Consider the following 56,196-nt stretch of genomic DNA (forward strand, 5'->3'; position numbering starts at 1 on the left):
CCAATAGCTTCGCGGGTGTTGTCGATCACTTGAGTGCTGTTCAGATCTTCGCGATAAGCGACGATTTCGGCCTTGGCTACATCAATACCGATAACCGTTGAGGAGGTAAGGATTGTCATCTCGAATCCTCGGAGCTAGGGTTTAAATGCTTGTCGGGGTCTACCGTAGCGCTGGCTTGCCTCTATCGTCGGTTTTACCGATGAATTCCTTATCGGCGCTTTAGGTAGAAGGGGCGGGACGAGAAGTCTCCCACGGTCCGTACTGGCTAGAGTCGGAATCGAGCTTTTAGTCCCGCCCACCCCTTCAAGTCTAAACATACAAGCGAGCTTGCTCGCGAAGGCGGCCTTGTAGCCGACCTGTTTTTTCGGGTGTACCCGATTCACCGGTTGAAGCAAGGCGCTTCCGTCTCGTCGAACACCTAACCACGTGGCGAGGGAGCTTGCTCCCGCTGGGCTGCGCGGCAGACCCAAACCTGACACCTCGGTGTGTCAGACAGATTGAGTCGCTGCTGTTGGGGCTGCTTCGCGGCCCAGCGGGGATAAATCCCCTCGCCACAAAGCATGCTCGATTCTCCTTAGGCTCTACTGTGCGGACGTACACCTGATACTTCTGACAGTAGATTTTTGGAGGCATGGTTATAAGGTAGCAACAGGCGCGCTGCTAAGCGGCGATGCCGTATTGAGCTAATCCATGGAGGAGGTGTAGCGATGGCCGCCGAAGAAATCCGTATATCTCTTAAAGACTTCGATAAAGACGAAAGCCCGGAGGTTCGGCTCGAGTTTTTTCGTGACAACAAGAGTTACTTGCTCACCTTTGTCGCTTCTTCCCTGAAGGATGGGCGCTACGACAAGGTGGGTATAAAAACCGATTTAAACGAAGATGGCGCACGCGACGAGCGAGATATTGAGTTGCTCACCCAACTCGCACAGGCGGCTGTGCCTTTGCTGAAGTAAAGGTGGTTCGATCGTTCCCCCGCCGGAGCGGAGGAACGATCAGGCATCCGTTACTCCTTCAACACCTCAACCACCCCATCCGCCGTCATGATCACTTTACTGGTACCCGCTTCCACGTCAGGCGTCACGGATTCAGCATCCATGGAACCACTTTTCATCATCATCGTTGGCGCGCGCATGAAGGGTTGTGGATAACCGTTGGTATTGAAGTTCAGGTTGACGATCTTGTAGCCCTTGCCGCCCAGGGCTTCGGTGGCCAGTTGAGCGCGGGCCTTGAAGGCGTTGACGGCGTCTTTGAGCAGGGCGTCTTCGCTGCTCTGGCGGGTGGCGGTGGCGATGGCGAAGTCCATGCCGCCCATCTTCATGTCGCCCAGCAGCTCGCCGGTGAGTTTGGACAGGGCGGCGAAGTCGGCGCTTTCCAGGCGCAGTTCGGCGCGCTCGCGCCAGCCGGTGATTTTCTGGCCCTTGTTGTCGTAGATCGGGTAGCTGTTGCGGCTGCCCTGGCGCAGGGTGATGTCCTTGACCTCTTTGGCCTGGCCGATGGCTTTGTTCACCGTGGTGCTGATCGCGGCGGCGAGTTTGGCCGGGTCGGTGTTCTGTTCTTCGGTGTAGAGGGTCACGATCATCAGGTCGCGGGCCACTTCCTGGCTGACTTCGGCGCGCAGGGAAATCTGGTTGTAATGAAGCTCATCGGCGGCCAGGGCCGGCAGGCTGGCGGCGGTGCCGAGGCTGAAGGCGAGCAGGGCGGCGGGGCGACTGAACGTGTGCATGAAAGCTCCTTGGGATGAGGCGCAGGGGTGAGGTCCGGGCCTGCGTGAAGGATAAGACTCTAGCTTTTATGGGTGGGTTCGCACAGTTACAACTTCTATACAGATACCTGAAGCCAATGAAGAGCCCCGTGGCGAGGGAGCTTGCTCCCGCTGGGGCGCGAAGCGGCCCTAAAAGCAGCGGCTCCATTCATCTGACACAACGCGGCGCCGGGGTTGGGCCTGCTGCGCAGGCCAGCGGGAGCAAGCTCCCTCGCCACAAGGGGTATATGCAGCATTGAGAGCTGTGGCGCTTTGCCGCATAGCTGCCGCTGCAACCCCCGCCTTGGTTATACTCCGTGCGATCCGCCTGGAGCGCTCATCAGGAGAGCTCATGCTCGCCCCTTTGCAAATGACTTCCGCTTCCCGCCAGAACCTCTGGCGCCTGACATTCATCCGTATTCTGGTCCTGGCGGCCCAGGCCGGCTCCGTGGGGCTCGCTTATTGGTTCGACTTGCTGCCGCTGCCCTGGCTGCAGTTGGCGATCACCCTGGTCTGTTCCAGCGTGCTCTGCGCGCTGACGGCGATTCGCCTGCGTGCCTCGTGGCCGGTGACCGAGCTGGAATATGCCGTGCAACTGGCTTGCGACCTGTTTATCCACAGCGCGCTGCTGTATTTCTCCGGCGGCTCCACCAACCCCTTCGTTTCTTATTACCTGGTACCGCTGACCATCGCCGCCGTGACGTTGCCGTGGCGGTTTTCGCTGATCCTTTCCGGCATCGCTCTGGCGCTGTACACCTTGTTGCTGGTGCGGTTCTACCCGCTGGAAACCTTCCCCATCGCCCGGGAAAACCTGCAGATCTATGGGATGTGGCTGAGTTTTGCCCTGGCGGCGGCGGTCATCACGTTTTTTGCCGCGCGCATGGCCGAGGAGTTACGCCGCCAGGAAGAGCTGCGGGCCATCCGTCGTGAAGAGGGCCTGCGGGACGAGCAATTGCTGGCCGTGGCGACCCAGGCCGCCGGTGCCGCCCATGAACTGGGCACACCGCTGGCGACCATGAGTGTGCTGCTCAAGGAAATGCGCCAGGACCATCACGACCCGGCGCTGCAGGACGATCTCAGCGTACTTCAGGACCAGGTCAAGCTTTGCAAGGAAACCCTGCAATACCTGGTGCGTGCCGCCGAGGCCAATCGCCGGTTGGACATCGACATGCAGGCGGTGACCTTCTGGCTCGACGATGCCCTGAACCGCTGGCACCTGATGCGCCCGGAAGCCAGTTATCGCTTCCAGTGCCTGGGCAAGGGCGTGGTACCGCGCATGGCGCCGCCGCCGGACCTGACCCAGGCACTGTTGAACCTGCTGAACAATGCCGCCGATGCCTGTCCCGACAACCTGGAAGTGGCGTTGGACTGGAACGCTTATGAACTGACCATCTGCATTCGCGACCACGGCGCCGGTGTGCCGCTGGCGATTGCCGAGCAGATCGGCAAGCCGTTCTATACCACCAAGGGCAAAGGTTTCGGCCTGGGCCTGTTCTTGAGCAAAGCCAGCGTGACACGCGCCGGCGGCTCGGTGAAACTCTACCCCCATGAGGAAGGCGGCACGCTCACCGAGCTGCGCCTGCCCCATGCCGACCGAGGAGACGAAACATGAGTGACGAGATCCAAGTCGACGGCGAAGAACTGCCGCACCTGTTGCTGGTGGATGACGACGCCACCTTCACCCGCGTCATGGCCCGGGCCATGTCCCGCCGCGGTTTTCGCGTCAGCACCGCAGGTTCTGCCGAAGAGGGCCTGACCATCGCCCAGGCCGACCTGCCGGACTATGCCGCCCTGGACCTGAAAATGGACGGCGATTCGGGCCTGGTGCTGTTGCCCAAGTTGCTGGAGCTGGACCCGGAGATGCGCGTGGTGATCCTGACCGGTTATTCGAGCATCGCCACCGCGGTCGAGGCCATCAAGCGCGGTGCCTGCAATTATCTGTGCAAGCCGGCGGATGCTGATGATGTACTGGCGGCGCTGTTGTCCGAGCACGCCGACCTCGACACCCTGGTGCCGGAAAACCCCATGTCGGTGGACCGACTGCAATGGGAACACATCCAGCGGGTGCTGACCGAACACGAAGGCAATATCTCCGCCACCGCCCGCGCCCTGGGCATGCACCGGCGGACTCTGCAGCGCAAATTGCAGAAGCGCCCCGTGCGTCGCTGAACCTGCGCTGAACAGATGTTGTCCACCCCCGCGACACATCGGGTCGTTGCTCTATATGATCGGCCCGAGTCTGTTCTTTTCTTTATCGAGCCTTAACCATGAATCAGAACGCTGAATATTCCGCGGTCAATGACGCGGTGCGCGGGCAGTTTTTCCGCCGTGTCTGGCAAATGACCACGCCGTACTGGCGCAGTGAGGAGAAGGGCAAGGCCTGGACGCTGTTGATCGCTGTCATCGCGCTGTCGCTGTTCAGCGTAGCGATCTCGGTGTGGATCAACAGTTGGTACAAGGATTTCTACAATGCCCTGCAGGAGAAGAACAGCGCGGCGTTCTGGCAGTTGATCCTGTATTTCTGCGGCATCGCGGCGGTGGCGATTCTCGGCGCCGTCTACCGCTTGTACCTCACGCAGATGCTCACCATTCGTTGGCGGGCCTGGCTCACCGAGCAGCATTTCGCCCGCTGGCTGGGCAACAAGAATTACTACCGGCTGGAGCAGGGCGGCTATACCGACAACCCGGACCAGCGGATTTCCGAAGACCTCAACAGTTTCACCACCAATACCCTGGGCCTGGGGCTGGGATTGCTGCGCACCGTGGTCAGCCTGGTGTCGTTCTCGATCATCTTGTGGGGCGTGTCCGGCAGCATCGAAGTGTTCGGCTACACCATTCCCGGCTATATGTTCTGGTGCGCCCTGGTGTATGCGGCGGTGGGCAGTTGGCTGACGCACCTGATCGGCCGACGCCTGATCGGGTTGAACAACAACCAGCAACGCTTCGAAGCCGACCTGCGTTTCTCCATGGTCCGGGTGCGTGAAAACGCCGAGAGCATTGCGCTGTACAACGGCGAACCGAACGAGAACCGCCGCCTGAGCGGGCGCTTCGGCCTGGTCTGGCATAACTTCTGGGACATCATGCGGGTGTCCAAGCGCCTGACGTTCTTCACCTCCGGCTACGGCCAGATCGCGATCATCTTCCCGTTCATCGTTGCCGCGCCGCGCTACTTCGCCGGCAAGATCCAGCTGGGCGAGCTCATGCAGATCAACTCGGCCTTCGGCAATGTGCAAGAGAACTTCAGCTGGTTCATCAGCGCCTACGCCGACCTTGCCGCGTGGCGCGCCACCTGTGATCGTCTGTTGAGCTTCCGCCAGGCCATGAGTGACAACGAAGACCGCGTGCCGGCCATCGATGTGCAGAACCAGGGGAGCGCGTTGGCGGTTCATAACCTCGGCTTGGATCTGGCCGACGGTCGTCATCTGCTCGACAACGCCGATATGAGTGTGGCGCCGGGCGAGCGGGTCATGCTCAGCGGTCGTTCCGGCAGTGGCAAATCGACCCTGTTTCGCGCAATGGGGCATTTGTGGCCTGCGGGGCACGGGACGATCCGGCTTCCGGCGGCGCGTTACCTGTTCCTGCCGCAAAAGCCCTATCTGCCCATTGGCAGCCTGCGGGAAGTGTTGAGTTATCCACAGGCTGGCGACGTCTACCCCAACGAACGTTATGCACAGGTGCTGGAAACCTGCCGCCTGCCGCACCTGATCCCGCGGCTGGATGAAAGTAACCACTGGCAGCGCATGCTCTCGCCCGGCGAGCAACAACGCCTGGCCTTTGCCCGTGCATTGCTTTATGCACCGCAATGGTTGTACATGGACGAAGCCACGTCGGCGATGGACGAAGAAGACGAGGCAACGCTGTACCAGGCGCTGATCGACCAGTTGCCGGGCTTGAGCATCGTCAGCGTCGGGCACCGAAGCAGTTTGAAACGTTTCCATCCGCGACATGTGCGTATTGAAAATGGCCAACTGGTGGAGCGCACCGTGACCGCTTAAACACCGCAAAACCTGTGGGAGCGGGCTTGCTCGCGAAGGCGGTGGGTCAGTTGATATTGATGTATCTGGCACACCGCTTTCGCGAGCAAGCCCGCTCCCACACTGGATTTGTGTTGATCATGATATTTAAGTACGTAACCGATCCAATGTGGGAGCGAGCTTGCTCGCGATGAAGGCGACTCGGTGTCAGCACCCGACACGCCACTGCACCCACGGTGATCGTACAACCACGTTGCGCTATGATGTTGTCATTCAGCCGCTTGCCGAGACACAGACACAATGGAAAACCCGATCGACGTACCCCGCCTTCCCCGCAAGCGCCGCAGCCTGGCGCAGGAGCTGGTGACGGTGCTGACCGAGCAGATTCGCGACGGCCTGCTCAAGCGCGGCGATAAATTGCCCACCGAGTCGGCGATCATGGAAGCCCATGGCGTCAGCCGCACCGTGGTGCGCGAGGCGATTTCCCGGTTGCAAGCCGCCGGCCAGGTGGAAACCCGCCATGGCATCGGTACCTTCGTGCTGGACACGCCCAGCCCGAGCGGTTTTCGCATCGACCCGGCCACCGTGGTCACCTTGCGGGACGTGCTGGCGATCCTGGAGTTGCGCATCAGCCTGGAAGTGGAATCCGCCGGGCTCGCGGCGCAGCGCCGCAGCGACGAGCAACTGGCGACGATGCGCGCCGCCCTCGACGCCTTGAAGGAAAGCGCCGCCCACGCTAGCGACGCGGTGGCCTCGGACTTCGCCTTCCACCTGGAAATCGCCCTGTCCACCGGCAACCGCTACTTCACCGACATCATGACCCACCTGGGCACCAGCATCATCCCGCGTACCCGGCTGAACTCGGCGCGCCTGGCCCACGACGACCACCAGCACTACATGGATCGCCTGAGCCGCGAGCACGAGGAAATCTACGAAGCCATCGCCCGCCAGGACTCCGACGCGGCCCGTGCGGCCATGCGCTTGCACCTGACCAATAGCCGCGAGCGGCTGCGCCAGGCTCATGAAGAGGCGCAGGCGCAAGGCTGAAGTCGCTCCCTGCTCGTGGGCAAGGATGCTGTTGTGGCGAGGTAGCTTGCTCCCGCTGGGCTGCGAAGCAGTCCCTTGTATCTGGCATCGGAAATGAGGGGGCCGCTTCGCGCCCCAGCGGGAGCAAGCTCCCTCGCCACATAAAACATCCCTCGCCGAAGAGAACGGTGTTCGGTTTTCGATCTGTTTGCCTGTCTGACAAATCGCAGCGCCAGCCCTACGCGCTGATCCGCAACATTTGCGGCTCGGATGTATCGGGATCCCAGCTCTCGTAGCTAACCTCATAACGAAGCTCAACCAATTGGCCGACGTAAGCTGCCAAGTCGGTATTGGTTAGCGTCATTGTCACATCCTTGCGTGGCGTACCTTCCTCGCCGTCGGTCAGAGGTGTAAACGCGCCTACCGGAGTAGGAGGCGTCGAGCCGACGCCCAGAGTCAGTCGGGCGTTCGAGTACGGGTCGAAAGCTGCATCCGGAATTTTCACGGTTAACGTCTTTGTCTTTGCCAAGCGGATCGTGACTTCCCCGGTGGCTGGAAAATCCTTGAGCATCGGTTTCGCATACGTCTTCGCCATGGTGTCACTCCTTGTGAGGCGGCCTTGATCGTTGCGTACGGGCGACTCACTTTAAAATTTCAGAAAAGGACCACAGCCGGGCGTCGCACGGCCACACCGCCGTTATGCCTCCTTCCCGCAATCTCGCCTACTGACAGAGTTGACAGTCTCGATGAGCGGTCCGGGGGAATCGCTCGCAAGTTTCATTGGCTCTCCAATTTCGCCGGATGGCCCGATTTAAAAGGCTTCGCGGCCAACCTCCATGCCCTCACACCTGACAAAGGACGAAATACAGTTGACGTCTACATTTTAAGTTGTACGATGACCTACAACTTCTGGCCGAAGCTTAACCATCTCATACACATTTTGCGTCCCAGGGTGTTCGAATAATGAATCCACAAGAACTGAAGTCCATCCTCTCGTCTGGCCTGCTGTCGTTCCCGGTCACCGATTTCACTGCCCAAGGCGATTTCAATCGCGACAGCTACATCAAACGTCTCGAGTGGCTGGCCCCGTATGGCGCCTCTGCATTGTTCGCAGCGGGCGGCACCGGTGAATTCTTCTCCCTGGCCGCCAGCGAGTATTCGCAGGTCATCAAGACCGCCGTCGATACCTGCGCCACCAGCGTGCCAATTCTTGCCGGTGTTGGCGGTGCCACCCGCCAGGCCATCGAATACGCTCAAGAAGCCGAGCGCCTGGGCGCCAAGGGCTTGTTGCTGCTGCCGCACTACCTGACCGAAGCCAGCCAGGACGGCGTTGCCGCCCACGTTGAAGCCGTGTGCAAATCGGTAAAAATCGGCGTGGTGGTGTACAACCGCAACGTCTGCCGCCTGAACGCCACTCAGCTGGAACAACTGGCCGAGCGCTGCCCGAACCTGATCGGCTACAAGGATGGCCTGGGTGATATCGAACTGATGGTGTCGATCCGTCGTCGCCTTGGCGATCGTTTCAGCTACCTGGGCGGCTTGCCGACCGCTGAAGTCTACGCCGCGGCCTACAAGGCCCTGGGCGTGCCGGTCTACTCCTCGGCGGTGTTCAACTTCATCCCGAAAACCGCGATGGACTTCTACCACGCCATTGCCCGCGACGATCACGAGACCGTCGGCAAAATCATCGACGACTTCTTCCTGCCTTACCTGGACATCCGTAACCGCAAGGCCGGTTACGCGGTGAGCATCGTCAAGGCCGGCGCGAAGATCGTTGGCTATGACGCGGGCCCTGTGCGCACGCCGTTGACCGACTTGCTGCCAGAAGAATACGAAGCCCTGGCCGCGCTGATCGACAAGCAAGGCAAGCAGTAACAAACCCGATAAGGCCGCTGAGTAATCAGCGGCTTTTTGCGTAAGGTTTGTTCGTTCCCGCGCTCCACGTGGGAATGCCACCAGGGATGCTTTGCGTCCCTAGACAGCTTTTGTAGAAGGAGTAGCTCCGTGGCAGATTCAAAGCGTTTCGATAACTACATCAACGGTCAGTGGGTGGCCGGTGCCGACTATTGCACCAACATCAACCCGTCTGATCTGTCCGATGTCATCGGTGAATACGCCAAGGCTGACGCAGCGCAAGTCAATGCCGCCATCGAAGCCGCCCGCGCCGCCTTCCCGGCCTGGTCGACCTCGGGTATCCAGGCCCGTCACGATGCCCTGGACAAAGTCGGCAGCGAGATCCTCGCCCGCCGCGAAGAACTCGGCCAACTGCTGGCGCGGGAAGAGGGTAAGACCCTGCCTGAAGCCATCGGCGAAGTAACCCGCGCCGGCAACATTTTCAAATTCTTCGCCGGTGAATGCCTGCGCCTGTCGGGCGATTACGTGCCGTCGGTGCGCCCGGGCGTCAACGTCGAAGTCACCCGTGAAGCCCTCGGTGTAGTCGGCCTGATTACCCCGTGGAACTTCCCGATCGCCATCCCTGCCTGGAAGATTGCCCCGGCCCTGGCCTACGGCAACTGCGTGGTGATCAAGCCCGCCGAGCTGGTGCCGGGCTGTGCCTGGGCCCTGGCTGAGATCATTTCCCGCGCCGGTTTCCCGGCCGGTGCGTTCAACCTGGTGATGGGCAGCGGCCGCGTGGTCGGTGAAGTCCTGGTCAATAGCCCGAAAGTCGACGGCATCAGCTTCACCGGTTCCGTGGGTGTGGGCCGGCAGATCGCGGTCAACTGCGTGTCGCGCCAGGCCAAGGTGCAGTTGGAGATGGGCGGCAAGAACCCGCAGATCATCCTCGACGACGCCGACCTCAAGCAAGCCGTCGAACTGGCGGTGCAGAGCGCGTTCTACTCCACCGGTCAACGTTGCACGGCCTCCAGTCGCCTGATCGTCACCGCCGGCATCCACGACAAGTTCGTTGCGGCCATGGCCGAGCGCATGCAGTCGATCAAGGTCGGTCATGCGTTGAAGGCCGGCACCGACATCGGCCCGGTCGTTTCCGAGGCCCAGCTCAACCAGGACTTGAAGTACATCGACATCGGCCAGAGCGAAGGCGCGCGGCTGGTGAGCGGTGGTGGTTTGGTGACATGCGACACCGAAGGTTACTTCCTGGCGCCGACCCTGTTCGCCGACAGCGAAGCGTCGATGCGCATCAGCCGCGAAGAGATCTTCGGCCCAGTGGCCAACGTCGTGCGCGTGGCCGACTACGAGGCAGCGCTGGCCATGGCCAACGACACCGAGTTCGGTCTGTCCGCCGGTATCGCCACCACCTCACTGAAGTACGCCAACCACTTCAAACGTCATTCCCAGGCGGGCATGGTGATGGTCAACCTGCCGACCGCTGGCGTGGATTACCACGTGCCGTTCGGCGGGCGCAAAGGTTCGTCCTATGGTTCGCGTGAGCAAGGTCGCTACGCACAAGAGTTCTACACCGTGGTTAAAACTTCTTACATCGGATCGTAAGTGCGACACCGCCAGGGCCGGTGATCCGGCCCTGGCGTCACAATCTGCTGACCCGCATAAAAATAAATAGTGGGAGTACATACATGCAAGCGACCAAGCCGACACACGTCCGCTATTTGATCCTGCTCATGCTGTTTCTGGTGACGACGATCAACTATGCCGACCGTGCCACCATCGCTATCGCAGGCTCCAGCCTGCAAAAAGACCTCGGCATCGATGCCGTTACCCTCGGTTATATCTTCTCCGCTTTCGGCTGGGCCTACGTGGCCGGGCAGATTCCTGGCGGCTGGCTGCTCGACCGTTTCGGGTCAAAGAAAATCTATGCCTTGAGCATCTTCACCTGGTCGTTGTTCACCGTGCTGCAAGGCTATGTGGGTGAATTCGGCATGTCCACGGCCGTGGTTGCGCTGTTCATGCTGCGCTTCCTGGTTGGGCTGGCCGAAGCGCCATCCTTCCCAGGCAACGCACGGATCGTCGCCGCCTGGTTCCCCACCGCGGAACGCGGCACCGCCTCGGCGATCTTCAACTCGGCGCAGTATTTCGCCACCGTGCTGTTCGCACCGCTGATGGGCTGGATCGTCTACCGCTTCGGCTGGCAGCACGTGTTCATCGTGATGGGCGTGATCGGTATCGTGTTCTCGCTGATCTGGCTGAAAGTGATCTACAGCCCGCGCCAGCACCCGATGATCAACGAAGCCGAGTTCAATCACATCGCCGCCAACGGCGCGATGGTCGACATGGACCAGGACAAGGGCAAGGAAAAGAAAGCCGACGGTCCGAAGTGGGATTACATCCGTCAACTGCTGACCAATCGCATGATGCTGGGCGTATACCTGGGCCAGTACTGCATCAACGGCATCACCTACTTCTTCCTGACCTGGTTCCCGGTGTACCTGGTGCAGGAACGCGGCATGACCATCCTCAAGGCTGGTTTCATCGCGTCCTTGCCGGCGATCTGCGGCTTCATTGGCGGCGTGCTGGGCGGGGTGATTTCCGATTACCTGCTGCGCAAGGGCCACTCGCTGACCTTCGCTCGCAAAGCGCCGATCATCGCCGGCCTGCTGGTGTCCAGCAGCATCGTGGCGTGCAACTACGTCGACATCGAATGGATGGTGGTGGGCTTCATGGCCCTGGCCTTCTTCGGTAAGGGTGTGGGCGCACTGGGCTGGGCCGTGGTTTCCGACACGTCGCCAAAACAGATCGCCGGCCTGAGCGGTGGCCTGTTCAACACCTTCGGCAACCTGGCGTCGATCACCACGCCAATCGTCATCGGCTACATCATCAGCGCCACCGGTTCGTTCAAGTGGGCACTGGTGTTCGTCGGTTGCAACGCGCTGGTGGCGGTGTTCAGTTACCTGGTCATCGTAGGGCCAATCAAGCGTGTGGTACTCAAGGAACCGACGGCCAAGGATGCCGGCATCTCCAGCCTGTCTGAAGCGAAATCCTGAAGGAGCGGCATCAATGCAACTGATTGAACATGCCGATTCGCCCCGTTACATCCGTCTGCACGAGCGGGACAACGTGGTGATCGTCGTCAACGACCAGGGCGTACCGGCCGGGACCGAGTTCCCGGACGGCCTGGTCACCGTGGACTTTGTGCCCCAGAGCCACAAGGTCACCCTGGAAGATATTCCCGAGGGCGGGGAGGTGATTCGCTACGGCCAGGTCATTGGCTACGCGCTGCAACCGATTCCTCGTGGCAGTTGGGTCAAGGAAGACCAGCTGCGCATGCCCACCGCGCCGCCGTTGGACAGCTTGCCGCTGTCCACCGACGTGCCGGCAGCCGATGCGCCGCTGGAGGGCTACACCTTCGAGGGTTATCGCAACGCCGACGGCACCGTTGGCACGCGCAACATCCTGGGCATCACCACCACGGTGCAGTGCGTGACCGGGGTGCTGGACCATGCGGTCAAGCGCATCAAGGACGAGTTGCTGCCCAAGTACCCGAACGTCGATGACGTGGTGGCGCTGACCCACAGCTATGGCTGCGGCGTGGCGATCACCGCCACCGATGCGTACATCCCGATCCGTACCGTGCGCAACCTGGCACGCAACCCGAACTTGGGAGGCGAGGCTCTGGTGATCAGCCTGGGCTGCGAGAAATTGCAGGCCGGGCAGGTGATGCATGAGAACGACAGCTCGGTGGACCTCAGCGAGCCGTGGCTGTATCGCTTGCAGGATTCCAGTCACGGTTTCACCGAAATGATCGAGCAGATCATGGAATTGGCCGAGACCCGCCTGAAGAAACTCGACCTGCGCCGTCGCGAAACCGTGCCGGCCTCGGAGCTGATCCTGGGCATGCAGTGCGGCGGCAGCGATGCGTTTTCCGGCATCACCGCCAACCCGGCGCTGGGTTATGCCTCGGACCTGTTGCTGCGAGCGGGGGCGACGGTGATGTTTTCCGAAGTCACCGAAGTGCGCGATGCGATCTACCTGCTGACCTCCCGGGCGCAAACCCGGGAAGTTGCCCAGGAGCTGGTGCGGGAAATGGACTGGTACGACCGCTACCTGGCCAAGGGCGAGGCTGATCGCAGTGCCAACACCACGCCGGGCAACAAGAAGGGCGGGCTGTCGAACATCGTCGAAAAATCCCTGGGCTCGATCGTCAAGTCTGGCAGCAGCGCGATCAACGGCGTGCTCGGCCCGGGCGAGCGCTTCAAGCAAAAGGGCCTGATCTTCTGCGCCACACCGGCCAGCGATTTTGTCTGCGGCACGTTGCAACTGGCGGCGGGGATGAACCTGCACGTCTTCACCACTGGTCGTGGCACGCCGTACGGCTTGGCCATGGCTCCAGTGGTGAAGGTCTCGACCCGCACCGAACTGGCCCAGCGCTGGCCGGACCTGATCGATATCGATGCCGGCCGGATCGCCACCGGACGGGCGACCATCGAAGAGTTGGGCTGGGAGCTGTTCCACTACTACCTGGACGTGGCCAGCGGCAAGAAGCAGACCTGGGCCGAGCGGCACAAGCTGTACAACGACATCACGTTGTTCAACCCGGCGCCGATTACCTGATGATTTCGTGATCGCTGGAGACCCCGTGTGGGAGCGAGCTTGCTCGCGATGGCGGTAGTTCAGCCAGCATTGATGTTGGATATGCTGCCGTCTTCGCGAGCAAGCTCGCTCCCACAAGGATGTGGGGTAAATGTGAATGCTGTGTCCGCTGTAGAATAAATATGGAAGCGAGCCTGCTCGCGAAGACGCTCTACCAGACGCCAGTGCCGTGAGTGGCTTATCATTAGCCACCTAACGACACCCCTCTCAAGGTCCCCCGGCATGCTGGCAATTTTCCTAGAAACCCTGAACGTCACCGCGCCGGTGTTCGCCATGCTGTTTCTGGGGGTATTGCTCAAGCGCATCGACTGGATCAACGACAATTTCATCCACATCGCCTCGTCCCTGGTGTTCAACGTCACCATGCCGGCGCTGTTGTTCCTCGGCATCCTGCACGCGGACCTGCATGCGGCTTTGCAGCCGGATCTGTTGATCTATTTCTCTATCGCGACCCTGGTGAGCTTTGCGATGGCCTGGGGCTGGGCGATCTGGCGTTGTCCTCGGGCAGATCGCGGCATCTACACCCAAGGTGCGTTTCGCGGCAACAACGGGGTCATCGGCCTGGCGTTGGCGGCGAGCATGTATGGCGACTACGGGATTTCCCTGGGAGCGATTCTCGCGGCCCTGGTGATCCTGTTCTACAACACCTTGTCGACCATCGTGCTGGCGGTCTACAGCCCGGTGATCAAGTCCGATCCTTGGAGTATTTGCAAGAGCGTGATCAGCAATCCGCTGATTATCAGCGTGATCGTCGCCGCGCCGTTCGCCTATTGGCAGATCGGCGTGCCGAACTGGTTCGAGACCTCGGCCAAGTACCTGTCGCAGATGACCTTGCCCCTGGCGCTGATTTGCATCGGCGGCACGCTATCGCTGGCGGCCCTGCGCAAGAGCGGCAAGATGGCCCTGAGTTCGAGCCTGGTGAAAATGGTCGGCCTGCCCCTGGTGGCCACCCTCGGTGCCTGGCTCTGGGGCTTTCGCGGGGCGGAACTGGGGATTCTGTTCCTGTACTTCGGCAGTCCCACCGCCGCCGCCAGCTTCGTCATGGCCCGGGCGGCGGATGGCAACCATGAACTGGCGGCGGCGATCATCGTGATCACCACCTTGATGGCGGCGATTACCACCAACCTGGGGATTTTTGTGTTGCAGTGGGGGGGGTGGATCTAGGCTTGGATTTGTGCTGCTCTCTCGATCCATTCGCGAGCAAGCCCGCTCCCACACTTGACCGTACTCCCTTGGGAGAACTCGGTTATGTGGGAGCGGGCTTGCTCGCGAAGAGGCCTGACCTGTCGCTACAGGCCCCTGTACTTTACTCAGGTTTCTGATACGCCTCGATCACTTCCTGCGCCGCCCGAAACGCATCGATCGCCGCCGGCACGCCCGCGTACACCGCGCAATGCAGCAAAGCCTCGCGAATCTCTTCCACCGTGCAACCGTTGTTCAGCGCGCCGCGCACATGGCCTTTGAGTTCCTGCGGGCACTTGAGGGCGGTGAGGGCGGCCAGAGTGATCAGGCTGCGGGTCTTCAGCGGTAGCCCCTCGCGCTGCCACACACTGCCCCAGGCATGTTCGTTGACGAAGTCCTGCAACGGCTGGGTGAACTCGGTGGCGTTGCCCAGGGCGCGGTCGACGAACGCGTCGCCCATGACCTGGCGACGCATGTCCAGGCCGGTCTTTGGAGTGTCGGTCATGGCAAATCCCTCTTGTGGTGTTGGCGGCGCCAGGCGCGCAGGGAGGTGAACAGCAAAAACGCGAGCAGGGCCGGCAGCACATAGAACAGCATCAGCCGCTCCAGTTGGCCGGCCAGGGGCATGCCGGTGGTGAACGACACCACGTGCAGCCCGTAGGCCAGGTACAAGCCCAGGAACAACAGGCCTTCGGCGCGGGTGACGCGATAACCGGAATAGAACACCGGCAGGCACAGCACCGCCACGCCGAGCATCACCGGCAGGTCGAAATCCAGGGCGTTCGGCGAGACCGACAGAGGCGTGGGCGCGGCGAGGGCGGTGACCCCCAGCACGCCCAGCAGGTTGAACAGGTTGCTGCCGATCACGTTGCCCACGGCGATGTCCCGCTGGCCCCGTAAGGCGGCGATCAGCGAAGTGGCGAGTTCCGGCAGCGAGGTGCAGACGGCGACGATGGTCAGGCCGATGATGCGTTCCGAGAGCCCGAGGTCCGTCGCCACTTCCACTGCCGCACCCAGCAAAAGGTGCCCGGCGAAAACCAGCATCGCCAGGCCCGACGCGATCATCAACACACTCTTGACCCAGGACAGGTGGGCCACCTCGCCCCCCACCGGGTGCGGTCGCCCCGAATGCCGTGACTGGCGCAGCAACAGCCCGAGGTAAACCGCCAGGGCCAACAGAAGCCAGACCCCATCCAACCGGGTCAGTTCTTCATTCCAGGCCAGCACGAACACCAGCAGGCTGGCGCCGATCATCAGCGGGATGTCCAGGCGCACCAGTTGGCGCGAGACGCGTAACGGAATGATCAGCGCCGACAACCCGAGGGTGACGAGGATGTTGAAGATGCCGCTGCCGATCACGCTGCCCACGGCGATGTCGGCGTTCTGTGCCAGGGTCGCCTGCAGGCTGACGGCCATTTGCGGCGCGCTGCTGCCGAAAGCGACGACGGTCAGACCGATGATCAGCGGTCGTACCTGCAAGCGTGCCGCCAGGCCCACGGCGGCGCGCACCAGCAGTTCGGCGCCGCCGATCAGCAACAGCAGGGCGCCGAACAATTCGATCAGGCTGAGCAGCGGTAGGGCGGTGAGTAGGGAAATGGCCGGGCTCCGTCTATCAATCGTCGAGGGCTTGCACGCGCACCCGTGCGGTGCCGCTGCGCAACATGCCCAGTCGCTCGGCGGCTTCGCGGGACACGTCGATCAAACGGCCTCGGGAGTATGGGCCACGGTCGTTGATGCGTACCACCACGCTGTTATTGTTGCCCAGGTTGGTGATTTTCACCCGTGTGCCGAACGGCAACTGGCGATGGGCGGCGGTCAGGCCGTGCTGGTCGAAACGCTCGCCGCTGGCGGTGCGTTTGCCATGGTGCCTGGCACCGTAATAAGAGGCGACACCGGTCTGGTCGTAGCCGTGTGGATCGACCGTCCCGCTCTGGCTGGCGCAACCGGCCAGCAGGGACAGCAGGGCGCAGGCGCCGAGGAGACGCTTCATGTAGGGTTTTCCAAATCCAAATGTGGAAGCGAGCTTGCTCGCGAAGAGGCCATCACATTCAACATCGGTGTTGACTGTCATGCCGCTATCGCGAGCAAGCTCGTTCCCACAGGGAATTGAGCCAGACAGCAAGGCTGGCTCCATGTCCATCAGCCCTCGAGCTTGCTTTTGAGCAGTTCGTTGACCTGCTGCGGGTTGGCCTTGCCCTTGGAGGCTTTCATGGCCTGGCCGACGAAGAAGCCGAACATCTTGCCGCGCTTGGCTTCGTCTGCCGCACGGTATTGTTCGACCTGCTCGGCGTTGGCCGCGAGCATTTCATCGAGCACAGCGGAAATGGCGCCGGTGTCGGTGACCTGCTTCAAGCCGCGCTTCCCGATGATCTCGTCGGCGCTGCCCTCACCATTGGCCATGGCTTCGAACACCATCTTGGCGATCTTGCCGGAAATGGTGTTGTCCTTGATCCGCACCAGCATGCCGCCCAGTTGCTCGGCCGAGACCGGCGACTCATCGATTTCCAGGCCTTGCTTGTTCAACAGGCTGCCCAACTCGACCATTACCCAGTTGGCCGCCAGCTTGGCGTCGCCGCCGATGCTCACGACTTTTTCGAAGTAATCGGCCTGTTCACGGCTGGTGGCCAGGACGTTGGCGTCATAGCTCGACAGGCCGAACTGCGCCTGGAAGCGCTCGCGTTTCTGCGGCGGCAGTTCCGGCAGGGTGGCGCGCACGTCATTGAGGAACGAGTCCTCGATGACCACCGGCAGCAGGTCAGGGTCGGGGAAGTAACGGTAGTCGTTGGCTTCTTCCTTGCTGCGCATCGGACGGGTCTCGTCCTTGTTCGGGTCATACAGGCGGGTTTGCTGGATGACCTTGCCGCCGTCCTCGATCAGTTCGATCTGGCGCTGGATCTCGCTGTTGATCGCCTTCTCGATGAAGCGGAACGAGTTGACGTTCTTGATCTCGCAGCGGGTGCCGAACTCGACCTGGCCCTTGGGCCGGATCGACACGTTGCAGTCGCAGCGCAGCGAGCCTTCGGCCATGTTGCCGTCGCAGATGCCCAGGTAGCGCACCAGTGCGTGGATCGCCTTGACGTAGGCCACGGCTTCCTTGGCGCTGCGCATGTCCGGCTCGGAGACGATCTCCAGCAGCGGCGTGCCGGCACGGTTCAGGTCGATGCCGGTGGCGCCGTTGAATTCTTCGTGCAGGCTCTTGCCGGCGTCTTCTTCCAGGTGCGCCCGGGTGATGCCGACACGCTTGACCGTGCCGTCTTCCAGGGCGATGTCCAGGTGGCCCTTGCCGACGATCGGCAGTTCCATCTGGCTGATCTGGTAGCCCTTGGGCAGGTCCGGATAGAAGTAGTTCTTGCGGGCGAACACGTTGTGCTGGCCGATCTCGGCGTCAATCGCCAGGCCGAACATCACTGCCATGCGCACGGCTTCGGCGTTGAGCACTGGCAGCACGCCGGGCATGCCCAGGTCGACCAGGCTGGCCTGGGTGTTGGGCTCGGAGCCGAACGTGGTGGAGCTACCGGAAAAGATTTTCGACCGGGTGGTGAGCTGGGTATGAATCTCCAGCCCGATCACGACTTCCCATTGCATGTGTTTCTCCTCAGAAGCCGGTTGGGGTGCGGGTGTGCCAGTCAGTGTTCAACTGATACTGGTGAGCCACGTTGAGCAGGCGGCCTTCCTGGAAATACGGCGCGAGCAGTTGCACGCCCACCGGCAGGCCATCGACGAAGCCGGCCGGCATGGACAGGCCCGGCAAGCCGGCGAGGTTGGCGGTGATGGTGTAGACGTCTTCCAGGTACTCGGCGACCGGGTCGCTGTTCTTGGCGCCGAGCTTCCAGGCCGGGTTCGGCGTGGTCGGGCCGAGGATGATGTCGACCTCGTTGAAGGCGGCCATGAAATCGTTCTTCACCAGGCGGCGGATTTTCTGCGCCTTGAGGTAGTAGGCATCGTAGTAGCCAGCGGACAGCGCATAGGCGCCGACCATGATCCGGCGCTGCACTTCGGCACCGAAGCCTTCGCCACGGGAGCGCTTGTACAGGTCGATCAGGTTTTCCGGGTTCTCGCAGCGATAGCCGAAGCGCACACCGTCGAAGCGCGACAGGTTCGAGGATGCTTCCGCCGGGGCGATCACGTAGTACGCCGGAATCGCGTGCTGCATGTTCGGCAGGCTGATTTCCTTGATGACCGCGCCGAGCTTCTCCAGCTCTTTGACACTGTTGTGGACCAGTTCGGCGATGCGCGGGTCGAGGCCGGCGCTGAAGTATTCCTTCGGCACGCCGATGCGCAGGCCTTGCAGCGAGCCGTTGAGGCTGGCGCTGTAGTCCGGCACGGGTTCATCGATACTGGTGGAGTCGTTCGGGTCGAAGCCGGCCATGCCTTGCAGCAGGATCGCGCAGTCTTCGGCGGTGCGCGCGAGCGGGCCGCCCTGGTCGAGGCTGGAGGCGTAGGCGATCATGCCCCAGCGAGAGACGCGACCGTAGGTCGGCTTGAGGCCGGTGAGGTTGGTGAACGCCGCTGGCTGGCGAATCGAACCGCCGGTGTCGGTGGCGGTGGCGGCCGGCAACAGGCGCGCGGCCACGGCGGCGGCGGAACCGCCTGACGAACCGCCCGGTACGTGTTCCAGGTTCCACGGGTTCTTCACCGCGCCGTAGTAGCTCGACTCGTTAGCCGAACCCATGGCGAATTCGTCCATGTTGGTCTTGCCCAGGGTCACGGCGCCGACGGCGGCCAGCCTGGCGACCACGGTGGCATCGTACGGGGCCTTGAAGTTGTCGAGCATCTTCGAGCCGCAGCTGGTGCGGATGCCCAGGGTGCAGAACAGGTCCTTGTGGGCAATCGGTGCGCCGAGCAAGGCGCCGTTCTCACCGTTGGCGCGACGGGCGTCGGCGGCCTTGGCCTGGCTCAGGGCCAGCTCCGGGGTGAGGCTGATGAAACTGTTGAGCTGCGGGTCGAGCTGGGCGATGCGCGCCAGCAGGACCTGGGTCAGCTCTTCGGAGGAAAACTTTTTATCGGCGAGTCCGCGGGCGATCTCGGCCAGGGTCATGTGATGCATGAGAGGCTCTTTCCCTTTAGTCGATGACTTTCGGAACCAGGTACAGGCCGTTTTCGACCGCTGGTGCGATGGACTGGTAGGCCTCGCGGTGATTGGACTCGGTCACGACGTCGGCGCGCAGGCGCTGGCTGGCTTCCAGTGGGTGGGCCAGCGGTTCGATACCGTCGGTGTCGACCGCCTGCATCTCGTCGACCAGCCCCAGAATGCTGTTCAGGGCAGAAGTAATGTGTGGAAGATCGGCTTCATTGAGGCCCAGACAGGCCAGATGAGCGATTTTTTCCACGTCGGAGCGTTCAAGCGCCATGGGATTCTCCAGTGGAAAACAAAACGGACGCAGTCTGTCCGTGTGTTAGATTGTCGGAACACTACCGCATTTCTACGGCTTTACGGCCGCGATTGTGGGGTTTGGTGCACAGAAAAGCGGCCAATTTAACATATTGGTGCCTTGCCCAAAATCCCTGTCGTTGTTAGAGTTTGCCGCACTTTTTTACCCACGCGTTGCCTAGGGTCCCTTTCCCATGTTCAAGAAACTGCGTGGCATGTTTTCCAGCGATCTTTCCATCGACCTGGGCACTGCCAACACCCTTATTTACGTGCGCGAGCGCGGTATCGTCCTGAATGAACCCTCGGTCGTGGCCATCCGCACCCACGGTAACCAGAAGAGTGTCGTGGCTGTCGGTACGGAAGCCAAGCGCATGCTGGGCCGTACACCGGGCAACATCGCGGCCATTCGCCCAATGAAGGACGGCGTGATCGCCGACTTCAGCGTCTGCGAAAAGATGCTGCAGTACTTCATCAACAAGGTTCACGAAAACAGCTTTCTGCAGCCCAGCCCTCGTGTGCTGATCTGCGTTCCATGCAAGTCCACCCAGGTAGAGCGTCGCGCTATCCGCGAATCGGCCCTCGGTGCCGGTGCCCGTGAAGTGTTCCTGATCGAAGAACCCATGGCCGCTGCCATCGGTGCCGGCCTGCCGGTGGAAGAAGCCCGCGGCTCGATGGTCGTCGACATCGGTGGCGGTACCACTGAAATCGCGCTGATCTCCCTCAACGGTGTGGTCTACGCCGAATCCGTACGTGTGGGCGGCGACCGTTTCGACGAAGCGATCATCACTTATGTGCGTCGCAACTACGGCAGCCTGATCGGCGAATCCACCGCCGAGCGTATCAAGCAGGAAATCGGCACGGCCTACCCGGGCGGTGAAGTGCGTGAAGTCGACGTGCGCGGTCGCAACCTGGCCGAAGGCGTTCCACGGGCCTTTACCCTCAATTCCAACGAAGTGCTCGAAGCGCTGCAAGAGTCGCTGGCGACCATCGTCCAGGCCGTCAAGAGCGCCCTGGAGCAGTCGCCGCCGGAGCTGGCGTCGGACATCGCCGAGCGCGGCCTGGTGCTGACCGGTGGTGGCGCGCTGTTGCGTGACCTCGACAAGTTGTTGGCCCAGGAAACCGGCCTGCCGGTGATCGTTGCCGAAGACCCGTTGACCTGCGTTGCCCGCGGCGGTGGCCGTGCATTGGAAATGATGGACAAGCACACCATGGACCTGCTCTCCAGCGAATAAGTCTGGCTGGGTGGTCTATGTTGTTCGCTCTCGGGCAGCACTTTGCAGTGCTGCCCGTTGGCGTTTATCTTCTGTCATTCGTATCCAGGCCGGTTTGATGCCGTATGAATAAAGAAAACATTTGCCTGGGAGGAGCGGCCTATTAAACCGCTTTTCGCCAAAGGCCCCTCATTGGGCGTGCGCCTGCTGGTGCTGACCGTGCTATCGGTCGCGCTGATGGTGGTCGATGCCCGCTTCACGCTGCTCAAGCCTGTACGCAGCCAGATGTCGCTGGTGTTGATGGAGTCCTATTGGATCACCGATCTGCCGCAGCGCTTGTGGCAAGGTGTCGCCAGCCAATTTGGCAGCCGGACCGAACTGGTCGCCGAAAACGAAAAACTAAAGACCGAAAACCTGCTGTTGCAGGGGCGCATGCAGAAGCTGGCCGCCCTCACCGAGCAGAACGTGCGGCTGCGCGAGTTGCTCAACTCCTCCGCACTGGTCAACGAGAAGGTCGAAGTGGCCGAGTTGATCGGCATGGACCCCAACCCCTTCACCCACCGCATCCTGATCAACAAGGGCGAGCGCGACGGTGTGGTCCTCGGCCAACCGGTGCTCGATGCCCGGGGCCTGATGGGCCAGGTGGTGGAGTTGATGCCTTATACATCTCGCGTGCTGTTGCTGACCGATACCACCCATAGCATCCCGGTGCAGGTCAACCGCAACGGCCTGCGGGCGATCGCCAGTGGCACCGGCAACCCGGAGCGCCTGGAGCTGCGGCACGTGGCCGATACCGCCGATATCAAGGAAGGCGACCTGCTGGTCAGCTCTGGCCTCGGCCAGCGTTTCCCGGCCGGGTATCCGGTGGCGACGGTCAAGGAAGTCATCCATGACTCCGGCCAGCCGTTCGCCATTGTGCGCGCGGTGCCGACGGCCGCGTTGAACCGCAGTCGTTATCTGCTGTTGGTGTTCAGCGATACGCGGACACCCGAGGAGCGCGCCAACGAAGCCGCGGCGGCCCAGGAAGCCCAGGACCGGCAAGGCGGCGAGTCGGCTGCCCCGGCTACCCCGGCGGCAGTTCCTGCCATCGTGCCCAAGCCGCAAGTGGCTGCACCGGCTCCGGCAACTCCGGCCGTTCCAGCAACGGCGCCAACGGCCGCACCCGCCACGCCTGCTGCGAAACCACCCAGGTCGGCTACTCACGCGCCGGCGTCTCAGCCGGCCCGGCCCGCAGCCAAACCACCTGTCTCCACGCCGGCCGCCGCGCCAGCCACCAGGGGAGCACGAGAAGAATGAGCAGTACCCAATCCGGTAACGGCTGGATGGTCTGGCTGACCTTCGCCATCGGCCTGTTGCTCAGCGTTTCGCCGCTGCCGCAGTTCATGGAAATCCTGCGCCCCCTGTGGCTGGCCCTGTTGCTGGCCTTCTGGGCGCTGGCCTTGCCCCACAAGGTCGGCATGGTCACCGCCTGGTGCCTGGGCCTGGCCGAGGACGTGCTCTATGGCACGCTGCTGGGGCAGAACGCGCTGATCCTGACGCTGATTACGTTTCTGGTGCTATCGCTGCAACAGCGCTTGCGGATGTTCCCCATGTGGCAACAATGCCTGGTGATCCTGGTGATTTTCGGCCTGGCGCAACTGGTGCAGTTGTGGCTCAGCGCGCTCACCGGCAATCGTCAGCCGACGCTGGCGCTGGTGCTGCCAGCCCTGGTCAGCGCCTTGCTCTGGCCGTGGGTCAGCTTCGGTTTGCGTGGCCTGCGCCTGCGTTTCAAAATCAACTGATTCGGTCAGGCATTGGCCTTGATAGGGAGATGTCTTGATGAAACCGCTTTATCTCGCCTCAGGCTCGCCGCGTCGGCGTGAGCTGCTCACGCAGATCGGCGTACCCTTTACCGCCATCGGCGCGGACATTGATGAAACACCCCTGGATCACGAACCCCCCTCGGCTTATGTCGAGCGCCTGGCGCGCGGCAAGGCCGAGGCGGGGCGACGGGCCCTGGACACCGGTGTGGATGGCTGCGTGCTCGGCGCGGACACCGCCGTGGTGCTGGAGGGGCGGATTCTCGGCAAGCCAGTGGATCAGGCCGACGCCTTGTCCATGCTGCTGAGCCTGTCCGGTCGCAACCATGAAGTGCTGACCGCCATTGCCGTGCTGGACGGCTCGCGCTGCGAATCACGGGTGGTGCGCAGCCAAGTGCGTTTTCGCCCCATTACCGAACAGGAAGCGATGGCCTATTGGGCCAGCGGCGAACCCCGGGACAAGGCCGGCAGCTATGGTATTCAAGGGCTGGGCGCGGTGTTTGTCGCCGGCCTCGAAGGCAGTTATTCAGCCGTAGTCGGCCTGCCCCTGTGCGAAACCGCAGAACTGCTGGGCCATTTCGGCATACCCTGTTGGCAAACCTTAAGCGCGCGCTGAGCGCCGTCTGACTTGATGCGGCCATAATCGTGAACACGCCTGAACGAGACCCTGCCATGAGTGAAGAGATCCTGATCAACATCACGCCGATGGAATCGCGCGTGGCGGTGGTTGAAAACGGTGTGCTGCAAGAGGTCCACGTCGAGCGTACGCAAAAGCGTGGCATCGTTGGCAATATCTACAAGGGCAAGGTGGTGCGAGTGCTGCCGGGCATGCAGGCGGCCTTCGTCGACATCGGCCTGGACCGCGCGGCGTTCATCCATGCGTCGGAAATTTCCATGCGCGAAGGGCCGGCCGTGGAGAGCATCAGCGCGCTGGTGCATGAAGGCCAGAGCCTGGTGGTGCAGGTCACCAAAGACCCCATCGGCTCCAAGGGCGCCCGCCTGACCACGCAACTGTCGATTCCGTCGCGCTACCTGGTGTACATGCCGCGCACCGCCCACGTCGGCATTTCCCTGAAGATCGAAGACGAAGCCGAGCGCGAGCGCCTCAAGCAGGTGGTCAGCGACTGCGTGGAAAAAGAAGGCATCAAGGAAGCCGGCGGGTTCATCCTGCGCACCGCCGCCGAAGGGGCCGGGGCCGATGAGATTCTCATGGACATCCGCTACCTGCGAAGGCTTTGGGACCAGATCGCCGCGCAGATCAAGACCATCGCCACCCCCAGCGTGATCTACGAAGACCTGGGCCTGGCATTGCGGACCTTGCGCGACCTGGTCAGCCCCAAGATCGAGAAAATTCGCATCGACTCCCGGGAGACTTTCCAGAAAACCACGCAGTTCGTCGCCGAACTGATGCCGGAAATCGCCGATCGCCTGGAGCATTACCCTGGCGAGCGGCCGATTTTCGACCTGTACGGGGTCGAGGACGAAATCCAGAAAGCCCTGGAGCGCAAGGTGCCGCTCAAGTCCGGCGGTTACCTGGTGGTCGATCCGGCCGAAGCCATGAGCACCATCGACGTCAACACCGGGGCGTTCGTCGGCCATCGCAACCTGGAAGAAACCATCTTCAAGACCAATCTGGAAGCCGCCACGGCGATTGCCCGCCAGCTGCGCCTGCGCAACCTGGGCGGGATCATCATCATCGACTTCATCGACATGGAAGATGAAGAGCATCAGCGCCAGGTGCTGCGGACCCTGGAAAAACAACTCGAACGCGATCACGCCAAGACCAACATCATTGGCATCACCGAACTGGGCCTGGTGCAGATGACTCGCAAGCGCACCCGCGAAAGCCTCGAACAGGTGCTGTGCGAACCCTGCAGCAGTTGCCAGGGGCGCGGCAAGCTCAAGACCCCGGAAACCGTGTGTTACGAAATCTTCCGAGAAATCCTCCGGGAGGCGCGCGCCTACCAGGCGACCGGCTATAGAGTGTTGGCGAACCAGAAAGTCGTGGATCGCCTGCTCGACGAGGAGTCAGGCAATGTCGCTGAGTTGGAGGCCTTTATCGGACGCACGATTCGTTTCCAGGTCGAAACCATGTATTCCCAGGAACAATACGACGTGGTGTTGCTCTGAAGAGCTTGGGAAGCGGCGGTCCCGCGGATTTGATTGCCTTTGCCAGGGGAGCTCACTGACATGGAGCGTCTGACACGCTTGATCGCGACGCTGACCCGTTGGGGGCTGGGGCTTTGCGCCCTGTTGCTGGTGTTGCTGGCGTTGTACGTCAGCCTCGGTCGCGAGCTGGTCCCGCTGGTGGCCGAATACCGCGCCGAGGTCGAGACCCGCGCGGGTGCCGCCTTGGGCATGCCGGTGCACATCGGCAGCCTCGACGGCAGTTGGGACGCGTTGGCGCCGATCCTGGCGGCGCGCGACGTGGTGGTCGGCGAGGGCCCCAACGCTTTGCATCTGGACCAGGTGCGGGCCGTGCCTGACCTGTGGGGCAGCCTGCTGGCGCGTCAGGTGCGCATCGCCCACCTGGAAGTCAGTGGCCTGAAGATCAGCCTCAAGGAAGGCGCCGACGGCAAGTGGGCTTTGGAAGGCCTGCCGGTGAAGGACGAGCAGCCCCTCGATCCACAGCAACTGCTCGAACGCATGCAAGTGGTCTCCAAGCTCTCGGTGCTCGATAGCCAGGTGACCTTGCAACCCGTCGAGCAACAGCCGCTGACCCTGACTTACGTCGGCTTGAGCCTGCGTACCGGCGCCACCCGCCAGCGCCTGGACGCACGCCTGACCCTGCCTGACGGGCAGCCGGTGGCGATCAACCTGCGCACCCGCCTGCGTGCCAGCGACTGGAAGAACGGCCAGGCCGATGCCTATTTGAGCCTGCCGCAAAGCGACTGGTCCAAATGGCTGCCGAAACGCCTGACCCAGCAATGGAATTTCTCCCGGATCCAGGCCGGCGGTGAGTTCTGGCTCAGTTGGGGCGAGGGCACGGTGCAAAGCGCGGCCATGCGCCTGAACGCGCCGCAACTCCAGGGCGCCTATGGCGAACGCAAGCCGGTACAGATCCACAACTTGGCCCTTAACGCTTATTTCCAGCGCGGTAGCCAAGGGTTCACCGCGACCTTCGATTCCCTGGCGATGAACCTGGGCGAGACTCGCTGGGAATCGCACCTGCAACTGCAACAAACCGCCGCCACCGAGCAGGCCGAGGAGCGTTGGCACCTGCAGGCCGACCGCCTCGACCTGACCCCGCTCACGCCGTTGCTCAATGCCCTGGCACCGTTGCCTGAAGGCCTGGCCACGACGATTGATCGGCTCAAGGTGACCGGTGGCCTGCGCAACGTGCTACTGGACTACCGGCCGCAGAACACCGGTGACCAGAAAGTCAGCTTCGCCACCAACCTGGACACCGTCGGCTTTGATGCCTATCGCGGCGCTCCGGCGGCGCGCAACGTCTCCGGGAGCCTGAGCGGCGACCTGGGCGGCGGCGAGTTGCGCATGGACAGCAAGGATTTTTCCCTGCACCTGGACCCGATCTTCGCCAAGCCCTGGCAGTACTTGCAGGCCAATGCCCGGCTGACCTGGAAGCTCGATAAGCAAAGCTTCACCCTGATCGCGCCATACCTGAAGGTGTTGGGCGAGGAAGGCCGGATTGCCGGCGACTTCCTGATTCGCCTGCATTTGGACCACAGCCAGGAAGACTACATGGACCTGCGGGTCGGCCTGGTGGACGGTGACGGGCGCTACACCGCCAAGTACTTGCCGGCGGTCCTCAGTCCGGCGCTGGATGAGTGGCTGCGCACGGCCATCGTCAAGGGCGCGGTGGACGAAGGCTTTTTCCAGTATCAAGGCTCGCTCAATCACGGTGCCGGGGACGCGGCGCGCAGCATCAGCCTGTTTTTCAAGGTGCATGACGCCGAACTGGCGTTCCAGCCGGGCTGGCCTTCGGTCAGCAAGGTCAGTGGCGATGTCTTCGTCGAAGACAGCGGCGTGCGCATCTATGCCAGCCAGGGGCAGTTGCTCGATACCCAGGTCAAGGATGTTTCGGTGAACATTCCCCATGTACCGACCGGCCAGAGCTCTCATCTGCTGCTGGACGGCGGGTTCACCGGTGGGCTGGGCGACGGTTTGAAAATCCTCCAGACCGCACCGATCGGGACCGCCGAGACGTTCGCCGGCTGGGAAGGCGAGGGCGACCTGAAAGGCAGCGTGAAGCTGGATATCCCGCTGGTCAAAGGCGAGCAACCGAAGATCCTGGTGGACTTCGCCACCGACCAGGCTCGTCTCAAACTCAGCGAGCCGGCGCTAGAGCTGACCCAGCTCAAAGGCGATTTCCGCTTCGACAGCGACAAGGGCCTGAGTGGCAAGGGCATCAGCGCCCGGGCATTCGACCGGCCCGTGACCGCGCAGATTTTCGCCGAGGGCCGTGCCGGTGCGCTCAACACGCGGGTCGCCGCGTCCGGACAGGTGGAGATCAAGAAACTCACCAGTTGGCTGAACGTCACCCAACCGTTGCCGGTATCGGGCGTCGTACCCTACCAGTTGCAAGTGATCCTCGACGGCGCCGACAGCCAACTGTCGGTCAGCTCCAGCCTCAAGGGCGTGGCCGTCGACCTGCCGGCCCCCTTCGGCATGGCCGCCGATGTCGGGCGTGACACGGTGTTTCGCATGACCCTGCAGGGGCCGGAACGGCGGTATTGGGTCGATTATGGTGACCTGGCCAGCTTCACCTACGCCGCGCCGAGCGGGAAGGTCGCCGACGGTCGTGGAGAATTGCTTCTGGGCGTCGGCGATGCGGTGCTGCCTGGGGCCAAGGGGCTGCGACTGCGGGGCACGTTGTCGGAGCTGGACGTAAGTCCCTGGCAGGACCTGGTGAACAAGTATGCCGGCCAAGATCCGGGCGGCAGTGCCAAGCAACTGCTCAGCAGCGTCGATCTGACCGTCGGCAAGCTCACGGCCATGGGCACCACCCTGGACCAGGCGTCGGTGCAACTGGATCGCAAGCCGGACGCCTGGGCCTTGCGGCTTGGCAGCCAGCAGGCCAAGGGCAATGTCAACCTTCCGGACGCCAAGGCCGCCCCGATTGGCATCAAGCTTGACTACGTTCGCCTGCCGGCCACGGATCCGACGGTCCAGGCAGATGAAAACGCGCCGGACCCGTTGGTGTCGGTCGACCCCGGCAAGATCCCGGCGATGGATATCGCCATCGACCAATTGTTCCAAGGCCCTGACCTCATCGGCGCGTGGTCGTTGCAAGTGCGACCGACCGCCAAAGGCATCGCGCTGAACAACCTGGACATGGGCCTCAAGGGCATGGTGTTGAACGGCAGCGGCGGCTGGGAAGGTACGCCGGGCGCCACCAGCAGCTGGTACAAGGGACGGATCGGCGGCAAGAATCTGGGCGATGTGCTCAAGGGCTGGGGGTTCGCACCGAGCGTGACCAGCCAGGCATTCCGCCTGGATGTCGATGGTCGCTGGCCCGGTTCGCCGGCGTGGGTCGCCACCAAACGCTTCTCCGGCAGCCTCGACGCGTCGTTGACCAAGGGCCAGTTCGTCGAAGTCGAAGGCAGCGCCCAGGCGTTGCGGGTATTTGGCCTGCTGAACTTCAACTCCATCGGCCGACGCTTGCGCCTGGACTTCTCCGACCTGTTCGGCAAGGGCTTGAGCTACGACCGGGTCAAGGGGCTGCTGGTGGCGAGCGACGGGGTGTACGTGACCCGCGAACCCATTACCCTGACCGGGCCGTCGAGCAACCTGGAACTCAACGGTACGTTGGACATGGTGGCCGACCGCGTCGACGCCAAGCTGCTGGTGACGTTGCCGGTGACCAACAACCTGCCGATCGCCGCGCTGATCGTCGGTGCACCGGCGGTGGGCGGGGCGCTGTTTCTGATCGACAAACTGATCGGCGACCGCGTGGCGCGTTTTGCCAGCGTAAGATACGACGTCAAGGGGCCGTGGAAAGAGCCGAAGATCACTTTCGACAAACCGTTCTGACAAACGATGGATAACCCCCGTGGGAGCGAGCTTGCTCGCGATAGCGGTGTACCAGCCACATTTCCTTTGCTGATCTTGCGCTATCGCGAGCAAGCTCGCTCCCACAGGGGAATGATGCAAAAAATGAGGGAGACACCATGCCAGTCGCCGTGATTCAAATGGTCAGCCAAAGCGACGTGCTCGCCAACCTGGCCCGTGCCCGGGTGCTGCTGGAGCAGGCTGCCGCCGGCGGTGCGAGGCTGGCGGTGCTGCCGGAGAATTTCGCGGCGATGGGGCGACGGGACATTGCCGATATCGGCCGTGCCGAAGCCTTTGGTCAGGGACCGATCCTGCCGTGGTTGAAACAGGTCGCCCGTGACCTCAAGTTATGGATTGTGGCCGGCACGCTGCCGTTGCCGCCGGTGGACCAGCCCGAGGCCAGGTCCCATGCCTGTTCGTTGCTGGTCGACGACCAGGGCCAGATCGTGGCGCGCTACGACAAGCTGCATCTGTTCGATGTGGATGTGGCGGACAATCGCGGGCGCTACCGCGAGTCGGATGACTATGCTTATGGTGCCAACGTGGTGGTTGCCGATACCCCCGTCGGCCGGGTGGGCCTGACGGTTTGTTATGACTTGCGGTTCCCGGAGCTCTACAGCGAGCTGAGGGCGGCCGGGGCCGAGCTGATCACGGCACCGTCGGCGTTTACCGCGGTGACCGGCGCGGCCCATTGGGACGTGCTGATCCGCGCCCGGGCCATCGAGACCCAGTGCTACGTGCTGGCGGCCGCCCAGGGTGGCGTGCATCCGGGGCCTCGGGAAACCTTTGGCCATGCCGCGATTGTCGACCCGTGGGGCCGCGTGCTGGCACAACAGGATCAAGGCGAGGCCGTGCTGGTGGCCGAGCGCGACAGCAGCGAACAAGCGTCCATCCGGGCGCGCATGCCGGTGGCCAGCCATCGGCGCTTTTTCTCGCAGGGCGCTCGACAGCGGCCTGTCCAAGACGACGAATTCAAGGCGTAAAACATATGAGCGGGTTGTTATCCTCAGTCAGTGAACACCTTTTAGCCCCTGGCGGCGTGACGCTTGAAAGCCTGCAAGGCGTGCTGGGCGACCTGGCCGGCCCGGGCATCGATGCCGCCGACCTGTATTTCCAAGGTCAGATTTCCGAGTCCTGGTCGCTGGAAGACGGCATCGTCAAGGAAGGCAGCTTCAACCTCGACCAGGGTGTGGGCGTGCGTGCCCAGTCCGGGGAAAAGACCGGTTTTGCCTACAGCAACGCCATCACCCTCGAAGCCCTCGGCGCTGCGGCCCGTGCGGCCCGCTCGATCTCCCGCGCCGGGCAGAATGGCACGGTCCAGGCGTTCAGCAGCCAGGACGTGGCGCAACTCTATGCCCCGGACAACCCGCTGGAAGTCATGAGCCGCGCCGAGAAAGTCGAATTGCTCAAGCGCATTGACGTCGCCACCCGCGCCCTCGACCCGCGCATCCAGCAGGTGTCGGTCAGCATGGCCGGGGTCTGGGAGCGGATCCTGGTGGCTTCCACCGATGGCGGCCTGGCGGCGGACGTACGGCCGCTGGTGCGCTTCAACGTCAGTGTGATCGTCGAACAGAACGGTCGCCGTGAGCGCGGCGGCCATGGCGGCGGCGGGCGCACCGATTACCGTTATTTCCTCAGTGAAGACCGCGCCATGGGCTACGCCCGCGAAGCGTTGCGCCAGGCCCTGGTCAACCTGGAAGCCATCCCGGCCCCGGCGGGCACGTTACCGGTGGTGCTCGGCTCCGGCTGGTCCGGTGTGCTGCTGCACGAAGCGGTAGGCCATGGCCTGGAAGGCGACTTCAACCGCAAGGGCAGTTCGGCCTACAGCGGGCGCATGGGGGAAATGGTCGCTTCAAAACTCTGCACCATTGTCGATGACGGCACCCTGGCCGGACGTCGTGGCTCCCTCAGCGTCGACGATGAAGGCACGCCAACCGAATGCACCACGTTGATCGAAAACGGGGTGCTCAAGGGCTACATGCAGGACAAGCTCAACGCCCGGTTGATGGGCGTGGCCCGCACCGGCAACGGCCGTCGTGAGTCCTATGCGCACCTGCCGATGCCGCGCATGACCAACACCTACATGCTGGGTGGCCAAAGCGACCCGGCGGAAATCATCGCCTCGGTGAAAAAAGGCATCTATTGCGCCAACCTCGGCGGCGGCCAAGTGGACATCACCAGCGGCAAGTTCGTGTTCTCCACCAGCGAGGCCTACCTGATCGAAGACGGCAAGATCACCGCACCGGTCAAGGGTGCGACCCTGATCGGCAACGGGCCGGAGGCGATGAGCAAGGTGTCGATGGTCGGTAACGACCTGGCGCTGGACAGCGGGGTGGGCACATGCGGCAAGGACGGCCAATCGGTGCCGGTTGGCGTGGGTCAGCCGACCCTGAAGATCGATGCGATTACCGTGGGTGGCACGGGCGCATGAACATCTGTAGGGGCTTGCATGAATCATTGTGGCGAGGGAGCTTGCTCCCGCTCGGTTGCGCAGCGACCGCATTGGGGCTACTGCGTAGCCCAGCGGGAGCAAGCTCCCTCGCCACAGTAATTGCTACCCCAGCGAGGGATTGGTGAGCCAGTGGGTGATCAGCGCAAGCCGCGTTGAGTCTCGTCCAGCTCACGGATGTACTTGAAGATTTTACGGCTCGAGGCCGGTGGCTTGTTCTGCGCCAGTTCGTGCTGGGCCTGACGGATCAAGGAGCGCAATTGCTGGCGATCGGCCTCCGGGTAGTCGATGACGAATTTTTCCAGCACGCCGTCGTCGCCTGCGATCAAGCGATCGCGCCAGCGCTCCAGGTTGTGGAAGCGTTCGTTGTACTGCCGGGTGGAGGCATCGAGTTGATCGAGCAGCACCAGGATGGCGTCAGTGTCCTGATCGCGCATCAGTTTGCCGATGAATTGCAGGTGCCGTTTACGCGCGATGTGCGCGGTGTGCTTGGGCGCATCGGCCAGGGCCCGACGCAAGGCGTCGGTCAAAGGCAGTTTGGCCAGCAAGTCAGGCTTGAGTGTTGTCAGGCGCTCGCCGAGGTCAACCAGAGCATGCAGCTCGCGTTTGACCTGGGATTTGCTTTTTTCACCCTCGTAGAGGGAGTCGTCGTAAGAATCAACCATGGTGGCAGTCCGCAAAGAAACGCCGCCATGATAACCAGTCGGGGGCCGCTTGTCCGGCCCGGTCGCTCGATGGCCATCACCGAAAACAGAATTTGAGTGGAGAACACCATGAGTGCAGTTCAAAGCGTCGGCCCGCAAGCATTGCCGGCACTGCAGGAACAAGTCGAGCAGATCCTCGCCGAGGCCAAGCGACAAGGCGCCAGCGCGTGCGAGGTGGCGGTGTCCCTGGAACAGGGGCTGTCGACGTCGGTACGCCAGCGCGAGGTGGAAACCGTCGAATTCAATCGCGACCAGGGCTTTGGCATCACCTTGTACGTGGGCCAGCGCAAAGGCTCGGCCAGCACGTCGGCCAGCGGCCCGGACGCTATTCGTGAAACCGTCGCCGCGGCACTGGCGATTGCCCAGCACACCTCCGAAGACGAAGCCTCGGGCCTGGCCGATGCCGCGCTGATGTGCAAGGAGTTGCGAGACTTCGACCTGTTTCACGCCTGGGACATCGCCCCTGAACAGGCCATCGAACAGGCACTGCGTTGCGAAGCGGCGGCGTTCGATGCCGACTCGCGAATCAAGAATGCCGACGGTACGACGCTCAATACCCACCAGGGCTGTCGCGTCTACGGCAACAGCCACGGTTTCATCGGCGGTTATGCATCGACCCGCCACAGCCTCAGTTGCGTCATGATCGCCGAAGCCAACGGCCAGATGCAGCGTGATTACTGGTACGACGTCAACCGCCAGGGCACCTTGCTGGCGGACCCGGTGAGCATCGGCCAGAAAGCCGCGCAACGGGCGGCCAGCCGCCTGGGTGCACGGCCAGTGCCGACCTGCGAAGTGCCAGTGCTGTTTTCTGCCGAGCTGGCCGGTGGCCTGTTCGGCAGCTTCCTGTCGGCGGTGTCCGGCGGCAACCTGTATCGCAAGTCGTCATTCCTCGAAGGCGCGCTGGGCCAGAAACTGTTCCCGGAATGGATGACCATCGACGAGCGTCCGCACCTGATGCAGGCCATGGGCAGCTCCGCGTTCGACGGCGATGGCCTGGCCACCTACGCCAAGCCATTCGTGGAAAAGGGCGAGCTGGTGTCCTACATCCTCGGCACCTATTCGGGACGCAAACTCGGCATGCCGAGCACCGCCAATGCCGGTGGCGTACATAACCTGTTCGTGACCCATGGCGAAGAAGACCAGGCCGCTTTGCTGCGGCGCATGGGCCGGGGCCTGCTGGTGACGGAACTGATGGGCCATGGCCTGAACATGGTCACCGGTGACTATTCCCGTGGCGCGGCGGGTTTCTGGGTCGAGAACGGCGAGATCCAGTTCCCGGTCCAGGAAGTCACCATCGCCGGGAACATGCGCGACATGTTCAAGCAGATCGTGGCCGTGGGGAATGACCTGGAACTGCGCAGCAACATCCGCACCGGCTCGGTGCTGATCGAGCGGATGACGGTGGCGGGTAGCTGACCTTCAATCGCAGAAAAAAGGCGCGTCATCCATGGGATGACGCGCTTTTTTTTTATGTTCGCAGACCTCTGTGGCGAGGGAGCTTGCTCCCGCTCGGCTGCGCAGCAGCCGCAAAAATCTCAACAGCAGCGAAAGCATGAAGGCCCTGATAGACAGGGTCTGCTTCGCAGATCAGCGGGAGCAAGCTCCCTCGCCACGATGAATTTTGTACCGACTTACAGTTGTGTTGCTTCTTATTATCATCTAATAATGAATCTCATTCGCCGAGTGTGAGCCCCGGTCATGAGTTCTGCCCTGCACGAACAACCCTACCTTGAAAGCTGGCGCTGGATGAGCCGCCAGATCCGTTGCGCGATGAATCCGGACGAGCCGCGGCTGATCGAGCACTACCTGGCCGAGGGCCGCTACCTGGCCTGTTGCACCGCCACCTCGCCGTGGATGATCTCCGAAACCGCCTTCCGCCTGCTGCTCGACACCGCCTCGGATGTCGCGCTGCCCTGGCATTGGCGCAGCCTCTGCCTCGACCAGGCCTGGCGCCCTCTGCGTGACATCGAACGCCAATCACTGTGCCGCTGCCGCCTCAAGCGCTGGCAGAGCCATGCCTGGGCGCTGGCGACCTGCGCCTTGGCGCCCTCGATTCCCCTTATTGAACTGGTGCAAGGATCTCCCGATGAGTAATACCCGTATCGAACGCGACAGCATGGGTGAGCTGCACGTCCCGGTGGATGCGCTCTATGGCGCCCAGACCCAGCGTGCCGTGGATAACTTCCCAGTCAGCGGCCAGCGCATGCCAGCGCCATTCATTCGCGCCCTGATCCTGGCCAAGGCTGCGGCCGCCCGGGCCAACGTGGAGCTGGAACAGATCAGCGCGGCCCAGGGCAAGGCCATCGTCGATGCCGCCCTGGGGCTGCTCGAAGGCCGTTTCATGGATCATTTTCCGGTGGATATCTTCCAGACCGGCTCCGGCACCAGCTCCAACATGAACGCCAACGAAGTGATCGCCACCCTCGCCAGCGGCCTGCTGGGAGAAGCGGTCAACCCGAACGATCATGTCAACTGCGGCCAGAGCAGCAACGACATCATCCCCACCAGCATTCATGTCAGTGCCGCGCTGGCCTTGCATGAGCAACTGCTGCCGGCGTTGTTGCACCTGGTGCAGGTGATCGAGCGCAAGGCCGAAGAAGTCCACCCGTTCATCAAGACGGGCCGCACCCACCTGATGGACGCCATGCCGGTGCGCCTGAGCCAGGTGCTCGACGGTTGGGCGCAACAGCTCAGGGCCAATATCGGCCACTTGCAGGACCTGCTGCCGAGCTTGCAATCCTTGGCCCAGGGCGGTACGGCGGTCGGCACTGGGGTCAATGCTCATCCACGCTTCGCCGAGTTGTTCAGCCAACAACTGACGCAATTGACCCACGTGCAATTCACCCCGGGCAAGAATCTGTTCGCGCTGATCGGCTCCCAGGACACCGCCGTGGCGGTTTCCGGGCAGCTCAAGACCACGGCCGTGTCGCTGATGAAAATCGCCAACGACCTGCGCTGGATGAATTCCGGGCCGCTGGCCGGCCTGGGCGAGATCGAACTCGAAGGCCTGCAGCCTGGCTCCTCGATCATGCCCGGCAAGGTCAACCCGGTCATTCCTGAAGCCACCGCGATGGTCGCCGCCCAGGTGATCGGTAACGACACGGCGATCACCATTGCCGGTCAATCGGGCAATTTCGAATTGAACGTGATGTTGCCGATCATCGCCCAGAACCTGCTGAGCAGCATCGCCCTGATGTCCACCGCCAGCCGCTTGCTCGCGGACAAAGCCATCGCCACGTTCAAGGTCAACGAAGCCAGGCTCAAGGAAGCGTTGTCGCGCAACCCGATCCTGGTGACCGCGCTGAATCCGATCATCGGTTACCAGAAGGCCGCTGAAATCGCCAAGAAGGCTTATCAGCAAGGCCGACCGGTCATTGATGTCGCCTTGGAACACACCGACCTGTCTCGCAGCGAACTCGAAGTCCTGCTGGACCCGGAGAAGCTCACCGCCGGCGGCGTGTAACCCCGACACCTGTGTGGAGGACTCACCATGGAACACTGGAAACGTACGATCGAACGGGCCAATCGCTGTTTCATGCTGGGCGAGCTGGTGGATGCCCGCGAAGCCTACTTGCAAGCCCTGGCGCTGGCCCAAGTGTTGTTCGAGCGCTGGGCGGATGCCGACGAGGCGGTCGCTGCTTGCGTCGTCTCCCATCACAACCTGGCGGACCTGCACTTGCGCCTGAACCAGCCGGAGGAGAGCGCCGAATACTTGTGTGCGATCCATCAACGGTTGTTGCAGACGATGCAGGACGAACGCCTGGCACCGGCCCTGCGCGCCGCCGCTCAGCGCCAGAGCCACAAGACCTACGTCGAACTGCTGAATTTCATCAGCGAGCACGGTGAGTACCCACGCACCCAGCGCCTGCTGCATTGCAATGCCGCTACGCCCCGGCAGCGCAATGCCCCTCTTCATTATGGAGTCCATTGAACATGGCTTTTACCTTGCCTGCATTGCCCTACGCCTACGACGCCCTGGAACCGCACATCGATGCGCAAACCATGGAGATCCACTACACCAAGCACCACCAGACCTACATCAATAACCTCAACGCGGCGGTGGACGGCACCGAGTACGCCGGGTGGCCTGTCGAAAAACTGGTGTCCAGCGTGGAGCAGTTGCCGCCCAGCCTGAAGGCTGCGGTGATCAACCAGGGCGGTGGCCATGCCAATCATTCGTTGTTCTGGGAAGTCATGACGCCCCAGGGCGGCGGCCTGCCCGAGGGTGACCTGGCGGCGGCGATCGATGCGCAACTGGGTGGTATCGAGCGTTTCAAGGAAGCTTTCACCAAAGCCGCACTGACCCGTTTCGGCAGCGGCTGGGCCTGGTTGAGCGTGACCCCGCAAAAGACCCTGGTGGTGGAGAGCAGCGGCAACCAGGACAGTCCGCTGATGAATGGCAACACGCCGATTCTTGGCCTGGACGTCTGGGAGCATGCCTATTACCTGCGCTACCAGAACCGTCGTCCAGAATACATCAGCGCCTTCTACAACGTGATCAATTGGCCTGAAGTCGCCCGACGCTATCAAGCGGCGCTGGCGTCGAGTCCTTCATGAACACCCTCCAAGGTTGACTATGGATACTCAAACACTGGCGATTGGAAGTGGACGGATGTTCCGCTATGCCTTGGGGTCATTGCTGCTGTTGGCCGGGATGACGTTGTTGGCGGCCCAGGGCCTGGCGTGGCTGGACCTGGAGCCCAGGTTGTTGCGAGCCCTTCAGGGCGGCGGACTTTGTGCCTTGGGCACCGCGCTGGGGGCGGTGCCGGTGCTGGTCATCCGGCGCATGCCCCAGGCCATGAGCGATTCGCTGTTGGGCTTCGGTGCCGGGGTGATGCTCGCTGCCACGGCGTTTTCGCTGATCGTGCCGGGCATTGCCGCGGCCGAGCAGTTGGGATTCACGCCTTGGGCGGCCAGCGGCCTTATCTGCTTTGGCATTCTGTCGGGGGCATTCGGGCTGTACCTGGTGGACCGCAGGGTTTCGGCCAGCCCCGAAAGGCTGATGGCGGCGCCGGGACGTCCGATCATTGCGCCGCGGATCTGGTTGTTCGTATTCGCCATCATCGCCCACAACATTCCAGAAGGCATGGCGGTGGGCGTGTCGGCGGGCGGCGGCATGCCGGATGCCGACAGCCTGGCGATGGGCATCGCCTTGCAGGATGTCCCCGAAGGGCTGGTGATCGCGCTGGTGCTGGCCACGGCGGGCATGTCGCGGGTCAAGGCATTTCTGATTGGCGCGGCGTCAGGGCTGGTCGAACCCGTGTTCGCGCTGCTGTGCGCCTGGTTGGTGAGCCTGGCCGAGATGCTCTTGCCCCTGGGCCTGGCGTTGGCGGCTGGGGCGATGCTGCTGGTGGTGACCCACGAGGTCATTCCCGAATCCCGCCGCAATGGTCACGAGAAACTGGCGAGCCTGGGGTTGTTGGTGGGGTTTTGTCTGATGATGGTGCTGGATACGGCGTTGGCGTGATGCAGGTCTGGGGGGAGTGGACTTGTGAAACGGGGCTTTTGTGGCGAGGGAGCTTGCTCCCGCTGTGCTGCGAAGCAGCACCATGTTTCATCACGGAGATGCGGCGCATGGCGGTTTACGACTGCTTCGCAGCCGAGCGGGAGCAAGCTCCCTCGCCACAAAAGCCAGCTCTGTCAGCCCAACAAGCTCGCCTGGCTTGGGCCGTTATTCGCCTTCGTCGAAGTAGTTGTTGATGAGCGCCACCAGCGCATCCATCGCTTCCTGCGCCTGCTCCCCTTCGGTGCTCAGGTGAATCTTGGTGCCCTTGCCGGCGGCGAGCATCATCATCGCCATGATGCTTTTACCGTCGACCGTAGTCTCGGGCGTACGTCCGACCCTGATCGTGGTATCCGGAAACTTCCCCGCCACACCTACAAATTTCGCCGACGCTCGGGCATGCAAACCCAGCTTGTTGATGATTTCAATTTCCTGAGCAGGCATCGCGGTGTGAATCCTTTAGCTGAGGTCGCGGTGGCGAACCTGGACATTCTTCAGGGATTGTTGCAGGAGCTGACCCAGGCGTTCGGTCAGGTAGACGGAGCGGTGGTGGCCGCCGGTACAGCCGATGGCGATCGTGACATAGGCGCGGTTGCTCGCGGCAAAGCGGGGTAGCCATTTGAGCAGGTAGCTGGAGATGTCCTGGTACATTTCCTCGACGTCCGGCTGTGCGGCCAGGTAGTCGATCACCGGTTGATCAAGCCCGGACTGCTCGCGCAATTCCGGTTTCCAATAGGGGTTGGGCAGGCAACGGACATCGAACACCAGGTCGGCGTCTACCGGCATGCCACGCTTGAAGCCGAACGACTCCACCAGGAACGCCGTGCCCGGCTCCGGTTGGTTCAGCAGGCGCAGCTTGATGGTGTCGCGCAACTGATACAGGTTCAGGTGCGTGGTGTTGACCTTCAGGTCCGCCAGGTCGGCGATCGGCCCCAACAGCTGGCTTTCATCCTCGATGGCTTCGGCCAGGGAGCGGTTGGCGTTGCTCAGCGGGTGACGCCGGCGGGTTTCGGAAAAACGCTTGAGCAGCGTCTCCTCATCGGCGTCCAGGTACAACACATCGCATTGAATATGCCGGCTGCGTACTTCCTCGAGCAGCTCAGGGAAGCGCGACAGGTGGCTCGGCAGGTTGCGCGCATCGATGGACACCGCCACCAGCGGCTGCGCCAGCTCGGTGTGGATCAGGGCGCGCTCGGCCAATTCCGGCAGAAGGCCGGCGGGCAGGTTGTCGATGCAATAGTAGCCGCTGTCCTCAAGCACGTTGAGGGCCGTGCTTTTACCGGAGCCGGAGCGGCCACTGACGATGATCATGCGCATGTTTAATGACCGTTCTGCTCGTCCAGGACCACCTGGTACAGAGCTTCGTTACTTGGCGCGCTGCGCAGTTTTTCGCGCACTTCCTTGCGGTCCAGCATGCTGGCGATCTGGCGCAGCAGCTCGAGGTGCGCATCGGTCGCCGCTTCCGGAACCAGCAATACGAACAGCAGGTCGACCGGGGCGCCGTCGATGGCGTCGAAATCTATGGGGGCTTCAAGGTGCAACAGTGCGCTGATGGGCGCGGTACAACCCTTGAGGCGGCAATGGGGAATGGCGATGCCGTTGCCAAAACCGGTGGAACCGAGTTTTTCACGGGCAACCAGTGCCTCGAAGACGTCCTGCATTCCCAGATCCGGCACCTCGCGGTGGATCAGGTTGGCAATGTGTTCGAGGGCTTTCTTTTTACTGCCGCCCGGCGCGTTCACTTGGGAACGGCCGGGGGTCAGGATGGTTTCTAGTCGGATCATGGATTGGGGGGGTTAACGACCGGTCGCGCCCTGGAGGAGGCTCTGGGTCTTTTCCTTATGCTTTTTGAGTTGGCGATCCAGCTTGTCGGTCAGCAGGTCAATCGCGGCATACATGTCTGTGTGCTCTGCGTTGGCGACCACTTCTCCGCCGGGGATATGCAGCGTGGCTTCGATTTTCTGCAGCAGCTTCTCGACGTTCATCGTGACTTGCACGTTGGTGATCTTGTCGAAATGCCTCTCCAACCGGTCGAGTTTTTCGCCGATGTAGGTGCGCAGGGGTTCGGTCACTTCCAGTTGGTGTCCACTGATGTTGACTTGCATACAGCTTCTCCTTCGTTGCCAGTGCATAAAGCGGCAGGCAGAAATGCCTGCCACTGGAACGCTGTGGCGTGGCCTGTTACATCAACCGCTTGCGTTCGCTCGAAGGCGCGATCCCGAGGGATTCGCGGTATTTGGCGACGGTACGGCGGGCCACCTGAATGCCTTGTGCCTCCAGTAAACCAGCGATCTTGCTGTCACTCAACGGCTTTTTCTGATTTTCCGCGGCCACCAGTTTTTTGATGATCGCGCGGATGGCCGTGGACGAGCATTCGCCGCCTTCGGAGGTGCTGACATGGCTGGAGAAAAAGTATTTCAATTCATAGATGCCCCGGGGGGTATGCATGAATTTCTGGGTGGTCACCCGGGAAATCGTCGACTCGTGCATGCCCACCGCCTCGGCAATGTCATGCAGGACCAACGGTTTCATCGCTTCGTCGCCGTACTCCAGGAAGCCGCGCTGATGCTCGACGATCTGGGTGGCCACCTTCATCAGGGTTTCGTTGCGGCTTTGCAGGCTCTTGATGAACCAGCGGGCTTCCTGCAACTGGTTGCGCATGAAGGTGTTGTCGGCGCTGGTGTCGGCGCGCTTGACGAAGCCGGCGTACTGGGCGTTGACCCGCAGCTTGGGCACCGACTCCTGGTTGAGCTCCACCAGCCAGCGATCGTTGTGCTTGCGCACGATCACGTCGGGCACCACGTACTCAGGCTCAGTGGATTCGATCTGCGAGCCGGGGCGCGGGTTGAGGCTCTGGACCAGCTCGATGACCTGGCGCAGCTCATCTTCCTTGAGCTTCATGCGACGCATCAACTGGCTGTAGTCGCGACCGCCCAGCAGGTCGATGTAATCGGTGACCAAACGCTTGGCTTCGGCCAGCCATGGCGTCTTGGCAGGCAACTGGCGCAGTTGCAGCAACAGGCACTCGCCCAGGTTGCGGGCGCCGATGCCGGCCGGTTCGAATTGCTGGATGCGATGGAGGACGGCTTCGATCTCGTCCAGCTCGATGTCGAGCTCGGGGTCGAAGGCTTCGAGGATTTCTTCGAGGGTCTCGTCCAGGTAGCCCTGGTTGTTGATGCAGTCGATCAGGGTTACCGCGATCAGGCGATCGGTGTCGGACATCGGCGCCAGGTTCAGTTGCCACAGCAGGTGGCTTTGCAGGCTTTCGCCGGCCGAGGTGCGGGTGGTGAAGTCCCACTCGTCGTCATCGCTGCTGGGCAGGTTGCTGGCGCTGGTCTGGTAGACATCTTCCCAGGCCGTGTCCACGGGCAGCTCGTTGGGGATGCGCTCGTTCCACTCGCCATCCTCGAGGTTATCCACCGTCGGGGCGGCTTCCTGGTAGGACGGTTCCGGGATCTCGGTGTTGGTCTTCTGCTCGACGTTGTCGGCCAGCGGGTCGGTGTTATCGAAGTCGTCGCCTTCTTCCTGGCGTTCGAGCATCGGATTGGACTCCAGGGCCTCCTGGATTTCCTGCTGCAGGTCCAGGGTCGACAATTGGAGCAGGCGGATGGCCTGTTGCAGCTGCGGTGTCATCGTCAGCTGCTGGCCCATTCTCAAGACTAGCGATGGTTTCATGGCAGGGGCTTAACACCTTATTCGCCGGCGCACATGCGCCATCCACTACAGGGCGCCAGAGCGCCAAACTTAAGCAAATTATATGCCTGAAACTGAAGTGTTTGCCTAGAGCGTCGCCATAATAAAATTAAACGACGCCCGGGCAATTCGCCAGACACGTGTGCTTACAGACGGAACTCATGGCCCAGGTACACTTCCTTGACCAGGTCGTTGGCCAGGATCGCGGCGGAGTCACCTTCGGCGATCAGTTGGCCGTCATTGACAATGTAGGCGGTTTCGCAGATATCCAAGGTCTCGCGCACGTTGTGGTCGGTGATCAGCACGCCGATGCCCTTGGCCTTGAGGTGATGGATGATCTGCTTGATGTCGCCCACCGAGATCGGGTCCACACCGGCGAACGGTTCGTCGAGCAGGATGAACTTCGGTGCGGTGGCCAGCGCGCGGGCGATTTCCACACGGCGCCGTTCGCCACCCGACAGGCTCATGCCCAGGTTGTCGCGAATGTGGCTGATGTGGAATTCCTGCAGAAGGCTTTCCAGTTCCTGGCGACGACCGGCCTTGTCGAGTTCCTTGCGGGTCTCGAGGATCGCCATGATGTTGTCGGCAACCGACAGTTTGCGGAAGATCGACGCTTCTTGCGGCAAATAGCCGATCCCGGCCTTCGCCCGGCCGTGCATCGGCTGGTGGCTGACATCCAGGTCGTCGATCAGCACGCGACCCTGATCGGCCTGGACCAGGCCGACGATCATATAGAAGCAGGTGGTCTTGCCCGCGCCATTGGGTCCGAGCAGACCGACGATCTGGCCGCTGTCGATGGACAGGCTGACATCACGCACGACTTGCCGGCCCTTGTAGCTCTTGGCCAAGTGCTGGGCTTTCAGAGTTGCCATTACTGGGCCTTCTGCTCGGTTTTCTTTTTAGGCTGGATCACCATATCGATCCGCGGACGCTGCTCGGTCACCTTGCTGCCGGTGGCGCGGCCGGCGCTGGCGAGTTTCTTGTTGGTGTCGTAGACGATTTTCTCGCCCTGGGTGACGTTGTTGTCCTTGTCGACGACCTTGGCGCGGTCGATCAGGACCACGCGATCCTGGGAGGCGTGGTATTGGATGGTCACCCCGTAGCCCTGTACTGGCTTGGTGTCGCCCGCAGTCTGCATCTGCTCGAAGTAAGCCAGATTGCCCACCGAGGTCACCACGTCGATGTCGCCGGACTGGGTGCGGGTGATGGTCACGGTGTTGCCGGTGACCTTCATCGAGCCCTGGGTGATGATCACGTCGCCTTTATAGGTGGCGACGCCATTCTTGTCGTCGAGTTGGGCGTCATCGGCCTGGATGCGGATCGGTTGGTTGCGATCGTCGGGAAGAGCCCAGGCGCTCGCGCTTCCCAGTGCTGCGCCCAGACTGAGCAAAATAGGGAGGGTTTTAGCGAGCTTCATACTGTCCTCTTACGTTCGATAGCAGGTGTATCCTGCTTTCCTTCAAATACGCTTTCATTCCCGTGCCGGTCGATACACCCCCGGCGCCGTCGATTCTAACGGGTTGCTCGGTCTGCGCATATTCTTGCTGTGGGAACACGGTCATGCGTGTGCTGGTGATGATGGTCGTGCGGTTTTTCTCGTCGGTTCGGGCGACGCGTACCGAGTCGATCAGTTCCACTTCAGTGCCGCCGGAATTGACTTCGGCGTGCTCGCTCTGCACGTGCCACGGGAATTCGGTGCCGCGGAACATGTTCAGGTCCGGCTTGGTGACCAGCGTAATGTCAGTGGCCTTTACGTGGTCAACCTTGTCGGCCGTCATCTCATATTGCACTTTGCCGTCGGGCAAGTACTGCAGGGTATGGGTGTTGGTCGCGTACCAGTCGATCCGTTCCTCGACCTGGGCCGCAGGCCGGTCGAGAAACCGTTCGGGGCTGATGTTCCAATAGCCCACCGCGGCGAAAATCGCCGCGATACAGGCAAACACCACAATGGTGCGAATCTTTTTGCTCAGCATAAATGGCTCACAGGTACGCGGCGTTGGCCGCTTCGAGGCGGCCCTGGGCGCGCAGGATCAGTTCACAGAATTCGCGTGCCGCACCTTCGCCGCCTCGCGCCGTGGTGATGCCGTGGGCATGCTCGCGGACGAAGCTGGCCGCGTTGGCGACCGCCATGCCCAGGCCGACCCGGCGAATCACCGGCAGGTCTGGCAGGTCGTCACCGAGGTAGGCCACCTGTTCATAGCTTAGGTTGAGTTGACCCAGAAGTTCGTCCAGCACCACCAGTTTGTCTTCGCGCCCTTGGTAAAGGTGCGGGATGCCGAGGTTCTTCGCACGCCGTTCGACCACCGGGGTCTTGCGGCCGCTGATGATAGCGGTCTGTACGCCGGCGGCCATCAACATCTTGATGCCTTGGCCGTCGAGGGTGTTGAAGGTCTTGAATTCACTGCCGTCTTCGAGGAAGTACAGGCGACCGTCGGTCAGCACGCCGTCCACATCGAACACGGCCAGCTTGATGGCTTTGCCACGTTGCAACAGGTCTGTGTTCATTTACATGACTCCCGCACGCAGCAAATCGTGCATGTTCAGAGCGCCCACCGGACGGTCTTCGTCATCGACGACTACCAGGGCGCTGATCTTGTGGTCTTCCATGATTTTCAGGGCCTCGGCGGCGAGCATCTCGGCGCGGGCGGTCTTGCCGTGGGGGGTCATGACCTGCTCGATGGTCGCGCTGTGGATGTCGATGGTGCGGTCCAGGGTGCGGCGCAGGTCGCCGTCGGTAAAGATCCCGGCAAGCTTGCCGTCGGCCTCCAGGACCACCGTCATGCCCAGCCCCTTGCGGGTCATTTCCATGAGCGCGTCCTTGAGCAGCGTGCCGCGCATGACCTGCGGCAGTTCCTGGCCGGCGTGCATCACGTTTTCGACTTTCAGCAGCAGGCGACGGCCGAGGGCGCCACCGGGATGGGAAAAGGCGAAATCTTCCGCGGTGAAGCCCCGGGCTTCCAGCAGCGCCACGGCCAGGGCATCGCCCATGACCAGGGCTGCGGTGGTGGAGGAGGTCGGTGCCAGGTTCAACGGGCAGGCTTCGTGTTCGACATTGACATTGAGGTTCACTTCGGCGGCCTTGGCCAGCGGCGAATCGGGGTTGCCGGTCACGCTGATCAACTGGATGCCCAGGCGCTTGATCAGCGGCAGCAGGGTGATGATCTCGTTGGTGGAGCCGGAGTTGGACAGGGCCAGGATGATGTCGTCCCGGGTGATCATGCCCATGTCCCCATGGCTGGCTTCGGCCGGATGGACGAAAAAGGCCGTGGTGCCGGTGCTGGCGAGGGTGGCGGCGATCTTGTTGCCGATGTGCCCGGACTTGCCCATGCCGACCACGACCACGCGGCCCTTGCTGGCCAGAATCATCTCGCAGGCGCGTACGAAATCAGCGTCGATATGGGGCAGCAAGCCTTGCACGGCTTCGAGCTCGAGGCGGATGGTACGTTGTGCCGATTGAATCAGGTCGCTGGATTGGCTCATGTCTGAAATCGTATAGCCCGATGAAAAGGCGGCGATTATAGCGGTAATGAACAATTCCCTCACGTAAGTTCGTCATGCTTTGTTCAAGGGGCCGCAACGTTTGACATAAAATGTGGCTTTTACCTTAAGCCAGGCTTAACGGGCGGGGCGTTGGCCTTGGGCGCTTGGCTGTTGCAGTGATATAGTTCGCCGCCGGTTCGCGTGCCCGGCGGTACCGGCGCTTGTCGGCTGCTCAGGGCATTCGAATGTGAGGCTGCATCGCAAGGAGTTTAGATGAGTGCCGACAACGCCTACGCGGTCGAGCTGAAGGGACTGTCCTTCAAGCGAGGGACGCGCAGCATTTTCAATGACATCGATATTCGCATACCTCGGGGCAAGGTCACCGGCATCATGGGACCCTCCGGGTGTGGCAAGACCACGCTGCTGCGGCTGATGGGCGCGCAGTTGCGTCCCAGCGCCGGCGAAGTCTGGGTCAATGGCCAGAATCTTCCCCAATTGTCTCGCAGCGACCTGTTCGATGCGCGCAAGCACATGGGCGTGCTGTTCCAGAGCGGCGCGCTGTTCACCGACCTCGATGTGTTCGAGAACGTGGCGTTTCCGCTACGGGTCCATACCGACCTGCCGGAAGAGATGATCCGCGACATCGTCCTGCTCAAGTTGCAGGCCGTCGGGCTGCGTGGCGCCATCGACCTGATGCCGGACGAGCTGTCCGGCGGCATGAAGCGGCGGGTCGCGCTGGCGCGGGCGATTGCCCTCGATCCGAAGATCCTCATGTACGACGAACCCTTCGTCGGCCAGGACCCGATCGCCATGGGTGTGCTCGTGCGCCTGATCCGCCTGCTCAACGATGCGCTGGGCATCACCAGTATCGTGGTTTCCCATGACCTGGCCGAAACCGCCAGCATTGCCGACTACATCTATGTGGTCGGCGATGGCCAGGTGCTGGGGCAGGGCACGCCGCAGGAACTGGCGGATTCGGACAGCCCGCGTATTCGCCAATTCATGAAGGGTGATCCGGACGGGCCCGTGGCGTTCCATTTTCCGGCCACGGATTACCGTACCGATCTGCTGGGGAAGCGCTGATGCGCAAGAAATCACTGTTGGAAAGAATTCGTCTGTTCGGTCGCTCCGGCATCGATGTGGTGGCGGTGCTGGGCCGTTCCTCGCTGTTCCTGATGCACGCCTTGCTCGGCCGCAGCGCGACGGGCGGCGGCTTTGGCCTGCTGATCAAGCAGTTGCACTCGGTGGGCGTGATGTCCCTGGTGATCATCGTGGTCTCCGGGATCTTCATCGGCATGGTATTGGCGCTGCAGGGCTTCAGCATTTTGTCCAGCTACGGTTCGGAGCAGGCCGTCGGGCAGATGGTCGCCCTGACGCTGCTGCGTGAGCTCGGCCCCGTGGTAACTGCGCTGCTGTTCGCCGGGCGGGCCGGTTCGGCGCTGACGGCTGAAATCGGTAACATGAAATCCACCGAGCAGCTGTCCAGCCTGGAAATGATCGGTGTCGACCCGCTCAAGTACATCATTGCCCCGCGCCTGTGGGCCGGCTTCATTTCCCTGCCGGTGCTGGCGATGATTTTCAGCGTCGTGGGGATCTGGGGCGGTTCCTGGGTGGCCGTCGACTGGCTGGGGGTCTATGAGGGATCCTACTGGGCCAACATGCAGAACAGCGTCGACTTCCTCGACGATGTCCTCAATGGTGTGATCAAAAGTGCCGTGTTCGCGTTCGTCGTGACCTGGATCGCCGTGTTCCAAGGCTATGACTGTGAGCCCACTTCAGAGGGGATCAGCCGTGCCACAACCAAGACCGTGGTGTACGCCTCGCTGGCGGTCCTGGGCCTTGACTTTATTCTGACCGCCTTGATGTTTGGAGATTTCTGATGCAAAACCGCACCCTGGAAATCGGTGTCGGCCTTTTCTTGCTGGCTGGCATCCTGGCTTTGCTGCTGCTGGCCTTGCGGGTCAGTGGACTGGCGCCGACGGCAAGCACCGATACTTATAAACTTTATGCCAACTTCGACAATATCGCCGGTTTGACGGTCAGAGCCAAGGTGACCATGGCCGGTGTGACCATCGGCAAGGTCACGGCAATCGATCTGAACCGCGAGGATTTCACCGGTCGGGTGACGCTGCAGCTGGAAAAGCGCGTGGACAACCTGCCGACTGACTCCACTGCATCTATCCTCACGGCCGGGCTGCTGGGCGAGAAATACATCGGCATCAGCGTGGGAGGGGAAGACACCGTGCTCAAGGACGGCGGCGTCATCCATGACACGCAGTCGTCCCTGGTGCTCGAGGACCTGATCGGTAAATTCCTGCTCAATACCGTTAGCAAAGACGCCAAATGAGGAGCTTTGAATGATCTCTATCTTGCGACGTAGCCTGTTGGTGCTGCTCGCGGCGCTGCCGTTGATGGCCAACGCCGTGGCCGCGCCTTCGGCCCATGACATCATCCAGGACACGACCACCCGGCTGTTGGCGGACCTTGCCGCCAATAAAGAGAAGTACAAGCAAGACCCCAGCGCGTTCTATGACGCGCTGAACGGCATCGTCGGCCCAGTGGTGGACGCCGATGGCATCTCCAAGAGCATTATGACCGTCAAGTACTCGCGCAAGGCTACCCCGGCGCAGATGACCCGCTTCCAGGAGAACTTCAAGCGCAGCCTGATGCAGTTCTATGGCAACGCCTTGCTGGAATACAACAACCAGGGCATCACCGTTTCCCCGGCCAAGGACGAAAGCGGCACCCGTACCAGCGTCGACATGCAGGTCAAGGGCAACAACGGCGCGGTCTACCCTGTCTCCTACACGCTGGAGAAGATCAACAGCGAGTGGAAGGTGCGCAACGTGATCATCAATGGCATCAACATCGGCAAGCTGTTCCGCGATCAGTTCGCCGACGCGATGCAGCGCAACGGCAACGATCTGGACAAGACTATCGACGGTTGGGCCGGTGAAGTCGCCAAGGCCAAGGAAGTGACCGAAGAAGCCAAAGAGAAGCAGGAACAATGATCGAGTCGGTGAGTGAGTCGGCCGTTCGTCTGGGCGGTGCGGGTGAGCTGCTGCTCAGTGGCGTGCTGGACTACCGCACCGGCCCGGCCTTGCGCAAGCAGGGCCAGGCGCTGATCAAGTCCGTCGGTGCCGCCGAGGTGGTCATTGACTGCTCGGCGGTGCAGAAGTCCAGCAGTGTCGGCTTGTCGCTGCTGCTGTGCTTCATGCGGGACGCCAAGGCGGCCGGCAAAACGTGGAGCATCCGTGGGATGCCCGAAGACATGCGCGAAATAGCCCAGGTCAGCGAGCTGACCGAGCTGTTGGCGCACTCCTGACCACATTGTTGGAAAAGTCCCCCCGTCAGAGTCCTGCTTCGCGGGGTTCGCAGGCGCGGGGCTTTTTTGTATGATGTGCGACCCGCGCGCACAGGGCGCCGATTGAGGTTGAGCATGCAGGCTGTAGAAGTGAAGAGCTTCCTTGAAGGAAAGCTGCCTGGTACGCAGGTGGAAGTTGAAGGCGAAGGCTGCAACTTCCAGCTGAACGTGATCAGCGATGAACTGGCGGCATTGAGCCCAGTGAAGCGTCAGCAGAGCATCTATGCCCATTTGAACCCATGGATTGCCGATGGCAGCATCCACGCGGTCACGATGAAATTTTTCAGCAGCGCGGCCTGGGCCGAGCGCACCTGAGCCCAAGGGCCTCGAGATTCTTATGGATAAACTGATTATTACCGGCGGCGTTCGTCTTGATGGCGAAATCCGTATTTCCGGGGCAAAGAACTCTGCCCTGCCCATCCTGGCCGCAACCCTGCTGTGCGATGGTCCTGTGACCGTGGCCAACCTGCCGCACCTGCACGACATCACCACGATGATCGAACTGTTCGGCCGCATGGGCATCGAGCCGGTGATCGACGAGAAGCTCAGCGTCGAGATCGACCCGCGTACCATCAAGACCCTGATCGCCCCGTACGAGCTGGTGAAGACCATGCGTGCGTCGATCCTGGTACTGGGCCCGATGGTCGCCCGTTTCGGTGAAGCCGAAGTCGCCTTGCCTGGCGGTTGCGCCATTGGCTCGCGTCCGGTGGACCTGCACATCCGCGGCCTGGAAGCCATGGGTGCGGTGATCGATGTCGAAGGCGGCTACATCAAGGCCAAGGCGCCGGAAGGCGGCTTGCGCGGCGCGCACTTCTTCTTCGATACCGTCAGCGTGACCGGTACCGAGAACATCATGATGGCCGCCGCACTGGCCAAGGGCCGCAGCGTGCTGCAAAACGCGGCCCGCGAGCCTGAAGTGGTCGACCTGGCGAACTTCCTGATCGCCATGGGCGCCAAGATCAGCGGTGCCGGCACTGACACTATCACCATCGATGGCGTCGAGCGCCTGCATTCGGCCACCTACAAGGTGATGCCGGATCGGATCGAAACCGGTACCTACCTGGTGGCCGCTGCCGTCACCGGTGGCCGCGTCAAGGTCAAGGACACCGATCCGACCATCCTCGAAGCCGTCCTGGAGAAACTCAAGGAAGCCGGTGCCGAAGTCACCTGCGGCGAAGACTGGATCGAAGTGAACATGCACGGCAAGCGGCCCAAGGCTGTCAATGTGCGGACCGCTCCATACCCGGCGTTTCCGACCGACATGCAAGCGCAGTTCATCTCCCTCAACGCCATTGCCGAAGGCACGGGCGCGGTGATCGAGACGATCTTCGAAAACCGCTTCATGCACGTCTACGAGCTGCATCGCATGGGCGCCAAGATCCAGGTCGAAGGCAACACCGCCATCGTCACTGGCACCGAGAAGCTCAAGGGCGCGCCAGTCATGGCCACCGACCTGCGGGCCTCGGCCAGCCTGGTCATCTCGGCCCTGGTTGCCGAAGGCGATACCCTGATCGACCGCATCTACCACATCGACCGTGGTTATGAGTGCATCGAAGAGAAACTGCAGATGCTTGGCGCCAAGATCCGCCGCGTGCCGGGCTAGTTCCGGCTGCATGGGCACACGGATGTGCCCGTTGATTTCGTTTCAGGTCGAGGGTGGTTTCACCCTCGATGTGTGTCCGGCGCCGCTTGCGACCGGGCATGAGTACCTTGATAAGGACTGACGTTTCCCATGTTGACCATCGCACTGTCCAAGGGCCGCATCCTTGACGACACCCTGCCGCTTCTGGCTGAAGCGGGCATCGTGCCGACCGAGAATCCGGACAAGAGTCGCAAGCTGATCATCCCCACGACCCAGGCCGACGTGCGCTTGCTGATCGTGCGTGCCACCGATGTGCCGACCTATGTGGAACATGGTGCCGCCGACCTGGGTGTTGCCGGCAAGGACGTGCTGATGGAATACGGCGGCCAGGGCCTGTACGAGCCCCTGGACCTGCAGATCGCCCGTTGCAAGCTGATGACCGCCGGTAAAGTCGGCGCGCCGGAGCCCAAGGGGCGTTTGCGCGTGGCGACCAAGTTCGTCAACATTGCCAAGCGTTATTACGCCGAGCAGGGTCGTCAGGTCGACATCATCAAGCTGTACGGTTCGATGGAGCTGGCGCCGCTGATCGGCCTGGCGGACAAGATCATCGACGTGGTCGACACCGGCAATACCCTGCGGGCCAACGGTCTGGAACCCCAGGATTTCATCGCTGACGTCACCTCCCGGTTGATCGTCAACAAGGCATCCATGAAAATGCAGCATGCTCGTATCCAGGCTTTGATCGATACCCTGCGCAAGGCAGTGGAATCGCGACACCGCGGCTGATTCACCTGCGCGACCTCGCGTCGCGCCCGTCTATCCGTGTCATAGCCAATTTTCTCAGGTGCCCACGCGAATGGACTGGTAGCTTAGGGCGCCTGAGCATTTGCCATTAATGAGGCCCTCGCCATGACCGCTCCCACTTCGATTCGCCGACTCAACGCTGCCGATCCGGATTTCGCACATCATCTGGACCATCTGCTGAGCTGGGAAAGCGTTTCTGACGACTCGGTCAATCAGCGGGTGCTGGACATCATCAAGGCTGTGCGCGAGCGTGGCGATGCCGCCCTGGTGGAGTTCACCCAGAAATTCGACGGCCTGCAAGTGGCGTCCATGGCCGACCTGATCCTGCCGCGCGAGCGCCTGGAACTGGCCCTGACCCGGATCACCGTGCCCCAGCGCGAAGCCCTGGAAAAAGCCGCGTCGCGAGTGCGTGATTATCACGAAAGGCAAAAACAGGACTCCTGGAGCTACACCGAAGCCGACGGCACGGTACTGGGCCAGAAAGTCACGCCGCTGGACCGGGCCGGCCTGTACGTGCCGGGCGGCAAGGCGTCCTATCCTTCCTCGGTACTGATGAACGCCATTCCGGCCAAGGTCGCCGGCGTGACCGAAGTGGTCATGGTCGTCCCGACCCCGCGGGGTGAAATCAACGAACTGGTGTTGGCTGCCGCCTGCATCGCTGGGGTGGACCGGGTGTTCACCATCGGCGGCGCCCAGGCCGTGGCTGCGCTGGCCTATGGCACCGAAAGCGTGCCACGGGTGGACAAGGTGGTCGGGCCGGGCAATATCTATGTCGCCACCGCCAAGCGCCACGTGTTTGGCCAGGTGGGCATCGACATGATCGCCGGCCCTTCGGAAATCCTCGTGGTGTGCGACGGCCAGACCGATCCGGACTGGATCGCCATGGACCTGTTTTCCCAGGCCGAGCACGACGAAGACGCCCAGGCGATCCTGGTCAGCCCGGACGCCGAGTTCCTCGACAAGGTTGCCGCCAGCATCGACAAGCTGCTGCCGACCATGGACCGCGCCGAGATCATCAACACCTCGATCAACGGCCGTGGGGCGCTGATCAAGGTCGATGACATGGCACAGGCCATCGAAGTCGCCAACCGCATCGCGCCGGAACACCTGGAGTTGTCGGTTGCCGATCCGCAAGCCTGGCTGCCACAGATCCGCCACGCTGGCGCGATCTTCATGGGCCGCCACACCAGCGAGGCGCTGGGCGATTATTGCGCGGGGCCCAACCACGTGTTGCCGACTTCCGGCACCGCCCGTTTTTCGTCGCCGCTGGGGGTGTATGACTTCCAGAAGCGTTCCTCGATCATATTCTGCTCCGAGCAGGGTGCTTCCGAGCTGGGCAAGACCGCCTCGGTGCTGGCCCGTGGCGAATCGCTGAGCGCCCACGCCCGCAGCGCCGAGTACCGCATTCTTGATGAGAACTCCGTAGAAGGGCAGGGGAACTGAAATGAGTAAATTCTGGAGCCCGTTCGTCAAGAACCTGGTGCCCTACGTGCCGGGCGAACAGCCGAAGTTGACCCGCCTGGTCAAGCTCAACACCAACGAGAACCCCTACGGCCCATCGCCCAAGGCCTTGGCGGCGATGCAGACCGAACTGAACGACAATCTGCGTCTGTATCCGGACCCCAACAGTGACCTGCTCAAAGGCGTCGTGGCCCGCTACTACGGCGTGCAGAGCAACCAGGTGTTCCTGGGTAATGGCTCGGATGAAGTGCTGGCACACATCTTTCACGGCCTGTTGCAGCACGACCAGCCGTTGTTGTTCCCAGACATCAGCTACAGCTTCTATCCGGTGTATTGCGGGTTATATGGCATCCAGTTCGAGGCAGTGCCGCTGGATGAACAATTCCGCATAGACCCGGCGGACTATGCCAAGCCGAACGGCGGGATCATTTTCCCCAACCCGAACGCGCCGACTGGCTGCCTGCTGGCGTTGGACGCGGTCGAGCGGATCCTCAAGGCCAGCCCGGATTCGGTGGTGGTGGTCGACGAGGCCTACATCGACTTCGGCGGCGAGACGGCCATCAGCCTGGTGGATCGTTATCCGAACCTGCTGGTGACACAGACATTGTCCAAGTCCCGCTCGCTGGCGGGGCTGCGGGTGGGCCTGGCGGTGGGCCATCCGGATTTGATCGAAGCGCTGGAGCGGATCAAGAACAGCTTCAACTCCTACCCGCTGGATCGCCTGGCGAACGTCGGCGGCGCGGCGGCGTTCGATGATCGCGAGTATTTCGACCGGACTTGCCGGTTAGTCATCGAGCACCGTGAATGGGTCGTGGCCCAATTGGAAGCCAAGGGTTTTGAAGTGCTGCCCTCGGCGGCCAACTTCATCTTCGCCCGTCACCCCCGGCACGATGCGGCAGGGTTGGCGGCGAAGCTGCGGGAGCAAGGGGTGATCGTGCGGCACTTCAAGCAGGAGCGGATTGCCCAGTTCCTGCGGATCAGCATTGGCACACCGGAGCAGAACCAGGCCCTGATCGAAGCCCTCGGCGAACTCTGAAACCCTGCATTGGCGTTGTGTCAGTCACTTCAAGGTTGGCTGAACTGGCGCCATCGCGAGCAAGCTCGCTCACACATGTGATCGCATTCCCCTGTGGGAGTGAGCTTGCTCGCGATGGGGCCTTTGGATCAGACCCTGAACTGATTGATCAACCGCCGCTGCTGCTCCGCCAGTTTGGTCAGCCCGGCGCTGGCCGCGCTGGATTCGTCGGCGCCGCTGGCCACTTCGTTCGCCACTTGCCCGATGTTGATCACGTTGCGGTTGATGTCATCGGCCACAGCGCTTTGTTCCTCGGCGGCGCTGGCGATCTGGGTGTTCATGTCGTTGATCACCGACACGGCCTGGGTGATCGTTTCCAGGGCTTGGGCCGCTTTCGCCGCGTGCTGCACGCTTTCATCGGTACGGTGCTGGCTGTCTTCCATCACTCGCACCACGTCCCGGGTGCCTTGTTGCAGCTGCTGAATCATCGCCTGGATTTCTTCGGTCGCCTGCTGCGTCTTCTGCGCCAGGTTGCGCACTTCATCGGCGACCACCGCGAAACCACGGCCTTGCTCACCGGCCCGGGCAGCTTCGATGGCCGCGTTGAGGGCCAGCAGGTTGGTCTGCTCGGCGATCCCGCGGATGGCGGTGAGGATCGCGTTGATGTTCTCGCTGTCCTTGGCCAGGGTCTGCACCACACCCACCGCTTTGCCGATTTCCACGGCCAGGGCACCAATGGAGGTGGAGGTATCCCGGACGATCTGCATGCCCTGGCTGGCGGCCTGGTCCGCATGACTGGCGGCCTGGGCCGCTTGGGTCGCGTTGCGGGCCACGTCCTGGGCGGTGGCGGTCATTTCGTGCACCGCAGTGGCGACCTGATCGATCTCGGACATTTGCTTGTGCACGCCCTGATTGGTGCGGATCGCAATATCGGCCGTGTGCTCCGATGAATCGCTGACGCTCTGCACCGAGGTCACCACTTGGGTGATCATGCCCTGCAATTTGCTCAGGAAGGTGTTGAAGCCCCTGGCGATCGCCCCCAGCTCATCGGCGCGGTCGCTCACCAGGCGACGGGTCAGGTCGCCTTCGCCCTGGGCGATGTCATCGAGCATCGCCACCATTTGCTTGAGCGGCCGGGCAATGCCATGGCCCACCAGCCAGATCACCAGCAGGCCGATGCCGGCGATCACCAGTCCCACCATCGCCATGCCGAAGATATCGGCCTGGCGCTGATGGTCGAGGTCTTGCTGCAAGGCTTGCAGGTCGGCCATGACCGCATTGAGTGGCAACTGCAGCATCAGCGTCCAGCGGGCGTTGGTCTCGCCGATGCCGAACGGCATGTACACCTCGATATGCCCGTGTTCTTCGTCGATGTCGTAGCGCACCTCGCCGACGCCCAGCTTGGCCAGGTTGTCCAATTCGCTGGCATCCAGCAGGTCGGCGGCTTTTTCCCCGAGTTTGCTCGGGTCCTTGGTGAAGGCCACCAGCCGGTTGTTGCTTGAGAGCAGGGCCATTTCCCCGGCGCCGTCGTACAGCTTGCCGTCGGCGGCCACGAGCATGTCCTGGATGAAGTTCACCGACAGGTCGGCGCCGACGATGCCCTGGAACTTGCCATCGATCATGATCGGTTCGATGAACGAGGCGAGCATGGTCATCGTGCTGCCGACGCGATAGGGCGCCGGGTCGATCACGCAGGCTTTCTTGCTGTCCTGGGAGCACAGGTAGTACTCACTGGCGCGAATGCCGGTGGAGAGCAGTTTCTGGTCGGTCACGTCGGCGAGTTTTTCCAGGCCCAGGGAACCATCCTGGTTGCGAAACCACCACGGCAGGAAACGCCCGTTGGTTTCCATGCCCACCACCGGGCTGTTCACATAGTTGGCGTCGTCGTGGTCGATGGCGTTCGGCTCCCAGGCGATGTAGGCGCCGAGGATCTTCGGGTTGCGCACCACGGTTTCCCGCAGCAGGCTGATCATCTGCTCGCGGGGCACCTTCAGTTGCGGGTTGCCGTCCGCGCCGTTGATGCCCATCAAGGCGTTCGTGGTGGCCAGGCCGCGGGCGAGCAGCAGCGGTGCTTCCAGTTCCCGCTGGATCAGGCTGGCCTGGGTGCGCGCCAGGGCACTGAGGCGTTGTTCGATGAGTTGCTCGAACTGCGCCTTGGTGCGCTGTTGCACCATCTCCTGGGTGCGGGCGCCGGCAAACAGGGCGTACAGCACAAGGGCGCCAACCACACTGAGCACGATGGCGCCGGCCAGGGCGGCCACGGAAAACTGGATCGATTTGAATTTCATAAAGTCTCCGGACGCGGAAATGACGTCTGGGATCTTTATCGGCGTTTCTGTGGTGCGGCATGAGACGCTGTTCGTCGGGTGACTCTAATAGCTGCGTGGGTGTCGCAAATGGATGCGGTGGGATCTGTCCGAAAAAACGCTAATCCCTCGTTGTGTATCTGGCGCCGATACAAATCAAGGCCTAGGATACGCCCACGTTTCCAGGGAGCTTCTTTTACATGAACAAGACATTGATGGTGAGTGCTCTGAGCGCGGCGCTGCTGCTCGCCGGTTGCCAGTCGGTCAACACCACCAGCGGCGGAGCCGTGGGTGTGGAGCGCAAGCAGTACATGTTCAGCATGCTGTCGACCGACCAGGTCAACCAGATGTACGCCCAGTCCTATCAAAAGACGATGGGCGAGGCCAAAGCCCAGGGTGCGCTGGACAAGACCAGCAACGATGCCAAGCGCATCCAGGTCATTGCCGACCGCTTGATTGCCCAGGCGCCGGTGTTCCGCCCGGATTCGGCCCAGTGGAACTGGGAAGTGAACCTGATCAAGAGCGATGAACTCAACGCCAATTGCGGCCCTGGCGGCAAGATCATGTTCTACACCGGCCTGATCGACCAACTGAAGCTGACCGACGCTGAAATCGCCGCGATCATGGGCCATGAAATCGCCCACGCCCTGCGCGAGCACGGGCGCGAAGCGATGTCCAAGGCCTATGGCATCGAGATGGCCAAGCAGGGCGCCGGTGCCTTGTTCGGCCTTGGCCAGGACAGTCTGGCATTGGCCGACACCGTCGCCAACTACGGCATGACCTTGCCCAACAGCCGTGGCAACGAGAACGAAGCCGACCTGATCGGCCTCGAACTGGCGGCCCGTGCCGGCTACGACCCGAATGCGGCGATCACCCTGTGGAACAAGATGGCCAAGGCTTCGGAGGGCGCACCGCCGGAATTCATGAGCACCCACCCGTCGTCGAGCAGTCGTATCGCTTCGTTGCAAGCGGCGATTCCTAAGGTGATGCCGCTGTATCAGCAAGCCAAGAAATA

The 56,196-nt window shown here is 62.1% G+C and carries 55 protein-coding genes and 1 pseudogene (1 of these 56 only partly in view); 35 read left to right on the forward strand and 21 right to left on the reverse strand.

The genetic code is table 11. The annotated features are described in order from the left end of the window. Positions 1–707: 707 nt before the first annotated feature. Positions 708–953 carry a hypothetical protein gene (locus BT125_RS23315; protein WP_072410822.1) on the forward strand — a complete coding sequence of 82 codons (246 nt, stop codon included), beginning with the start codon at positions 708–710 and terminating at the stop codon, positions 951–953. 50 nt (positions 954–1,003) lie between these two features. Here the strand turns inward: BT125_RS23315 and BT125_RS23320 are convergent, their stop codons facing one another. Next, a complete protein-coding gene (locus tag BT125_RS23320; protein WP_072410824.1) occupies positions 1,004–1,723 on the reverse strand; it encodes an SIMPL domain-containing protein in 720 nt (239 codons plus the stop codon). Positions 1,724–2,093: 370 nt separating this feature from the next. Between BT125_RS23320 and BT125_RS23330 the strand changes: the two genes are divergently transcribed. The 4 genes from BT125_RS23330 (at position 2,094) to BT125_RS23345 (ending at position 6,762) form a co-directional block, all read left to right on the forward strand. Then, positions 2,094–3,353, forward strand: coding sequence for an ATP-binding protein (locus BT125_RS23330; protein WP_072410828.1), 1,260 nt, complete (start codon positions 2,094–2,096; stop codon positions 3,351–3,353). Next, on the forward strand, positions 3,350–3,910 hold the full coding sequence (locus BT125_RS23335) for a response regulator transcription factor (protein WP_003177957.1): 561 nt from the start codon (positions 3,350–3,352) through the stop codon (positions 3,908–3,910). The genes BT125_RS23330 and BT125_RS23335 overlap by 4 nt, the downstream gene beginning before the upstream one ends. A gap of 98 nt (positions 3,911–4,008) precedes the next feature. Then, positions 4,009–5,736 carry an ABC transporter ATP-binding protein/permease gene (locus tag BT125_RS23340; protein ID WP_072410830.1) on the forward strand — a complete coding sequence of 576 codons (1,728 nt, stop codon included), beginning with the start codon at positions 4,009–4,011 and terminating at the stop codon, positions 5,734–5,736. A 279-nt stretch (positions 5,737–6,015) separates the two neighbouring features. Next, on the forward strand, positions 6,016–6,762 hold the full coding sequence (locus BT125_RS23345) for a FadR/GntR family transcriptional regulator (RefSeq protein WP_072410832.1): 747 nt from the start codon (positions 6,016–6,018) through the stop codon (positions 6,760–6,762). A gap of 217 nt (positions 6,763–6,979) precedes the next feature. Here the strand turns inward: BT125_RS23345 and BT125_RS23350 are convergent, their stop codons facing one another. Further along, positions 6,980–7,336 carry a hypothetical protein gene (locus BT125_RS23350; RefSeq protein WP_072410834.1) on the reverse strand — a complete coding sequence of 119 codons (357 nt, stop codon included), beginning with the start codon at positions 7,334–7,336 and terminating at the stop codon, positions 6,980–6,982. Between the two features lie 368 nt (positions 7,337–7,704). Between BT125_RS23350 and kdgD the strand changes: the two genes are divergently transcribed. The 5 genes from kdgD to BT125_RS23375 all read left to right on the forward strand — a co-directional run bounded on the left by kdgD (position 7,705) and on the right by BT125_RS23375 (position 14,409). Continuing rightward, positions 7,705–8,616: a 5-dehydro-4-deoxyglucarate dehydratase gene (kdgD, locus tag BT125_RS23355; RefSeq protein ID WP_014336610.1), complete on the forward strand. Its 912-nt coding sequence runs from the start codon at positions 7,705–7,707 to the stop codon at positions 8,614–8,616. A 129-nt stretch (positions 8,617–8,745) separates the two neighbouring features. After that, on the forward strand, positions 8,746–10,191 hold the full coding sequence (locus BT125_RS23360; protein WP_072410836.1) for an aldehyde dehydrogenase family protein: 1,446 nt from the start codon (positions 8,746–8,748) through the stop codon (positions 10,189–10,191). Positions 10,192–10,274: 83 nt separating this feature from the next. Continuing rightward, positions 10,275–11,639 (forward strand): MFS transporter, encoded by a 1,365-nt coding sequence (locus BT125_RS23365; RefSeq protein WP_072341209.1) that lies wholly within the window; start codon positions 10,275–10,277, stop codon positions 11,637–11,639. A gap of 13 nt (positions 11,640–11,652) precedes the next feature. Beyond that, entirely contained in the window at positions 11,653–13,206 is a 1,554-nt protein-coding gene (gene garD / locus BT125_RS23370; RefSeq protein WP_072410838.1) for a galactarate dehydratase, read from the forward strand. Between the two features lie 261 nt (positions 13,207–13,467). After that, on the forward strand, positions 13,468–14,409 hold the full coding sequence (locus tag BT125_RS23375) for an AEC family transporter (RefSeq protein WP_072410840.1): 942 nt from the start codon (positions 13,468–13,470) through the stop codon (positions 14,407–14,409). A 142-nt stretch (positions 14,410–14,551) separates the two neighbouring features. Here the strand turns inward: BT125_RS23375 and BT125_RS23380 are convergent, their stop codons facing one another. From BT125_RS23380 to gatC, 6 genes are all read right to left on the reverse strand, one after another. Beyond that, complete coding sequence (locus BT125_RS23380; protein WP_072410842.1) at positions 14,552–14,932, reverse strand: carboxymuconolactone decarboxylase family protein; 381 nt, start codon at positions 14,930–14,932, stop codon at positions 14,552–14,554. Further along, complete coding sequence (locus BT125_RS23385) at positions 14,929–15,990, reverse strand: calcium/sodium antiporter (protein ID WP_072410844.1); 1,062 nt, start codon at positions 15,988–15,990, stop codon at positions 14,929–14,931. Before BT125_RS23385 ends, BT125_RS23380 begins: the two co-directional genes overlap by 4 nt. 49 nt (positions 15,991–16,039) lie before the next feature. Continuing rightward, positions 16,040–16,417 carry a septal ring lytic transglycosylase RlpA family protein gene (locus BT125_RS23390; RefSeq protein ID WP_072410846.1) on the reverse strand — a complete coding sequence of 126 codons (378 nt, stop codon included), beginning with the start codon at positions 16,415–16,417 and terminating at the stop codon, positions 16,040–16,042. Between the two features lie 149 nt (positions 16,418–16,566). After that, the gene (gene gatB / locus BT125_RS23395) at positions 16,567–18,012 is read right to left on the reverse strand and encodes an Asp-tRNA(Asn)/Glu-tRNA(Gln) amidotransferase subunit GatB (RefSeq protein WP_072410847.1); all 1,446 of its coding nucleotides are present in this window, start codon (positions 18,010–18,012) and stop codon (positions 16,567–16,569) included. A 10-nt stretch (positions 18,013–18,022) separates the two neighbouring features. Then, positions 18,023–19,474, reverse strand: coding sequence for an Asp-tRNA(Asn)/Glu-tRNA(Gln) amidotransferase subunit GatA (gene gatA / locus BT125_RS23400; protein ID WP_072410849.1), 1,452 nt, complete (start codon positions 19,472–19,474; stop codon positions 18,023–18,025). Positions 19,475–19,490: 16 nt separating this feature from the next. Then, on the reverse strand, positions 19,491–19,778 hold the full coding sequence (gatC, locus tag BT125_RS23405; RefSeq protein ID WP_020297123.1) for an Asp-tRNA(Asn)/Glu-tRNA(Gln) amidotransferase subunit GatC: 288 nt from the start codon (positions 19,776–19,778) through the stop codon (positions 19,491–19,493). 214 nt (positions 19,779–19,992) lie between these two features. On the opposite strand from gatC, the gene mreB reads away from it, so the two are divergent. The 8 genes from mreB (at position 19,993) to tldD (ending at position 31,251) form a co-directional block, all read left to right on the forward strand. Beyond that, positions 19,993–21,030 (forward strand): rod shape-determining protein MreB, encoded by a 1,038-nt coding sequence (mreB, locus tag BT125_RS23410; protein ID WP_002555108.1) that lies wholly within the window; start codon positions 19,993–19,995, stop codon positions 21,028–21,030. A 141-nt stretch (positions 21,031–21,171) separates the two neighbouring features. Next, complete coding sequence (gene mreC, locus BT125_RS23415; RefSeq protein ID WP_072410851.1) at positions 21,172–22,305, forward strand: rod shape-determining protein MreC; 1,134 nt, start codon at positions 21,172–21,174, stop codon at positions 22,303–22,305. Beyond that, positions 22,302–22,790: a rod shape-determining protein MreD gene (mreD, locus tag BT125_RS23420; RefSeq protein ID WP_003197820.1), complete on the forward strand. Its 489-nt coding sequence runs from the start codon at positions 22,302–22,304 to the stop codon at positions 22,788–22,790. Before mreC ends, mreD begins: the two co-directional genes overlap by 4 nt. Positions 22,791–22,827: 37 nt before the next feature. Continuing rightward, a complete protein-coding gene (locus tag BT125_RS23425) occupies positions 22,828–23,424 on the forward strand; it encodes a Maf family protein (protein WP_072410853.1) in 597 nt (198 codons plus the stop codon). Between the two features lie 56 nt (positions 23,425–23,480). Then, the gene (rng, locus tag BT125_RS23430) at positions 23,481–24,938 is read left to right on the forward strand and encodes a ribonuclease G (RefSeq protein ID WP_018613976.1); all 1,458 of its coding nucleotides are present in this window, start codon (positions 23,481–23,483) and stop codon (positions 24,936–24,938) included. Positions 24,939–24,998: 60 nt separating this feature from the next. Next, positions 24,999–28,802, forward strand: a complete 3,804-nt coding sequence (locus tag BT125_RS23435) for a YhdP family protein (protein WP_072410855.1) — start codon at positions 24,999–25,001, stop codon at positions 28,800–28,802. A gap of 137 nt (positions 28,803–28,939) precedes the next feature. Continuing rightward, positions 28,940–29,803: a carbon-nitrogen hydrolase family protein gene (locus BT125_RS23440; protein ID WP_060739167.1), complete on the forward strand. Its 864-nt coding sequence runs from the start codon at positions 28,940–28,942 to the stop codon at positions 29,801–29,803. 5 nt (positions 29,804–29,808) lie between these two features. After that, positions 29,809–31,251 carry a metalloprotease TldD gene (gene tldD, locus BT125_RS23445; protein ID WP_003197828.1) on the forward strand — a complete coding sequence of 481 codons (1,443 nt, stop codon included), beginning with the start codon at positions 29,809–29,811 and terminating at the stop codon, positions 31,249–31,251. A gap of 158 nt (positions 31,252–31,409) precedes the next feature. On the opposite strand, the gene yjgA is transcribed toward tldD, so the two are convergent. Then, positions 31,410–31,934: a ribosome biogenesis factor YjgA gene (yjgA, locus tag BT125_RS23450; RefSeq protein WP_072410857.1), complete on the reverse strand. Its 525-nt coding sequence runs from the start codon at positions 31,932–31,934 to the stop codon at positions 31,410–31,412. Positions 31,935–32,042: 108 nt separating this feature from the next. Here yjgA and pmbA point away from each other — a divergent pair, with 108 nt between their 5' ends. The 6 genes from pmbA to BT125_RS23480 all read left to right on the forward strand — a co-directional run bounded on the left by pmbA (position 32,043) and on the right by BT125_RS23480 (position 37,440). After that, positions 32,043–33,389, forward strand: a complete 1,347-nt coding sequence (pmbA, locus tag BT125_RS23455) for a metalloprotease PmbA (RefSeq protein ID WP_072410859.1) — start codon at positions 32,043–32,045, stop codon at positions 33,387–33,389. Between the two features lie 282 nt (positions 33,390–33,671). Beyond that, complete coding sequence (locus BT125_RS23460; protein WP_072410861.1) at positions 33,672–34,067, forward strand: FagA protein; 396 nt, start codon at positions 33,672–33,674, stop codon at positions 34,065–34,067. Then, the gene (locus tag BT125_RS23465) at positions 34,060–35,436 is read left to right on the forward strand and encodes a class II fumarate hydratase (protein ID WP_072410863.1); all 1,377 of its coding nucleotides are present in this window, start codon (positions 34,060–34,062) and stop codon (positions 35,434–35,436) included. The genes BT125_RS23460 and BT125_RS23465 overlap by 8 nt, the downstream gene beginning before the upstream one ends. A 27-nt stretch (positions 35,437–35,463) precedes the next feature. Beyond that, on the forward strand, positions 35,464–35,904 hold the full coding sequence (locus BT125_RS23470) for a hypothetical protein (RefSeq protein ID WP_072410865.1): 441 nt from the start codon (positions 35,464–35,466) through the stop codon (positions 35,902–35,904). A 2-nt stretch (positions 35,905–35,906) separates the two neighbouring features. Further along, the gene (locus tag BT125_RS23475) at positions 35,907–36,530 is read left to right on the forward strand and encodes a superoxide dismutase (RefSeq protein ID WP_072410867.1); all 624 of its coding nucleotides are present in this window, start codon (positions 35,907–35,909) and stop codon (positions 36,528–36,530) included. 19 nt (positions 36,531–36,549) lie between these two features. After that, positions 36,550–37,440, forward strand: a complete 891-nt coding sequence (locus tag BT125_RS23480) for a ZIP family metal transporter (protein ID WP_072410868.1) — start codon at positions 36,550–36,552, stop codon at positions 37,438–37,440. A gap of 204 nt (positions 37,441–37,644) precedes the next feature. Here BT125_RS23480 and BT125_RS23485 read toward each other — a convergent pair whose 3' ends face one another. The 10 genes from BT125_RS23485 to BT125_RS23530 form a co-directional block, all read right to left on the reverse strand. After that, complete coding sequence (locus BT125_RS23485; RefSeq protein ID WP_072410870.1) at positions 37,645–37,920, reverse strand: HPr family phosphocarrier protein; 276 nt, start codon at positions 37,918–37,920, stop codon at positions 37,645–37,647. 15 nt (positions 37,921–37,935) lie between these two features. Beyond that, the gene (gene rapZ, locus BT125_RS23490) at positions 37,936–38,793 is read right to left on the reverse strand and encodes an RNase adapter RapZ (protein WP_018613998.1); all 858 of its coding nucleotides are present in this window, start codon (positions 38,791–38,793) and stop codon (positions 37,936–37,938) included. Between the two features lie 2 nt (positions 38,794–38,795). Further along, positions 38,796–39,260 carry a PTS IIA-like nitrogen regulatory protein PtsN gene (ptsN, locus tag BT125_RS23495; RefSeq protein WP_072410872.1) on the reverse strand — a complete coding sequence of 155 codons (465 nt, stop codon included), beginning with the start codon at positions 39,258–39,260 and terminating at the stop codon, positions 38,796–38,798. Between the two features lie 12 nt (positions 39,261–39,272). Then, positions 39,273–39,581, reverse strand: a complete 309-nt coding sequence (gene hpf, locus BT125_RS23500; RefSeq protein ID WP_003178005.1) for a ribosome hibernation-promoting factor, HPF/YfiA family — start codon at positions 39,579–39,581, stop codon at positions 39,273–39,275. Positions 39,582–39,657: 76 nt separating this feature from the next. After that, complete coding sequence (locus tag BT125_RS23505) at positions 39,658–41,151, reverse strand: RNA polymerase factor sigma-54 (protein WP_072410874.1); 1,494 nt, start codon at positions 41,149–41,151, stop codon at positions 39,658–39,660. A 164-nt stretch (positions 41,152–41,315) separates the two neighbouring features. Beyond that, positions 41,316–42,041 carry an LPS export ABC transporter ATP-binding protein gene (gene lptB, locus BT125_RS23510; RefSeq protein WP_072410876.1) on the reverse strand — a complete coding sequence of 242 codons (726 nt, stop codon included), beginning with the start codon at positions 42,039–42,041 and terminating at the stop codon, positions 41,316–41,318. Beyond that, complete coding sequence (gene lptA / locus BT125_RS23515) at positions 42,041–42,586, reverse strand: lipopolysaccharide transport periplasmic protein LptA (RefSeq protein WP_072410878.1); 546 nt, start codon at positions 42,584–42,586, stop codon at positions 42,041–42,043. The genes lptB and lptA overlap by 1 nt, the downstream gene beginning before the upstream one ends. Beyond that, a complete protein-coding gene (gene lptC, locus BT125_RS23520; RefSeq protein ID WP_072410880.1) occupies positions 42,573–43,142 on the reverse strand; it encodes an LPS export ABC transporter periplasmic protein LptC in 570 nt (189 codons plus the stop codon). The genes lptA and lptC overlap by 14 nt, the downstream gene beginning before the upstream one ends. 7 nt (positions 43,143–43,149) lie before the next feature. Further along, a complete protein-coding gene (locus tag BT125_RS23525; protein ID WP_060739154.1) occupies positions 43,150–43,674 on the reverse strand; it encodes a KdsC family phosphatase in 525 nt (174 codons plus the stop codon). Next, complete coding sequence (locus tag BT125_RS23530) at positions 43,675–44,649, reverse strand: KpsF/GutQ family sugar-phosphate isomerase (protein ID WP_072410882.1); 975 nt, start codon at positions 44,647–44,649, stop codon at positions 43,675–43,677. It abuts the gene before it with no gap. Between the two features lie 273 nt (positions 44,650–44,922). On the opposite strand from BT125_RS23530, the gene BT125_RS23535 reads away from it, so the two are divergent. From BT125_RS23535 to hisC, 10 genes are all read left to right on the forward strand, one after another. After that, on the forward strand, positions 44,923–45,732 hold the full coding sequence (locus BT125_RS23535) for an ATP-binding cassette domain-containing protein (RefSeq protein WP_072410884.1): 810 nt from the start codon (positions 44,923–44,925) through the stop codon (positions 45,730–45,732). Next, positions 45,732–46,529 (forward strand): lipid asymmetry maintenance ABC transporter permease subunit MlaE, encoded by a 798-nt coding sequence (mlaE, locus tag BT125_RS23540; RefSeq protein ID WP_072410886.1) that lies wholly within the window; start codon positions 45,732–45,734, stop codon positions 46,527–46,529. The genes BT125_RS23535 and mlaE overlap by 1 nt, the downstream gene beginning before the upstream one ends. Further along, on the forward strand, positions 46,529–46,996 hold the full coding sequence (gene mlaD / locus BT125_RS23545) for an outer membrane lipid asymmetry maintenance protein MlaD (protein ID WP_003178020.1): 468 nt from the start codon (positions 46,529–46,531) through the stop codon (positions 46,994–46,996). Before mlaE ends, mlaD begins: the two co-directional genes overlap by 1 nt. 10 nt (positions 46,997–47,006) lie before the next feature. Continuing rightward, positions 47,007–47,660 (forward strand): MlaC/ttg2D family ABC transporter substrate-binding protein, encoded by a 654-nt coding sequence (locus tag BT125_RS23550; RefSeq protein WP_060739150.1) that lies wholly within the window; start codon positions 47,007–47,009, stop codon positions 47,658–47,660. Between the two features lie 8 nt (positions 47,661–47,668). Then, complete coding sequence (locus BT125_RS23555; RefSeq protein ID WP_072410951.1) at positions 47,669–47,974, forward strand: STAS domain-containing protein; 306 nt, start codon at positions 47,669–47,671, stop codon at positions 47,972–47,974. Between the two features lie 114 nt (positions 47,975–48,088). Further along, positions 48,089–48,328: a BolA family protein gene (locus BT125_RS23560; RefSeq protein ID WP_007953556.1), complete on the forward strand. Its 240-nt coding sequence runs from the start codon at positions 48,089–48,091 to the stop codon at positions 48,326–48,328. A gap of 22 nt (positions 48,329–48,350) precedes the next feature. Beyond that, positions 48,351–49,616 (forward strand): UDP-N-acetylglucosamine 1-carboxyvinyltransferase, encoded by a 1,266-nt coding sequence (murA, locus tag BT125_RS23565; protein ID WP_018614024.1) that lies wholly within the window; start codon positions 48,351–48,353, stop codon positions 49,614–49,616. A 129-nt stretch (positions 49,617–49,745) separates the two neighbouring features. Continuing rightward, the gene (gene hisG / locus BT125_RS23570; RefSeq protein ID WP_053178222.1) at positions 49,746–50,381 is read left to right on the forward strand and encodes an ATP phosphoribosyltransferase; all 636 of its coding nucleotides are present in this window, start codon (positions 49,746–49,748) and stop codon (positions 50,379–50,381) included. A gap of 123 nt (positions 50,382–50,504) precedes the next feature. Next, positions 50,505–51,842: a histidinol dehydrogenase gene (gene hisD, locus BT125_RS23575; protein ID WP_072410888.1), complete on the forward strand. Its 1,338-nt coding sequence runs from the start codon at positions 50,505–50,507 to the stop codon at positions 51,840–51,842. A 1-nt stretch (position 51,843) separates the two neighbouring features. Continuing rightward, complete coding sequence (gene hisC / locus BT125_RS23580; protein ID WP_072410890.1) at positions 51,844–52,896, forward strand: histidinol-phosphate transaminase; 1,053 nt, start codon at positions 51,844–51,846, stop codon at positions 52,894–52,896. 128 nt (positions 52,897–53,024) lie between these two features. Here hisC and BT125_RS30085 read toward each other — a convergent pair whose 3' ends face one another. Further along, on the reverse strand, positions 53,025–53,867 hold the full coding sequence (locus tag BT125_RS30085) for a methyl-accepting chemotaxis protein (RefSeq protein ID WP_370873798.1): 843 nt from the start codon (positions 53,865–53,867) through the stop codon (positions 53,025–53,027). Between the two features lie 15 nt (positions 53,868–53,882). Then, a pseudogene (locus BT125_RS30090) lies at positions 53,883–55,163 on the reverse strand (HAMP domain-containing protein); the annotation flags it as partial. 218 nt (positions 55,164–55,381) lie between these two features. Here BT125_RS30090 and BT125_RS23590 point away from each other — a divergent pair. After that, on the forward strand, positions 55,382–56,196 hold the 5' portion of the coding sequence (locus BT125_RS23590; RefSeq protein WP_072410894.1) for a M48 family metallopeptidase. The gene runs 1 nt beyond the window's last position; only the first 815 of its 816 coding nucleotides appear in the window; its start codon is at positions 55,382–55,384; its stop codon straddles the right edge of the window (only 2 of its three bases are visible, at positions 56,195–56,196).

Source organism: Pseudomonas sp. NFACC04-2, from assembly GCF_900119265.1.
GTDB classification, from domain to species: domain Bacteria; phylum Pseudomonadota; class Gammaproteobacteria; order Pseudomonadales; family Pseudomonadaceae; genus Aquipseudomonas; species Aquipseudomonas fluorescens_AA.

Bases quoted from the DNA above. Each gene is read 5' to 3' on its own strand.
- BT125_RS23465 (WP_072410863.1), top strand. From the start codon at position 34,060: ATGAGTAATACCCGTATCGAACGCGACAGCATGGGTGAGCTGCACGTC.
- BT125_RS23380 (WP_072410842.1), bottom strand. From the start codon at position 14,932: ATGACCGACACTCCAAAGACCGGCCTGGACATGCGTCGCCAGGTCATG.
- BT125_RS23435 (WP_072410855.1), top strand. From the start codon at position 24,999: ATGGAGCGTCTGACACGCTTGATCGCGACGCTGACCCGTTGGGGGCTG.
- BT125_RS23390 (WP_072410846.1), bottom strand. From the start codon at position 16,417: ATGAAGCGTCTCCTCGGCGCCTGCGCCCTGCTGTCCCTGCTGGCCGGT.
- yjgA (WP_072410857.1), bottom strand. From the start codon at position 31,934: ATGGTTGATTCTTACGACGACTCCCTCTACGAGGGTGAAAAAAGCAAA.
- BT125_RS23365 (WP_072341209.1), top strand. From the start codon at position 10,275: ATGCAAGCGACCAAGCCGACACACGTCCGCTATTTGATCCTGCTCATG.
- BT125_RS23375 (WP_072410840.1), top strand. From the start codon at position 13,468: ATGCTGGCAATTTTCCTAGAAACCCTGAACGTCACCGCGCCGGTGTTC.
- gatA (WP_072410849.1), bottom strand. From the start codon at position 19,474: ATGCATCACATGACCCTGGCCGAGATCGCCCGCGGACTCGCCGATAAA.
- BT125_RS23530 (WP_072410882.1), bottom strand. From the start codon at position 44,649: ATGAGCCAATCCAGCGACCTGATTCAATCGGCACAACGTACCATCCGC.
- BT125_RS23350 (WP_072410834.1), bottom strand. From the start codon at position 7,336: ATGGCGAAGACGTATGCGAAACCGATGCTCAAGGATTTTCCAGCCACC.
- BT125_RS23475 (WP_072410867.1), top strand. From the start codon at position 35,907: ATGGCTTTTACCTTGCCTGCATTGCCCTACGCCTACGACGCCCTGGAA.
- BT125_RS23485 (WP_072410870.1), bottom strand. From the start codon at position 37,920: ATGCCTGCTCAGGAAATTGAAATCATCAACAAGCTGGGTTTGCATGCC.
- garD (WP_072410838.1), top strand. From the start codon at position 11,653: ATGCAACTGATTGAACATGCCGATTCGCCCCGTTACATCCGTCTGCAC.
- gatC (WP_020297123.1), bottom strand. From the start codon at position 19,778: ATGGCGCTTGAACGCTCCGACGTGGAAAAAATCGCTCATCTGGCCTGT.
- BT125_RS23440 (WP_060739167.1), top strand. From the start codon at position 28,940: ATGCCAGTCGCCGTGATTCAAATGGTCAGCCAAAGCGACGTGCTCGCC.
- BT125_RS23460 (WP_072410861.1), top strand. From the start codon at position 33,672: ATGAGTTCTGCCCTGCACGAACAACCCTACCTTGAAAGCTGGCGCTGG.
- BT125_RS23425 (WP_072410853.1), top strand. From the start codon at position 22,828: ATGAAACCGCTTTATCTCGCCTCAGGCTCGCCGCGTCGGCGTGAGCTG.
- hpf (WP_003178005.1), bottom strand. From the start codon at position 39,581: ATGCAAGTCAACATCAGTGGACACCAACTGGAAGTGACCGAACCCCTG.
- ptsN (WP_072410872.1), bottom strand. From the start codon at position 39,260: ATGATCCGACTAGAAACCATCCTGACCCCCGGCCGTTCCCAAGTGAAC.
- BT125_RS23320 (WP_072410824.1), bottom strand. From the start codon at position 1,723: ATGCACACGTTCAGTCGCCCCGCCGCCCTGCTCGCCTTCAGCCTCGGC.
- BT125_RS23480 (WP_072410868.1), top strand. From the start codon at position 36,550: ATGGATACTCAAACACTGGCGATTGGAAGTGGACGGATGTTCCGCTAT.
- rng (WP_018613976.1), top strand. From the start codon at position 23,481: ATGAGTGAAGAGATCCTGATCAACATCACGCCGATGGAATCGCGCGTG.
- hisD (WP_072410888.1), top strand. From the start codon at position 50,505: ATGACCGCTCCCACTTCGATTCGCCGACTCAACGCTGCCGATCCGGAT.
- lptB (WP_072410876.1), bottom strand. From the start codon at position 42,041: ATGGCAACTCTGAAAGCCCAGCACTTGGCCAAGAGCTACAAGGGCCGG.
- hisC (WP_072410890.1), top strand. From the start codon at position 51,844: ATGAGTAAATTCTGGAGCCCGTTCGTCAAGAACCTGGTGCCCTACGTG.
- BT125_RS30085 (WP_370873798.1), bottom strand. From the start codon at position 53,867: ATGATCACCCAAGTGGTGACCTCGGTGCAGAGCGTCAGCGATTCATCG.
- pmbA (WP_072410859.1), top strand. From the start codon at position 32,043: ATGAGTGCAGTTCAAAGCGTCGGCCCGCAAGCATTGCCGGCACTGCAG.
- hisG (WP_053178222.1), top strand. From the start codon at position 49,746: ATGTTGACCATCGCACTGTCCAAGGGCCGCATCCTTGACGACACCCTG.
- BT125_RS23335 (WP_003177957.1), top strand. From the start codon at position 3,350: ATGAGTGACGAGATCCAAGTCGACGGCGAAGAACTGCCGCACCTGTTG.
- gatB (WP_072410847.1), bottom strand. From the start codon at position 18,012: ATGCAATGGGAAGTCGTGATCGGGCTGGAGATTCATACCCAGCTCACC.
- murA (WP_018614024.1), top strand. From the start codon at position 48,351: ATGGATAAACTGATTATTACCGGCGGCGTTCGTCTTGATGGCGAAATC.
- mreD (WP_003197820.1), top strand. From the start codon at position 22,302: ATGAGCAGTACCCAATCCGGTAACGGCTGGATGGTCTGGCTGACCTTC.
- BT125_RS23470 (WP_072410865.1), top strand. From the start codon at position 35,464: ATGGAACACTGGAAACGTACGATCGAACGGGCCAATCGCTGTTTCATG.
- tldD (WP_003197828.1), top strand. From the start codon at position 29,809: ATGAGCGGGTTGTTATCCTCAGTCAGTGAACACCTTTTAGCCCCTGGC.
- BT125_RS23345 (WP_072410832.1), top strand. From the start codon at position 6,016: ATGGAAAACCCGATCGACGTACCCCGCCTTCCCCGCAAGCGCCGCAGC.
- BT125_RS23525 (WP_060739154.1), bottom strand. From the start codon at position 43,674: ATGAACACAGACCTGTTGCAACGTGGCAAAGCCATCAAGCTGGCCGTG.
- lptC (WP_072410880.1), bottom strand. From the start codon at position 43,142: ATGCTGAGCAAAAAGATTCGCACCATTGTGGTGTTTGCCTGTATCGCG.
- rapZ (WP_018613998.1), bottom strand. From the start codon at position 38,793: ATGCGCATGATCATCGTCAGTGGCCGCTCCGGCTCCGGTAAAAGCACG.
- BT125_RS23340 (WP_072410830.1), top strand. From the start codon at position 4,009: ATGAATCAGAACGCTGAATATTCCGCGGTCAATGACGCGGTGCGCGGG.
- BT125_RS23550 (WP_060739150.1), top strand. From the start codon at position 47,007: ATGATCTCTATCTTGCGACGTAGCCTGTTGGTGCTGCTCGCGGCGCTG.
- BT125_RS23560 (WP_007953556.1), top strand. From the start codon at position 48,089: ATGCAGGCTGTAGAAGTGAAGAGCTTCCTTGAAGGAAAGCTGCCTGGT.
- mlaD (WP_003178020.1), top strand. From the start codon at position 46,529: ATGCAAAACCGCACCCTGGAAATCGGTGTCGGCCTTTTCTTGCTGGCT.
- mreB (WP_002555108.1), top strand. From the start codon at position 19,993: ATGTTCAAGAAACTGCGTGGCATGTTTTCCAGCGATCTTTCCATCGAC.
- BT125_RS23535 (WP_072410884.1), top strand. From the start codon at position 44,923: ATGAGTGCCGACAACGCCTACGCGGTCGAGCTGAAGGGACTGTCCTTC.
- kdgD (WP_014336610.1), top strand. From the start codon at position 7,705: ATGAATCCACAAGAACTGAAGTCCATCCTCTCGTCTGGCCTGCTGTCG.
- mlaE (WP_072410886.1), top strand. From the start codon at position 45,732: ATGCGCAAGAAATCACTGTTGGAAAGAATTCGTCTGTTCGGTCGCTCC.
- BT125_RS23505 (WP_072410874.1), bottom strand. From the start codon at position 41,151: ATGAAACCATCGCTAGTCTTGAGAATGGGCCAGCAGCTGACGATGACA.
- BT125_RS23330 (WP_072410828.1), top strand. From the start codon at position 2,094: ATGCTCGCCCCTTTGCAAATGACTTCCGCTTCCCGCCAGAACCTCTGG.
- BT125_RS23315 (WP_072410822.1), top strand. From the start codon at position 708: ATGGCCGCCGAAGAAATCCGTATATCTCTTAAAGACTTCGATAAAGAC.
- lptA (WP_072410878.1), bottom strand. From the start codon at position 42,586: ATGAAGCTCGCTAAAACCCTCCCTATTTTGCTCAGTCTGGGCGCAGCA.